The sequence below is a fragment of the Lactobacillus selangorensis genome (assembly GCF_001437205.1).
Lineage (GTDB): Bacteria > Bacillota > Bacilli > Lactobacillales > Lactobacillaceae > Paralactobacillus > Paralactobacillus selangorensis.
Genome location: NZ_JQAZ01000003.1, coordinates 1 through 57671 on the forward strand (window position 1 = coordinate 1; position 57671 = coordinate 57671).

Sequence of the window (57671 nt, forward strand, 5' to 3'; positions counted from 1 at the left end):
CAACTCAGGGGGTTCACTTCAAACCTACTGTGGTCCACTTTTTTCTAATTAATTTTCAATGCCGTAAAACTGGCGCAGCTTTTTAATTGCGGCTTTAACGTGACGACCGGCCATGACCTTGCTGATGCCCATCTCTTTAGCAATTTGATTTTTCTTCATGCCGTGGCAGTAATACTGTGTGACAGCGTATTTTTGTTTGTCCGTTAAAGTAGCTAAGGCGGCCGGTAATTGTTCAGCTAACATTTGCCGACTTTGATGTTCTTCTTTTTGGATGATTTGGTTAAGCAGGTTGTCTTTACCATAAATTGAGGTGACTTCAATAGACCCTCGATCTACCAGAGTATCCATCATATTCATATTTGGATTAGTTGGATCATTCTTGAAAAACTTATCTTGGTGACGCTCATTGCGATGATCGGAGTTGTACTGTTGATGGTCAAAGTCGAAGATGATGTTGCCCTGAGTCTTTGTAACTTCAATAGTTTGGTTATCCATATGCTTAACACGGACAATTAGCTTGTCATCTTGTTCACCGACTAATTCGTACTCACTATTATTTGTCCTCATTTAATAAAACCTCCGTTTGGGATCTCCCAAGCGAAGGAATCGAAGGTACATTAAAAGCCACTAGGGTGTGTTAAACAGACCTAAACGAAGAGATCGCTTGGGTACTGCAACAGCGCCTTACTAGTGGCTTTGTTACAGAGTGTTATTCAATTCGGCGCATGCTAGTAATGGATGTTAATCACTCATCCCATGCTTATCAGCTAAAAAAATGTGCGAATGCAAAAATAATTATCCGAGAAAGCGGTGTCAGTCTGGTATAATTATTATTGTTAAGCACTAATCTCTAGCTGATATTTGAATAATAACAAGATGGGCATAAATTAACCTCCGAGTTTTTATATGAAACTCCGAAAAACTCCAAAAAAGCTGGGAAGCAAAATGGCAAAAGAAGCTAATTTCACTTATTTAATAGATTTGGTCAATCCTTATTTACCGGATGCGGCAGATACTTCAAAAGAAGAAACAGTTAGCTTGATAATTGAGTATGCGTCAGATAACCAATACTCACCAATGCCTGCCTCATCAACATTGAATACGTATGCCACTGATGGAATCTCCAGATCTGCTTCTAAAAAACTGCTGAACTTAATAAACAAAGAAACATCTTCGCTTGAAGAATATTTCAACAAAATTGGCGCAGATCAGTTAACTTTGATTGCTAAGAAATTGAAGAAGGATGGAATTTCACCAGATGTGTATCGAGGTAAAGCACCAGCATTATTAGCCAACTTATTTACTGAAGAGTTTGAAAAAGTAGCGAGCAGAAAAAATAGGCGAAAACAAAAAATCCCCACAAAAAGTGAGGATAAGGATATATTTACAAAAACTGTTTCAGATGAGACGTTCTCAACAGTCTTTCGTCAGGTTAATGCTAGTGAGATAGATGCTGTGAAAAATAGAAACTCAATTCATGCTTTTGTTTTGAAACCAGAGCTGTTGCCTTTTAGCTATACGAATTTAAAGAATCTAGTGACATCCAATATTACTAGCTACGCAATAGCCCGTGGAGTTAGCAAAACAGATGTTGTAGGTTTGCAAGCAGCCAATTTACTAAGAAAATATGCTAAAAGTGGTATTCCAAATAATTTACTAGGTGAATTGCTAGCATATATTTTTTTAGAGCATGAGGATAACGCACTTAAACTCTATACCAGGGCGGAAATTTTAAAATTCAAGCGAACGATCGACAGCGAAGGCATATACCTAAAAAGAGACCAAGGTAAAACTCAACTAATCCTTGGGGCATCACAATTAAACAATAATCTTGAGGATGCAATTAATAATGTAGTGAAGAAGATAGCAACTTTTGATAATAATCGGTCCAATGAGATGGTACTGGCTACCAACATAGTTGACCGTTCCATTCTTCGGACACAATTCGGTGAAGATAAGAGTAATGCCATTATTAAGTTAATGGCACCAACTGAAACAGACTTTGAAGATATTGCATCATATGGGATCTTTATTGGCTATAAGTTTAGAACCCAATTAGATTTAGACGATTGCACGCAAGAAGAAGCAAAAGAGAAGTGTCGTCAAGCTATTAATTGTGATTTGGAACAAGCGATTAGGCAATTGAATATAGTTATTCAGCAGCATCATTGGCAAAAATCGTCGTTTTATGTGTACTTGTTACCTTTTACTAATGCTGAAGAGGATACTCATGCGATAATGAAGGATTTGATAGGAGAATAAGAGTATGCCACAACAAGAAAAAAGATTGGGCGAATATCTTTACGAGTATTTAGAAAATGATGATTACTTACACAAGCTGATGAGTATTTTGTCTAAGCAGTATGGTTGTTGGCTATTTCATCTAGATTGGAAGTTAACAGGAAAGCAGAAACATGATCTTCTACGCTTCGCCGATTTGCTATCAAAATCAATCAATAAAAAGGGAGACAGTAGGCAAAAAAATAGTGCCTTGAAAATTGTTGCTACTCTATCCAAAATGTATCCTAACGATCCTGAGGTTTCACTGATTACTAATGAGGTTTTGACCAGCTTTAACAACTTTTTGCCTCGTCAAGGACAAAGCTATACGCTAGTTCCAACAATTGAGCAGTTATGGAACGAAGCCTTGGTAAACTATCAAAAAGAGAAACGCCAGATTCCTGGAGAAGAAAGTAAGTCGTTTATCGGTAAGCAAGATATAATTTTTAAGTCTTTGAGCAATGAACTTACTAGTTTTTCAGCTCCAACATCGATGGGGAAGACCTTTTTAATTGAGAAGTATATTGAGCTTCAAGTGAAGGAGGGTGTCGTAGGCAACTTTGCGATCACTGTACCAAGCAAGGCACTCATTACCGAAGTAAGGGTTCAGCTTATTAAGGATTTAGGGGCAAAATTAGGCGAAAAACAATATCGAGTCATTTCTCATCCTGAAGAGTACAGGGTAGATTACGAGGGAAGCTATATTTGCGTAATGACTCCTGAACGCCTATTAGCCCTTTTAACACAATATTCAGAAGCACGGTTAATACACCTGTTTATTGATGAGTCTCAAAAAGTTACAGAAGCAAGTTCGCGTAGTGTCTTTTACTATGAAATATTTGACAGGGTTAGTGCATGGGAAAATCGACCGAAGGTAACCTTTGCCTCACCATTGATTCCAAATCCAGGAATATTTAAAAAGTTAGTACAAACAGCCGCATCGAATGATGGCCTTCGCATTGTCGAATCCCCAGTAACCCAGGTGGAAATTATCTTTGATCGCTATGCTAATAAAGCGGAAGTATATGATGATTTGAATCAAAATACTATTTCGATAGGTAAATTTAAAGAAACGCTATCAGTACCAGATATTATTCGGAAGATGATAAGCATTTTAGGGAATAGTAATTGCAACTTGGTTTATTATGGTTCAAAAGTCAATGCCATTTCAGATGCTGTGGTTGTTAGTCGTTCAATGGAAGAAAGTAACGATACACGGTTGATAGAGTTAGCTGATTATATTTCACGTAAAATTCACCCTAAATACATCTTGGTAAAACTAGTTAGAAAAGGAATAGCCTTCCACACTGGAGAATTGCCAGTTGACGTTCGCATTAGAATCGAGGAAGCCTGTCGGCAAGGAATCTTAAAGCTAGTTTTCTGCACCAGTACCCTACTGGAGGGAGTAAATTTGCCGGCTGATAATATTTTCGTTACTACGCTGCAAAATGGAAAAAGGACGCTCAGTCAATTAGACTTCTTGAACTTAATTGGTCGAGTGGGTAGGTTAGGTCACTCCATGCTAGGAAATGTCTTTCTAATTACTGGCGATACAGCGAATTCGCATAGTAACCGTGCTGCTTATTTATCTAGGATGAATAACAGACTAAAAAAAGCTAAGTTATCTGTTGATGTTATTAAGCCTAAGCAAGCGGCAGCAATTAAGAAGAGCCTAGAGAAAGGCGATGTGCGTTTAGATAACATTGAAAAAGATAAGAACTATGATTTAATTCGTAAATTATCATTACTTTATGTCAAGGAATTACGAAATGATCATCATGGAGTAGTTAGAATCCATTTAGCAAAACATATAACCTACAAAGAAGAACGAAAAATTTTACAATCCTTACAAGAACGATATGCTGACGAATTAGAGGATGATATTAACTTCTCTTCTGATCAGTCTGAAAGTCTTAGAAACAAGATTAGTCAGGAAAATATTAAAGGATATCCTAATATTCATGATGGGGAAAAATTGAGGTGGCCGGAAGCCAAAGCTTTTTTACTCAAACTATCAGAAATATTTAACTGGGCTATTTATGAATCCGACTTTGTTAAGTCAAAACAAGACAAGGAAACTCAAGATAAGGTCATCGAGGATGACGCTAAAATAGCCTTACTTTGGATGAGTGGATACAGCCTGCAACGGATTTGCGACTTTGCAATTCAAATCCGTGATCCTGAGCGTGGAGATACAAGATTTCTTAATAGGGTAAGGCAATACCATGAGAATACCCCTAATATTGACTGGGAGACTATAACCATTAATTTAGTGATGAAAAGATTGCAAAATCTTCAGTTTGTATTAGGTAAATATTTCTTGAAAGTTACCCAGGAGTTAACTAAGAGTGGAATGCCACCTCAGAATGACTGGTATCGTTTCATGGAGTATGGAACAGATAGTGACTTACGGATTTGGTTACAGCAGAATGGTTATTCCAGAGAATCATCAGAATATATAGAAGACAATAAAGATGAATTTATCATTCAAACCGATAATAATTACTTTGTCTCCAAGAATATTTTAAAAGCGAACGATCTTGATGCTGTTAGTGAGACTAAGGAAATTGAAATAAACGTTCCAGAAATTTTTATTTAGAGGAAGTAATCATGAATAACGAAAACTTAAGCATCAGTTACAACAAATTATGGAAGCTATTAATTGATCGTGGCATGAAAAAGAAAGATCTACAACAGGCTAGTGGAGTTAGTGCCGCTTCAATTGCTAAATTGGGTAGGAATGGTAATGTTACGACTGAGGTATTACTAAAGGTTTGTAAGGCCTTAGATTGCGATGTTAGTGACATTATGGAGATCGTACGAAAGTAACAGAAGGAATAATAAAGGAAGATAGAGGTGATATTTATTTAAAATGAGCAAGGAAGAAATAAGCCTTTTCGATGATCAAAAATTTGAAACCGATCATAAAAAATTTGAATTAAAAGCAATAGGTGATGATGGTCACCTAATTAAATCTAAGGAACGAGTTCAACATCATGGTGAAGTCTTTACCCCTAAATGGATGGTGAAAAAGATGCTGTCTGAACCGGCTATTCAAGAAAAACTTCATGATCTGCATGCCACTTTTTTTGAACCTAGTGCAGGCGAGGGTGCCTTCTTGAAAGAAATCCTACATCAGAAGCTGAACTATGTAGACCAAATTTCTAATAAAACAACTTGGAAAAGTAACGCATTATGGTCATTAATGAGCATTTACGCTATTGAATTGTTGGAAGATAATTTAGCTCGATCAAAAGAAGCAATGATTAATATTTTTGTCAATCATTATCAAGCTTTTATGCAGAAAAGTTTGAGTTCAAAAACTGATGTTTATAAATCAGCAAAATATGTCATCAATTTAAATATCGTCCAGGGTAATACACTTACCTATAAAAATGATGATGGAAAGTTGATTACTTTTAGCAACTGGATTCCGTCTGGATCAAAAGTTGAACGGGAGATTTTTACTTTCAAATCATTGCTCAACAATAGTGATGTGGATGATGTAGATGCTAACGAAGGTCAATTAAGTCTATTTGATGACTTAGAAAATAGTGATGATACAAGTAAGCAGAAAACTATTATCACTAAAGTATTTAGGATGGGATAGAAAATGAGTAAAGAATTTAAATTTGATGTTGTAATTGGTAATCCACCATATCAAGAAGAAGTTGAGGGAACTAGTGATAAACAGATTTTTCCATATTTTATGGATCAGGCCTATAAAATTGGAAAAAAGGTTGAGCTAATAACACCCGCTAAATTCTTATCTAATGCAGGGAAAACGCCCAAAAAATGGAATGAGAAGATGTTAAAAGATCCTCATTTAAAAGTACTTTTTTTCGAGCAGGATAGTAGTAAAGTTTTTAGTAATACAGATATTAAAGGTGGAGTTTGTGTTACGTATAGAGATGTAGATTCGAGTTTTGGCGCAATTGGTACATTTACACCCTATGCAGAATTAAATTCTATACTAAAAAAAGTAAAAACAAGCAATTTTAAATCATTTAGTGAACTTATTTATGCTCCAGAAAGCTATAAGCTTACCCAAAAATTACATGACGATTTTCCAGATATAGGGTCGCGATTAAGTAAGGGACATAAATTTGATATTACTACTAACATTTTTGATAAATTAGGTGATATTTTTCAAAATGTAAAGCCTTCTGGTAGTTCAGAGCAATATGTAGGATTATACGGTCGGCAAAATAATCGAAGAACGTTAAAATGGATCAAGAGTAAGTATGTTAAGGGACCGGATAATCTGGAAAATTACAAAATTTTAGTTCCTAAATCAAATGGTAGCGGTGCACTTGGAGAGGTTTTAACCACACCCCTAATCGGGGAACCCCTAATCGGGGGAACTCAAACATTTATTACAATTGGTAACTTTCAAGATATAAATTGTACGAAAGCGGCTATGAAATATATTAAGTCGAAATTTGCACGAGCGATGCTAGGTACGCTGAAAGTAACGCAGGATAATAAGAAACGCACTTGGGTTAATGTTCCATTGCAAGACTTTACCCAACATTCTGATATAGATTGGTCAAAATCTATTCACGAGATTGATCAGCAACTTTACAAGAAATATAGATTAAATCAGGAAGAAATTAGCTTTATTGAAACTAAAGTAAAGGAGATGGACTAGACAATGGCAATGCCTAAAATTAAATCATTCAAACGAATCATTCCAATGATTTATGCCTACACCACTCCTAATGATATTTCCCATAACGGATGGACTAAGATAGGTTACACTGCATCACAATCTGTTGAAGATCGAATTAAGCAACAGAGCCATACTGTCGATGCCAAAGTTAAATTATTATGGCGTGGCAATGCTCGATATGAAGATGGGTCCGATAAAACCTTTACCGACCATGATTTTCATGATTACTTAACCCAGAAAAAGCAGATTGAACGGAAACCTAGGACAGAATGGTTCCATATTGATGGACCAACATCTCATCACTACTTTCATGAGTTTGCTGATCGTGATTTTGGGGATATTCAAGGTAATGATAAGCATGTTCATTATGAGCTTCGTAAAGAACAACAAAAGGCAGTCGACCAAACAATTGCTTACTTTCTTAAAAATGGTGAAGGCAGCGCATTCTTGTGGAATGCTAAGCCACGGTTTGGTAAGACGCTCACTGCTTATGATTTAGTCCGTAAGATGCAAATGCAGAATGTACTGGTAGTTACAAATCGGCCTAGTATTGCAAACTCCTGGTTTGATGATTTTGACAAATTTATTGCCTGGCAAACTAATCTTAAATTCGTTAGTGAAACGGATGCCTTAAAAGATAAGCCAGTACTTTCTCGTCAGGAATTTATTGATTCCATTTCTGATGGCAATGATTATGGTCAGGTTGTTTTTGAGAGTCTTCAAGGGCTAAAAGGTTCGGTTTACTTTGGTGGAGAATACGACAAATTAAAGTGGATTGAAGATCTTAACTGGGATTTATTGATCATTGATGAGGCCCATGAAGGTGTGGATACTTATAAGACGGATAAGGCATTCGACAAAATCAAACGTAAGTATACACTTCATCTTACTGGTACACCGTTTAAGGCCCTAGCCAAAGGTAAATTTGCTGCAGATCAAATCTACAACTGGTCTTATGCTGATGAACAACGAGCCAAAGCTGATTGGAATGAAGATGCTGAAGGTGGTAGCAATCCATATGCCGTAATGCCACGCTTAAACATGTTTACTTACCAATTATCAGAAATGATGGCGGACACTTTAAAACAGGGTGTTGATTTAGACAATGGTGACAAAGCAGATCCAGCATTTGATTTAAATGAATTTTTCAAAACACAGAATGGTAAATTTGTTTACGATGAAGCAGTGGATCATTTTCTTGATACATTGACTACTGGAGAAAATTACCCATTCTCAACTCCAGAATTAAGAACAGAACTTGCACATACTTTCTGGCTGCTTAACAGAGTAGATAGTGCTAAAGCTCTGGCAAAGAAATTGAAGCAGCATCCTGTTTTTAAGCATTATCATATTATTCTTGCGGCGGGTGATGGCAAACTTGATGATGATCAATTAAATGATGATCAACTTGAAAAGGCCAATGAAAAAGCCTTTGATAAAGTTCAAAAAGCAACTAAAGAATACGATAAAACTATTACTTTAAGCGTGGGCCAACTGACTACTGGTGTAACAGTTAAACCTTGGTCGGCCGTTTTGATGCTTTCAAGTATGAAGAGTCCCGCCGAGTACATGCAGGCTGCCTTTAGAGCACAAAATCCATATACTTTTGAGCGTAATGGCGAGCTAATACAAAAAGAAAATGCCTATGTTTTTGACTTTGATCCAACTCGGACACTAACTATTTTTGATGAATTTGCTAATGATTTAATGGCTGAAACTTCAAATGGCAAGGGGACCGCTGCTGAGCATGAAGCAAATATTCGTAAACTGCTGAATTTCTTCCCAGTTATCGGTGAAGATGACGTTGGCAAGATGGTTGAACTTGATGCTAAACAGGTTATGTCTATACCTCGTCAGTTAAAATCACAAGAAGTTGTTAAACGTGGTTTCATGAGTAACTTCTTGTTTACTAATATTTCTCGAATCTTTGCTGCACCTGCCGAAGTACGTGAAATATTAAATGGTTTAGTAACAGCTAAAGAAGGGAAAGCAAAAAAGACTGAGCAAAATGCTATTGAAGGTGCTGAAGAAGTTTCAGTTAATGATGATGGTGAAGTTGAAATTCCTAAAGAGAAAGTAATTGGTAAATCAAAAGATCTTTTTGGTGACAAAGTTTACTCTGACTTAGGAAGCCAGTTAGTAGACTCAGTTTCTGATACTGACAATACGGACTTTAAGTCAGCAGCCAAGTCTATTTCTAAGAAAGTCAATGATTCTCTAAATAAAGAAGTTATTAATAGAGTCGCTAATGATTATGGCTTGTCCAAGAGAGAAGCTAAAAAGCAACAACAACAGATTGAAAAGGAAAATGAACAGGCATTAAATAAGATTGCTGACGAGCTTAACGATCAAAAGAAAGTAGCCGAAGTTAACTATAAGAAAGAACAAGCAGCCGCACGTGATCAAGCAGAACTTAACGAAGCTAAAGCAAAATATGAAACTACTGTCCAGAATATTATGAATGATTTTGGCAAAAGAGTACAAGATCACGTCAAGAAGACGGTTGAAGATGTTCCAGCTAAAGTGGTTGAACGTGTTGAAAAGCACGAGGAAGAGCAAAAATTAAATAATGTTGAAGAAGATGCTAGAGCACACCTGCGGGGCTTTTCTCGTACAATTCCCAGCTTTATTATGGCTTACGGTGATAAGAATTTAACTTTGCAGAATTTTGACGATTATACCGAGGATGATGTTTTCAAAGAAGTAACAGGCATCACGGAGGATCAATTCCGTTTCTTGCGTGATGGTGGTGATTATGTTGATGCCGAAACCAATGAAGAGAAACATTTTGATGGTCATTTATTTGATGAAGTAGTGTTTAATGATTCTATTCAGCAGTTCCTTGAAAAAAAGGACCAATTAAGCAATTACTTTGATGACAATAGCACGGAGGATATTTTCGATTATATTCCTCCACAAAAGACTAATCAGATTTTTACACCAAAAGCAGTTGTTAAACATATGGTGGGTGATCTTGAAATAAATAATCCAGGTATTTTTGATGATCCTAATAAAACATTTGCTGACCTATATATGAAGTCAGGGCTGTATATTACCGAAATTGTTAAGCGATTATTTCGCAGTGACAAGATGAAGAAACTCTTCCCAGATGACCATGAGCGTATTAAATATATTATGGAACACCAGGTATATGGCTTTGCACCAACAAGAATTATTTATCTAATTTCAACTAACTATATTTTTGGCTTTGATAAAGAATTAAAGAATAGCTTAATGGAGAAGCATTTCAAACAGATTGATGCCGCTAAGTATGCCAAAGAGGGTACGTTGCAGGAAGTCGTCCAACGAGAATTTGGGGAGGGAAAATAGATGAAAGCTGATAGTATCCATCTATTTGATTTCCTAGGAAGTGGGAAAACTATTTTTGAAATCCCAGTTTTTCAGCGAAATTATGAATGGGACAAAGCACAGTGTGAGCAGCTATTTAAAGATTTAACGATAGCTGCACAAAACGATACTGATCATTTTATAGGTGCGATTGTTTATGTTACCGAGACCGGAAATAAAATGAGTCACATTTACCGAATTATTGACGGGCAACAACGACTGACTAGTTTAACTCTGTTATTAAAGGCCCTTGCGGATGCAGACGAACAAGATCGGGATGAAATTGAAGAAGAATACTTAACCAATAAGTATTTGGATGATAATAATCACTTGAAATTAAAACCGGTCGAACATGATTATGAAGCCTTTGAATCAGTTATGAATGATATGACAGATTTTAATAAGGCATCTAAAGTTATTGATAACTATAAATTCTTCCGTAAGTTGATTAATGGCAGTGACATTAACAGCTCTAAACTATATGAAGCGATGAATCATTTTAATATGGTTTACATTGAGCTAAGCAGCGATTCTAACGAAGAAAATCCTCAGGTTATTTTTGAAAGCCTTAATTCTACGGGTGTTTCCCTATCATCATCCGATCTGGTGCGGAACTTTTTGTTGATGAAACTTGATTCGCAGGAACAAGCTGAGCTCTATAAGAAATACTGGGTAAAGATTGAGCGGATGTTTGCTACCAAGACATTTGCTGAATTCATCCGACATTATCTAGTTGTAAAAACGCATGTGTCTGTTAAAAGAAATGGTGTTTATAACAGCTACAAGGACTATTTCATCTCTCAAGGATTAAGTTCGGAAGATGCTTTGGCTGATCTGTTTAAGTTTGCTACCTACTATGATCAGATTCTAAATTATAAATCCGATGATGATGTCTTTAACAAAATCTTAGAGCATATCAACGTAATGGATAGCAAGGTTGTATTTCCTTATTTGATGCTGTTAATGGATTTAGTTGATACAGGTGAAACTGATCAGGAGGAAGCCAATAAGCTGGCGCATATTCTAGAAAGTTATTTATTCCGGTTGAAAGCATGCCAAATGCCAACCAATGGGCTAAATAAAATTGTTGTAGGACTATGTGATCTATCCAAGGAAGCAGGTAATTTAAGACTCAGACTACTTAGACTACTCAAGGCTAATTTTCCTGATGACCGTAAATTAGCGAATGGCTTGATGGAAGTAGATTTATATCATCAAAGGAATCACCTGGCTAAATTATCTTTGGTTGTTCTAGAAGAACATCGGACCAGGGAAACAATAAACTTTGATGATGCCCAGGTTGAGCACATTATGCCACAAAGACTCAATGCCGAATGGCGACTTCAAGTCACTAATGCCGACAAGGTGAAGGAACAATATGGTGGTACGCTGGGAAATTTAACTCTCACGAAATACAACCAAGAAATGAGCAACAAACCTTACAGTGAGAAAAAAGAATTCTATAAGGAATCGAATGTATCTCTTACCCGGGAAGTTGCAGAAACATATGATAAGTGGGGGAAAGACTCTATCGTTGATCGAACTGAAAAATTGACGAAAGAGTTAATCCAAATCTTCCCAATGCCTGATATCAAAGAGGTTAATGAAGAAGAAGTTACTGGTGAATATACTATTGATCAGACCACTGATGTTACTGGTAAAAAACCAGTTCAAATCACGATTAGTGAAAATGAATATCCGGTAAAGACTTGGCGTCAAATGCTAGTTACTTTCCTTAATGATATTTGGAATAAGGATAGCCTTAACTTTGATCGTATCAAAGAAAATCGCCAGTTGAGCCGGATGCTCTTTAGGCCAGGGAATGCGCCAAAAAAATTGGAAAATGGAACAGTGGTAGAAACTAACTTCTCAGCAACAGTGATTTTAGCTATCATTGCTAAGATTTCTGAAATTTGTGATATTACTGATCAGGTTTCGTATGTGGTAAAGTAGGTGAATAATTTGAAGTTAAATCATGATTTGGTGAGATATACAATGCTTTCAATTGAGTCAAGTAAAAATATAACAGGGCCTCTGGAAGATGAGCTGTTAGCTAATCTTAGTAATTATGGTGAATATGATAGAAGTCAAATTGCCTATACAGTGATGAAATTAAAGGAGGCAAAATACATTACTGGTGATGTACGATGGGGAAATAATCAACCTGCTATTATTTCTCCAGGGAACTTAACTTATGAAGGTCATAAATTCTTAGATAACATCAGAGATGACGGAGTGTGGAAAGACACTAAAAATATTTTGTCCAAATTTTCTAGTGTTTCGCTGACATTAGTTTCTAATGTAGCAGCTGGGGTGATTACACAAATCATAAAGCATCAAATGGGAATCTAGTTTTCCACAAATTACCTAATCCATTTTTTGATACTTGCTTGTTCCCACAAACCACTAGAATTTGAGCCCTACAATTCATGCCGAATTTTAGCTGAAATCCGGCATTGTGTTCCCGAGTTAATAACTGTGCTAATTCATTGTAAATAACAAAAGCTACCGAATAAAGCGGTTCAGCAAGAATGTGTAATTAATCAATTAAGCTCGTGGCAGCTGGTAATTGTACAATTAATTGCTGGCGTTGCTGCTGGCCTTCCTTTTCAATTAATGAATCCAATAAGTTATCCTTGGTGTAAACAGATGTGATTTCCATGGAATTACGATCCGCTATTGTATCGATTGCATTAATAGCTGGATCATCCTGTGAATTGGCGAAGAATTTATCCTGATGCCGTTCGTTTCGATGATCTGAATTATATTGCTTATGATCAAAGTCAAAGACAACGTTACCTTCTACCTTTGTAATGGTGGTTACTTGATTACCCATGTGCTTGACTTTAACAATTAGCTTGCCGTCTTCTTCGCCGATTAACTCGTATTCACTGTTATTGGTTTTCATTAATAAGCCTCCGTTCCGGTCTCCCAAAACGAAGGCAAAGGACAAAAAATAGCCACTAGTAGTGTGCAAACAGTCCGAAACTTGTTCGTTTCGGGACTGCAGCAAACCTTCCAGTGGCTGGTTGCAGTAAAAGTATTTAATTAAGAAGCATGCTGGAACACCGTTAGCTTGACGATGCATGCTGAATCAATAGATAAAATTCACGTTCATTTATTTAATATTGAGAACCGTGTATGTAAACGGTATACTTAAATTGTGGATTGAATTATTATCTTTAATTCACAATCAGTATATTTGAAAAGAAAATATGAACTCGGACAGTTTGGGACAAAATCTGTCCTTTTTTGTCCGAAAGTTGAGCGTGATTGATATGGAATTCTCTGATTTTTTTGACATGCTATGGACTTATTTAGGTAACCCTGATGAAAGTAAAGATAATAAAGGTCGTCCTAAATTCTTTTGTCACTTAATAGATTTGATCATTCGTACTCCGCAGACTGATGTGGAAGATGAAAAAGCGCAAAGTGGGGACTTGAATCCCTTTGCAGGTAGAGTAGCCGACACCATTAATAAGTACTGTATTGGCTCCAGACCAATCCCTAAAAAAGATGCAAAAGAGTTGCTTAGCAGAATTAGTAATGGGAAAAAGTTTATAGACGAAATTAATTTCTCAGCTCCAGGAGCAAGAGAAAGCATTCGAAATAAGTTGCGTGATGAGCAATTTGAAGTAACTATGAGCTCTTTGGGCGAAGTGTGCTTCAAAGCAATGAAAGCGTTTTTAAATAAATTCAAAAATGCTGAAACTTCTGTGAGACCTCAGGATGTTAAAACAAATCAGAATTCCATTGATAACTTGCGTTTACTTTATGACGTAGATTTAGAATGCCCTTTATGTGGAGAGAGCTTGATTAAGAATGGTATTAGCAATGCCATAGCAGGATATGATATTGTCCATATCTTTCCTGACAACTTAAATGAAAATGAAAAATCCAAATTTACCAAAATAAAAAAGGCACCTGAAAATTCAGATGCCTTAGAAAATAAAATTCCACTATGTTTAAATTGTGCGAATGTTTATCTCAACAATCCTACCTTAAATGATTATCAACGATTGATTCAGAAGAAACAGTATATTATTAATAAAAAGCAAATCGCTCAAGACCTAAATCAGCTAACTTTAGAAGCAAAATTGACTAAAGTGATTCAGGGGCTAAAGAAGGTTAAACCAAACTTAGCAAATTCTATTGTTGACTACGATGCGCATACCGTAGAAGAAAAGATAAGCCATGATTATGCCTTACAAGGGGCTGTTAGTTATTATGTTTCTGGTTATTACAACAAAATCAAAGATCAATTTTCTAATTTGGAAGGTCCGGATTTTTCTTTTGATGAATTAGCTACCACTATAAAGTTAGCCTATTTTAAATTTAAGCGTGAGCAACTAGATCAGGAAGAAATATTTAATCACTTGGCTGATTGGATTCTCACTAAAGAACAATTGCCTCAGGATTATTCAGAAGCTTCCAGAATTATAGTGGCTTTTTTCGTGCAAAACTGTGAGGTGTTTGAAGTTGAAAATGCCCAGTAAAGTTACTGACTATAAGGAAAGTACATTAGCAAGTCTTCCTAAAATAATGAAAAAACTAAATGAACAGGCTATGAATCCACAAGATCTTTATAAGAGAACGAGAAGATGTTTTGACGATGTGGGGGAGTTTGTGGAGGCGTTGGATTGTTTGTTTATATTAAACAGGATCTATATTGATGAAGAAACAGGTGTGATAAGTAGTGTTAAAGCAAATTAGTTGTGATCAGTTTACGGTGGATGGACACCCACGTGGACCAATTTATTTTGATAAAGGACTAAATGTGATTTTAGGTGGTCATAGTGGAACTAATTCAATTGGGAAATCCACATTTTTGATGATTATTGATTTTGTATTTGGTGGAACTGATTATGTGAAAAAGGACCTTGATGTCCAGAAAAATGTAGGCTCTCATACCATAAAGTTTGCTTTTGAATTTAATGATAAAGATTATTATTTTTCGAGGTCGACAGAAGATTTTCAATATATCTATATTTGCAACGAGAAATTCATCCCTAAAGATAATAAGAAAATAACTGTCGAGGAGTATCTCGATTTTTTGTCTAATCAATATAATTTGAATTTACCCAGACTAACATTTAGAGGTGCAGTCGGCCGTTTTATTAGAGTTTACAATCGTCAAACTACAGATGAAAAAAGGCCTTTGCAAAATAGTAATCAAGAGCCATCTAAACAGCAGGTCTATGGATTACTGAAGTTGTTTGACAAATATTCTCCTATTGAGAATAGAGAAGAAGCCGCTAAAAAAGCTGAGGAAGCTTACACGGCATTTAAAAATGCAGGGACTTACAGATATGTTCCAATAGTTGATACTAAAAGACAATTTAAAGAAAATCTAAACAAAATTGAACAACTTAAACAAAAGCTGTCAGATCTACAATCTGAAAATAATGAAGGCTCATTAAACTTAGATGATATGCAAGCAGCACGTTTAAGAGAAATAAGAAATGATCTATCCCAACTTAGGGAACAGAAGAATATATACTTGAGTAGATTAAATGTCATAAAGGCTAATGAAAAAGCTGGCCCCAGAAGGTATCGGAATAATTATCATGAATTAGAGCAGTTCTTCCCTGATGTAGATATCCAAAGAATTGAAAAAATAGATAAATTCTATCATCAAATTACTAAGTTCCTTAAACTAGAGTTTGAACGAGAAAAAAATACTATCGAAAAAAATGTTGATGATTTAAGTCATCATATTTCTCAACTAGTTAATGAAGCACAGAAAATAAAGAATCAGCAAGGACCAAATGTCCAAACTGCTTTACTTAATGAGTATGCTGATAAAAAAGCAGAATTAAAGCAATTAGAAGACGAAAATAAAAATTATCAGAAGAAGAAAAAACTACAACAAGACAAGAAAGATCAACAGGATGCTTTAAAAGCGACTATCAATACTGAATTGGCAGAGGTACAGCACTCTTTGAACACTGAAATGGCTAGTTTAAATGAGCAGGTCTGCGGATCAAGTTCATTTCAACCTCCTCGAATTGAATTAAAACCAACAGGATACAATTTTGAGACGATTAATGACCAAGGTACGGGGACATCATTCAAAGGATTAATTATTTTTGATCAAGCTTGTCTTGACTTAACACGTTTACCATTCTTTGTTCATGATTCACTACTATTTTCAAATATTGAGATTGATCGTAGAAATAGAATTGTTGAAATGTATGCTCAAGAAACTAAGCAGATATTTATTTCAATTGATAGTATTGAAGTATTATCAGAAAAAGCACAAGAGATTATTAGAGAGAATACGGTTCTGACACTTGAACGTGGTGGTAAAGAACTGTTTGGGAGATCATGGAATGAGCAAGCAACCAAATAACTTAAAAATTAAATATAAGGTTAGTTACAAGAAATTGTGGAAACTGTTGATTGATAGAGGATTACAGAAAAAAGATTTGCAAGCTGAATGCGATATTAGTGCTGCTTCCGTTGCTAAGTTAGGAAAAGATGCTAATGTTACTACGGATCTTTTGATGAAGATATGCACTAGCTTGGATTGCAACCTTAATGACATTTGCGAAACTGTACCAATTAACGAAGAGTAGGAGAAATTTCATGCAAACAGATAATGAAAAATACAATAAAACTGTACAGCCGAACACGGCTTTCTTAAATGAACTTAAAGACAAGCTGCCTGAATTCTTTACCAGGGAAGGATTTTTTGATTTAGATAAGTTTAGGAACCAACTAAAAGATAAGAATATTAATGAGTTGAGTGAAGGTTATCAGCTAAATTTCATTGGTAAAGATTATGCGCGGCGTCAAGCAGGTGAGATGCCGACAACAGTGATCGTCCCTGATGAGAAACAAAATAAGGGTGAAGGGAAAGAGAGTAATAACTTGTTCTTTACTGGTGATAATTTAGAAGTCTTACGTCATCTTCAGAACAATTACCAGAATAAGATAAATGTGATTTACATTGATCCGCCATATAACACCGGTAGTGATGGATTCGTATATCCGGATTCTTTTGAATACAGCGATGAGAAATTAAAAGATATGTTTGGTATGGATGATGATCAGGTGGAACGTTTGAAGAGTATTCAAGGTAAGTCTAGTCACTCTGCATGGTTGACATTTATGTATCCGAGATTAGTTCTTGCCAAAAATCTTCTTACAGATGATGGAATAATATTTATTTCAATCGATGATAACGAAGTTACAAATCTGCATGAATTAATGGATAGTATCTTCGGCGAAATTAACTTTATGAGTCAAGTTAGTGTTGTAAACAATCCTCGTGGTAGATCACAAGATAAATATATTGCAACATCTTCAGAGTACTTAATGATTTTTTCCAAGAAACCGTTACCTGCTGGCGTAATATCCGTAAAGAAAAATGTGAACGATATTGTGAAGGACTATCCTGAAGAAGATGAAATTGGAAAGTATCGGTTAATAGAGTTAAGAAACACTCATCGAGACTTTGGCAAATTTAATCGTCCTAATTTATATTATCCTGTTTATGTTTCTGAAGATGGAGAAGTGGCTTTAACTCCAAATGAAAAGTTTAAATATAAAGTTTTGCCTAACTGGAACGATGGATTTGAGGGATGCTGGACCTGGAGTGAAAGTAAATCCAAGGAGAATAAACATTTATTAATCGGTCGTAAGCATAATGATAGTTGGAAAATATATAGAAAGAGCTATGCCAAAAATTCCTATAAACAGCTGAAAAGCATTTGGAATGAAAAAAGTTTTTATACGGATAAAGGGCAATTAAGAGTTGGAAAATTATTTGAAACTAAAAATAAGATTTTTTCTGCTCCTAAGTCTGACCAATACATAAAGCAGATTGTTAAAATGTCAGGAAAGAAAAATGGAGTATTTTTGGATTTCTTTGCCGGATCATCAACAACAGCTGATGCTGTTATGCAACTTAATGTTGAAGATGGAGGACATCGCAAATTCATTATGGCCCAGTTGCCGGAAAAAACCTATCAAATCAATAAAGATGACAAAGAGGTGCCGACTAAGGGAGGCCAAGCGGCATATGATGCTGGTTTTAAATCCATTGACCAAATTTCTCGAGAACGTATTCGTCGCGCTGCTAAGAAAATTCGTGAAGATAATGAATTGACCTTACCTGAAGACTTTGATGGTAGCTTCAAGCATTATCGAGTTGTCAAACCGATTAAACAGACGTTGGAAAACATTGAAGACTTTGATCCAAACAATACCAATTTATTTACTAATATGGTTGACGGTTTCTCTAGCCAGAGTTTAGAAGTAGCTGGAGATACGGCTGGTGAAGACACCATTCTTACTACCTGGCTGGCTAAGGATGGGTATTCTTTCGATACCAACGTTGAAGAAATTAAGTTTGGCAATTACACAGCTCATCAAGTTGAAAATAATCGTCTCTACCTGATTAATGAAGGCTGGGGAGCTGACCAGACCAGAGAGCTGTTAAATCAACTGGGTACTCACCAGTTAGAAGTACAGAGTGTGGTTATCTTTGGCTATTCCTTTAACGTCGCCGAACTTCGCGAACTAGAAAATGGTCTGAAGCAGTTAGATAGTAAAGTCACTTTGATCAAGAGGTACTAAGCCATGAAGATTAAACTAGAAACTTTACAGCATCAAACTGACGCTCTGGCTGCCATTGATAAATCTTTTCCTGGAATGGATACGATGAGTAATGATCCCAATGCAAACTACATCTATGCCAATCCGCTGATTAAGTACCGCTACAACGATAAAGCTAATATTGACATAAAGATGGAAACAGGTACAGGGAAGACCTATGTTTATACCCGGATGATGTATGAATTACATCAAAAGTATGGGCTCTTTAAGTTTGTCATTGCAGTTCCAAGCCCAAGTATTAAAGAAGGTACTCGTAGTTTCATTACCAGTGATTATGCTAAACAGCATTTTAGTGAATTCTATGAAAATACTCGGGTGCAATTAAACGTCATTAACGCAGGCGATTTTAGTGCACGTTCAGGGCGACGTAACTTCCCGGCACAGCTATCTGAATTTGTGGAGGCAACTAGACAGAATACTAATCAAATTGAGGTGCTGCTGGTTAATCAAGGGATGCTTCATTCTAAGTCCATGCACCGTGATGATTATGATCAGACTTTGCTTGGTGGCGAAACTTCACCAATCAAGGCCATTGCGGCAACTAGACCTGTAGTCATTATTGACGAGCCGCAGCGATTCCCACGGGGCAAAAAGTTTTACGAAGATATTAAAGCAATGAAGCCCCAATTAATTGTTCGTTTTGGGGCTACTTTCCCGGAAACAACAAGTGGGCGTGGCAAAAACAAGGTTACTAAGATTGATTATTACGGTGGTGAACCTCAGTTCAACTTGGATGCTGTCGATAGCTTTAATCAAGGTTTAGTTAAGGGAATCGATATCGATTACCCAGATATGCCAGAAGAGCAAGCAAGCAACTTGTACAAGGTTAAACAGGTTAAAGCTAAAGAATTGATCCTTTCCCAAGGGAAAAAAGAATATTCCCTTGGTGTTGGTGAAAACCTTGCAGATGTCGATCCAGGCTTTCAAGGGGATATTACTTATGCCGGTGGCACGGATCATGAGTTATCTAATGGATTGGCGTTGGCTAAAGACATGAAATTAATCCCGGGCACTTTCGCGCAAAGTTACCAGAAAGAGATTATTTCGCAAGCCTTGGACTGCCACTTTAAAGCCGAAGAGGAAAATTTTCTACGTCCTAACTCTGGGGATAATGCGCCTAAAATTAAAACCTTGTCCTTGTTTTTCATTGATAGTATTTCAAGCTTTCGAGGAGAAAATAGCAGTAAAGGCTGGCTTGCCAAAGAATTTGAACGACTTTTAACTGAAAAATTAAATAGACTGATTGGTCGGTATGAGATGGCAATAGATGATCGAGAAAAAGATTATTGTTCATTCTTACAAGCTACTTTAAGGAGCTTGCAGTCAGAACATCAGGACGTATATGCTGGCTACTTTAGTGAAGATCGCGGCAGTTCAGATGCTGATATTCAAGCTGAAGTTGAGGATATTCTTAGTAATAAGGAAAAACTGCTCAGCTTTAAGGATAAAGATGGTAACTGGCTAACTCGTCGCTTCCTCTTTTCAAAGTGGACGCTGCGTGAAGGTTGGGATAATCCAAATGTTTTCACAATTGCCAAGTTACGTACTTCCGGTTCCGAAATTAGTAAGATTCAGGAAGTTGGTCGTGGTTTACGGCTTCCAGTTGATGAAACTGGTCACCGTTTGAATCAGGATGAGTGGCAGAGTCGTCTATCTTTCTTAATTGGTTATGATGAACGAGATTTTGCTCAAAAGTTAGTAGGTGAAATTAATGATGATTCACCGATAAAACTGAACCAAGAAGAATTAACTGATGACATGATCAAGCTGATTGTTAAAGCTAAACAAAAAACTGACCCTAAATTTGAGGAGGATCAGTTGCTTGATGATTTGGATGATCATAATGTGATTACCCGTTCTAACAAATTTAAAGAAAACGTTGAATTAGATGGTCAAATGATGACCGGCTATGATGCGTTGTGTCATCTTTATCCAGAATTAGTCCAAGAAACTAAAATTGCTAAGGATAAGGTTCGAGATAAAAATTCAAAAGACAGCACAACTGTTAAGTTACGCAAGCAAAATTGGCAGCAATTGAAAAACTTGTGGCTGCAATTGGCTAAGCGGCAAATGATCAAGTTTGATCCATCGGTTAATCAGGATGCAGAAACTGTGGCTCGTAATGTCTTCAATGATGGTGATAATAAGATCTTTGTTTTGCAACGGCCACAGGTGGTTCACCAAGAAGTGGTAACTGATGAGAATGTGGCTTCCGTTCGGGAAACGCAGTCGGATTATAGTACTGAATATTTGACCATGAAATATGGTAAATTTCTTAAGATTCTGGCCCAACAAACAGATTTATCAGTAAACTTGCTGAACAGCCTGATGATTGAGGCAATTAAGAGATTAAGAAACAATACTAATTACATTAATGAAAAAACATTAGGTAATTTAATTCGAACCTTTAACAATCAGTTTAACGAACGAATCAAGACTTCATATAGCTATGAGCCTTTGAAGTTTTCGGCTTCCACCTCGATTTACAATGCCAAGAAGCAGGAATTTGTAGATTCAGTTCCTGCTAGCGTACTTGGAGTATACCAATCAAATTCAACTTCTGATGAAAAGTACTTGTATGATCGACCACCGCTGCGTTATGACAGTGCTGATCCAGAATTAAAAATTTTACAACGGTCGTATGGGCCGAAGATTAGTGTCTTTGGAAAATTGCCAAAAAAGGCTATTAAGATTCCGCGCTTTGATAACGGAACGACTACACCTGACTTTATCTTTAAAATTGAACATGGTAATAAGCCAATTTATTTGGTGATTGAAACTAAAGCTGAAAACATGCGTTTGGGTGATGAAGAAATTCGAATTATTCAGCAAAAGTACTTTGATCATTTGCAGGAATCAGGGGTTTATTATCGAATGGCTACTAGTGAACAAGAGGTGCATGACTTGATTAATAAGTTGGAAAACGGGGAGTTGAATTAGGATGCTGTCGCTAATTGAATTAGCTAAAGAAGGAAATTTAGAGAAGACAGGAGCTAAGCCTAAGCTACCAATTAAGGTGGATGGTGTTAGTTCCGAGACGTTGGATGTCTATAAAATTCCGTTGGAATACCTTTATTACAATGATAAGAATGGTCGGATCGCAACAGGCATTTCTCAGTATCATGATGAGCTGCACCCAGCAAATGACCATGAAGACCCACAATATAACAATTTTGTTGCTAAGTTAATTGAGCAGGATAATTCTTCAGCACTGAAGCGAACAGAAAAATCAATTCAGGAGTCTGGCCAGCAGGTATATGGTTATGTTCTTGATGATGGAAGAATTATCGATGGTAATCGGCGCTTCACTGCCTTACGAAATATTCACCAGTCAACTGGTAGGACAGTTTATTTTGAAGCCGTGGTATTACCATTCTCATATGACAATTCAACTGAACGAGCTAAGATCAAAAAACTGGAATTGGCTATTCAGATGGGTGTTGAAGAACGTCAAAATTATGATCCGGTTGACTTAGCTGTTGACATTTATCAAACTACTGGCGGCGATGATCCAATCATGACTCAGGCGGACTATGCTGCGGATTCTCATATGCGCCCAACTGAGGTTAAGAAATATTATGATGGTGCTGTTTACATGAAGAAGTTTCTGAAATTTATTGGAGCTCCGGACAATAACTTCAACATCATCAAGGAGAGTAAGGTCTGGTCGCTGTTTTATGAAATGGGAAAGTCACTTTCAAAGAACTTTGGTGATGATTCAGAATCGCAGGTTCGTAAGAATGAAACCATGAACTCATACTTCGGTGTGATTCTTTATCAGATTCATGTTGGTGTTAGCGGGAATACCGCTAGAACTCATATTCGTGAATATGGTAAAAATGTTGTCAATAGTGTCGATAACGAAGATTTTAATGATGATGTCGCGGACATTGTTGATGATCTGTCTGAATCACTACAGGATGATGAAATTCATACCACCTCTGATTTGATGCAAAGTTTAACTGATGAAAATGATACGGTTGAAGCCTTAGGAGATACTTTTGATACTTATATGCGGAACGCACGGAACAGTGAGTCCGTCGATAAATTCATTCGTAATATTAAGCAAAATGTGAAATATTATCATGACTTGAACGAAGATGGTGGCCTCATTGGGAGCCTACGTTATAACGAAGTGAGTGAAGACCAGTTAAAAGAGTTGCAAAAATACATGCGTGACTTGAATCAACTAAGTAAGGAGTTGTTCAGTAAGTATGGAGACGAAATCAGATAGTCCAATCATCATTAAGAATAATGACGGTTTCTTTCAACTATTAGATGATAGTAACCATACACTGGAGTCCAAGACAGCTCAGCGTGGCTTAGCTATTTTTAGACCGTACTTTGAAGATCCGGGACAACGGACCTTTAAGGAAGATTTAACTTACGTTCAACTGCTTGAATTAGTTAAGAAGCTTAATAGGCGTCTGCAACGTAAAGGGTTACCTGAAGTTCAAACTAGCAACAAGTTTAATCAGTTTGTTCAACAGCGTCAGTATTATATTAAGGAACAAAGTCAGGCTGGTTTAACTATCAAAGATGGTGATCCTCGCTGGCAACATGAGTTTGATAACTTCAAAGCGGTCGTTAGTCAAGAAATTACGCGGCCACTTAAGCCAGAGCAAGAAAAAGCTAGTTTCTTCATGACTATCATGAAACGAGCGGCTAATTTTTCAGTGCCTGGCGCTGGTAAAACGGCGATGATGTATGGTACTTTTGCTTATCTTTCTAGTCCGAGAATAGATGAAGTTAATAAACTGTTAGTAGTTTCACCATTAAATGCTTTTGCTGCTTGGCGGACAGAATTTGAAGCTGTGTTTGGTCCGAAGCGTCAGCTGCATTATCTCAATATGCGGGACAAAAAATATAACAATAATGTTGGCGCTATTAAGCATGATTGGGTTGAAGCTGATGTAATTACCATCAACTATGAATCTTTACAAAGTAAGCTGAACATCATTAATGACTTACTAGATTCAAAAACTATGTTAGTTTTCGATGAAGTCCACCGGGTAAAGGGCGTCGGAGGTCAACGCGCCAAGGCGGCCCTCAATTTAAGCCAGGCACCACATTACCGTTATGTTTTAACGGGGACACCAATTCCAAATGGTTTTAGAGATATTTATAATTTCTTACATTTGATGTACCCCGATGAATATTCATCATTCTTTGCTTGGGATTTAACGACTTTGAACAATATTGACCCAGAAGATGTGAATAAGAAGTTATCGCCATTTTTCTGGCGAACAAATAAGGAAGATCTGCATGTGCCTAAGCCAGATCCAGATATCATTAAGGTGGTAGATCCATCTCCGGATCAGCAGATGTTGTCGCAAGCGATTTACGAAACCGAAAATGGGACGTTGGCTACCTTTATTAGGATACTCCAGGCATCGACTAATCCAGCTCTGTTAGCCAGCAATATCAATTACAAGGAATTAGGGTTAATTGATGGAGATTCTGGTATTTGGGACAAGCAATCAGCGGAGATTGAAAAAAAGAATGTTAGCAGCGGTGAGGCTTACAAGAAGTATGATTTAGCAAGGATTAAATCGCCTAAGTTTGAGATGGGGATTGACTTAATTGATAAGTTAGTTAGTCAGGGCAAAAAAGTCCTTGTTTGGGGGATGTTTGTTGGCACCATGCAGAAGATCACTGATACTCTCAACGGTATGGGAATTAAAACTACCTTGATTTATGGGGCCACCCCAAAGCAAGACCGCGAAGGAATGATTAACAATTTCCGTACTGGTGATGCTCAGGTATTGGTTTCTAACCCTAATACGTTAGGTGAATCTATTTCGCTACATCAGACGGTGCACGATGCTGTTTACTTTGAATACAACTTTAACCTGACTTTTATGTTGCAGTCGCGAGATCGAATTAATCGTCTGGGACTGCCAGCACATCAGTACACTAGGTATTATTATTTGATGACTAAGGGTGATGTTGCTCATATGGGGTTCATTGATAATACTGTCTACAAAAAGCTGAAGGATAAAGAAAAGGTTATGATCGATGCCATTGATGGTCAATTGCTTGTACCTGAATATACTGATGATTATCTACAAGAAGTTAAGGATATTGTCATGGGGAGGTACAAGTAGTATGGCTTGGCCAGCTATTGTTAGTGCTATAGCAAGCGTTATTGCTCTTGTTATATCTGGATTTGCTTATTTCAAACGCACCAAAATAGGGAACAAACTGAAGAATTATTTGAAGAGGCAAGGAAGCCCTATGTCATTGCCTACATACAGAGTCAGCAAATAAAGAAATCTTTGTTTTGGAATTTAGTAATAAAGAATTTTGGTGGAACTGGGACATATATTACTAGTGTTGAAGCGAACCCGTCTTTATCTGGTGAATATATACCATTGAAGAATAATCCATTTTCAGCAATGGACCATCAATTGATTGCTCCAGGTCAATCATATAAGGCTACTATTGCAGTTAGTGAAAATAACACGAGAAATAGAAATCTACCAGATAAAATTAAGAGTTTAATAGTAGAGGGACATAGCGTTGATAAAATTAATCTATCTACTACAGCATTTAAGCTAAAAATTGATTTAAAGGATTTTGATGGCACAACACACTCTGAAACATTTGACCTGGATATTGGATCAGCATTAAGTCTGGTAACGTTTTTTAATGATTAGCTTTTTCCACAAACATCTTAAATCACTTTTTTATAACTTATGTGTTCCCGCAAACTGGTAATAACTTGAGACTTACTATTCGTCTCAAAAGTAAGGGAAGATTTGGAATTATGAAAGCGAGTTAACAAACACAATATTTTTGATTAAGCAAAGATAATTTTGTAGAGTAGCGGTTAATCAAGAATGTGTAATTGATAACATCAGCTCGTGGCATATTGAATCAGTGACGGCCTTGGAACTGCAATAATGATAAAACACCTTCGCATAAATCCTTGCGAAGGCGTTTTTGATATTGTAAATTCACTGCAAATGTTCAATAATGCACGTATCAGGAGAAGTGGGGGATGATTGCGATGGCAAATCGGGACAAGTTGGAACAATTTGCAGAAAAATGGCTGGCTAAATTTCAGGCGGAACAGCCGGATTATATCGAATTGGTTGACCATTATTTGGCAGATGATTGCCAAGCGCTGGGATTTGAAATGGACAGCGGCAAGGCGTTTTGCAAGCAGTATGGGAATGGAAATGCGTATGCCGATCCGGACGAACTCGATCTGATCATTGCGACGATTACCGACGTAAATTTGCTGGGTGTGGCATTATATTCGCGCTGGCGTTACTTTAATCATTGGGCCTATTCGGCGAAGGAGATTATCCGGCCTGAAAATCGGCAGTGGTTCGTTTTGATTCTGACACGGATGCTGCAATTGGCACAGGGTGAGACCGTCCGTTTTTCGGGCCGTGCGACGGGCATGCGGCTGATTTCGCAGCAAGGGACTTTTTTGGAACCGCAGGCGACAGATGAAATTCGGCAAACACTGACGTTTTTTGGCTGGGGCCCGGTTTTTCTGGATACCAAAACTTATAATGGCGAGCTGAATCGGGATCTGCAATTGCAATTTTCAAAAGCGGTCACCGATAGACTGCTGGCGAGCATCGCCGAATATTTCCGTTCGGATCATCAAACACTGGCAGTGACGGATGCGGGCACTTGGCAGCTGCAGCTGACCAATTCGGAGGGTAAAGAGTTTTGTTATACAGGACCGTTATGCGACGACTTAAGTGTTGATGGAACTGGTTTGTCAGATTTGCTGCGGACAACGCTGAAGCTGCCGTTTTTATGGGCATTTGACGGTCAAACGACTGGACAGCGAATCATGCGGATTGAGATGCACTATCACAGCGATCCGGAAGAAGAGACCTTTCAAATTGATCGTCAGACGGGTCGACTGGCGCTGACACAGCACTTTGATGATCAGACGCAGCGTTCGCAGACCATCCAAGCTGCCAGTGCTGTTGTTCGTTTGCTGGATCAGCTTGATCCGGCGGTACTTTTTACGCAGTTAGACCAGCAGCCCCAAGTCATTGCTCCCAATGAAGAACGACATTACGCTTTAACGATTACGTTCGACGATTGTTCGCAACGAATCGTCAGTGGTAACTTTGACAAAGCAGGTTTGCCGACGGATTGGCCGGCATTTGCGGCGGCGATTCAGAAACTAGTAGCCGATTTGGGACAGCCGGCTTTATTTGATTCAGCTGTTTATACGCAGGCAACACGGCAGCCGGGCCAGTTTATTTATTGTTCGGTCGCTTTGAATCATGGCCCTAAAACATATTTTTACCGGACCGAAGACAATTCGATTGTTGTCAACGATCGGGTGATCGTGCCGGTCGGACCAGAGGACACACTGTTGAAAGGCCGTGTCACCAAGGTTGCCTACTATGATCCAATGCAAGTTCCGCTGCCGATCGCTAAGACAAAAAGGATCCTGCGCAAGGTCGATGATTAAAAAATGGTGTTTCACGGCTGTTTTCATTTTCAATCTGGTACAGTAGAAGCAGAGGGAGTGAGTGCAATGAGTGTGATCACCAAAATTTTAGCAACGCTGGTCGGGTTGGAATTTCTGTACATTATGTATTTGGAGTCGGTTATGACGACTTCGGCCACGACGTCGAAGTTGTTCGGCATGAGCCAGGAAGAGTTGAAACGGCCGTCTGTCAACGCTTTGTTCAAAAATCAGGGCATCTACAATGGGTTAATCGGCTGCTTGGTGTTTATTGCCGTCATGGTCTTTGCCAGCAAAGCCGCCGTTATGGTCCTAATGGGTTACATCATTTTGGTGGCCATTTATGGGAGCGTCACCGTCGATACATCGATTTGGTGGAAGCAGGGCGGACTGGCAATTTTAACGCTGCTCAGCGGATTATTTTAAAATTTAACGAAAAAATAAAAGTCGTCGTAAGACGGCTTTTTGTGTGGGCAGGGAGCTTAAATGCTAAAAAGCAGCATTCGTCTAAGCCTCGACCAGCAAAACCGACTTTTGTCACGCTCTATTGACAAATTTTCCTTTTTAATTCATGCTAGGTGTGAGAGTAAGTAAGCGCTTTATTGAAGAGGGAGAGTTGGTTATTATGGCAACGATACGTGACGTTGCGAAGTATACGGGGCATTCGATTTCGACGGTGTCGCGGGTGCTGAATCATCCGGATAAAGTGGCACTGGCGACACGGCAGGAAATTGAAGCGGCGATGCGTAAGCTGGATTATCATCGCAATGAAATGGCACGTGAATTGAGCCAGGGGCGTTCGCATCGAATCGGCGTGGTTCTGCCGATTGCGGATACGGCCTATTTTCAGAAATTGATCAATGCCATGCTGCTGGCAGCGTTCGATCAGCAATATCAAGTGGTCTTGCTGCCGACCCATTACAAAGAGTCGCTTGAGTATCAATACTTGGGGCTGCTTGAGCACCATGGCGTTGAGGGGTTGATTTTTGCTTCGCGTGCGTTACCATTGGATAAAATCGCTGCCTATGCAAGTTACGGACCAATCGTGTGCTGTGAAGATACAACGGGCTATCCTATTTCGAGTGTCACCGTCGATCGAGAAACATCTTTAGTGCAAGTCATGCAGGCCATTCAGAAAATGGGCGGGCAACGGTTAGGGCTGACTTTGGATCGGCCTGAATCCGAAAGCCCCAGCAGCCGGCTGACGTTTGAGGCCTATCGGACGGTGTTTCATCAGGAACCGCGTCCGGAACAAATCGTCAGCAATGTCTTGTACATGGATGACGGGGTACAGGCGGCCGGCCAATTTTTTAGTCACAAGGTCAAGCCGACCATTATCCTGTCGAACGGTGACGAGATTGCTGGCGGAATCATCGGTTATCTCAAGCATAATCATGAAACTTGTGCTGTGATTGGGCAGGAAAATATGCCGATCAGCTGGTCAATGGATTTTTCGACGATTGACAACCGGCTTGATCAAATCGGTAAAACAGCCGTCCAGATGGTAATCGATCGGGAAGTCAGGCACAAAAAATTCAGCGCACGGTTCATCCCACGTGGCGATTTGGCAAAAGTAATAACAGGAAATACAGAAAGGCGGTCTTTTGAATGAATCTTTACGCATTGCATGCAGGTAGCTGGGTCGGAATGGGCACCGCTACGGCGATTGGCCTCTTAAGCAAATCGACCAAAGTAACTGGTTTAGCCCATGCGGCTGATCGTGGTTTCTTCTTGCCGTTAATTTATAGTGGCGTCGAACTTTTCCAAACGGTCGAGACACCGAAAAAGAATCTCTGGGTCAAAGTCGGCCTCGGTGTAGCCACCATCGGCACAATCGAGATTGCCTTTGGTCAGAAACGCCGTCATTCCAAGCATACGTCCGTCACAATTCACCATGCCTTTATGATGATGCTGATGACGCTGGCTTGCGGATGCACTTTGTTCACGCTTGGTAAAAAGAAAAAAGCATAATTGCACACACAAAAGGGCCGACGAGAAATCGCCGGTCCTTTTAATTTGCTTATTTATTTGCTTTTTTCGATTTGTTATTCGAATCATTCAAGAGTTTGCCGATGGCGGGAATCTGGCCTAAACTGTCAATCGCCGAGTTCGGCATGACAACGGTGTTATTTTCGCCTTTAGCCACGTCGCCCATGGTTTCGAGATTCTTATATTGCAGGTAGAGATCGCCGTTATGCGTCAGCGCTTCATTGACATCGTCGATTTGGTCCCGAACGGATTCGGCAATCAGACGCTGACTTTCAGCTTTCCCTTGTGCTTCCAAGATTTGGCGCTGCTTGTCCCCCTCAGCCGCTAAGATTTGGGACTGCTTTTCACCTTCGGCTTGGGCAATTGCAGCTTGTTTCTTCCCTTCGGCTTCGGTAATGTTGGCCTCCTTTTCACGAGAAGCCCGCAGCAGTTTATTCATCGAAGCTTGGATATCATGATCGACCTGAACGGAATCAATGTTGACCCGATCGACGTTGAGTCCGTAGCCGGCTGTAATCTGGCCCAGCTGTTCGAACAGCGTTTTGTTAATCGTTTCGGTGCCGTTCAAGACATCGTTGAGGTCCATGTTCCCAATGATTCCCCGCAAGTTGGCCCGAGTATCTTGGACCATGCTCAAAACGGAATCCTTGTTTTTGTAAACATAGGCGTTCACATCGGTAATATGATATTTCAGCGTTTCTGAAATCTTAACGACCACGTTATCTTTGGTAATGACTTCCTGTTCGCTGACTTTCAACGGAATCTGCTTCATATTGACGATTTCGGTAATTCGGTAAATATAGGGGAGCACCATATGAAACCCTGGCTGCAGAGTCCGCACATATTTTCCTAAGCGTTCCACGATGCCCACTTCCCCAGTGTGGATAATCGCAAACGATGAAAAAATGGTGAAAAAGAGAATCGCTAACACCAGTACGATAATAATCCAACCAAACCAAAACATTTATCTTTCTCCTTTAGTAATCTAATTTCTGACCCGCCGCACGCACCACTAAATATTCCGGCGTGACTTGACGGACAGCGACTTTTAAACCGGGCTGTGCTTGTCCTTGCACACGGTAGTGATAGTAAATGCCGTAAAAACGGATTACACCGGTTGTCTGTCCGTTCGGCAAAGCAAAGGTGGCGCCCAGCAGCCGCTGATCGAGTTCTTCCGACATTTGTTTCACTCCTTTCGACCTTGAGCCTAATTCTATCCGCTTTTGTTGGAAAAGCAATCTTTATTTGTAGTGTTCCTGCTGAAAACGAGCCAGTCCTTCATAATGAGGAGCCAAAGCATGGTTGATTTCCAGCCACAGGCCATTCAGCTCTTGATAGGTGGCTTTATTTTTGACCTGCGGTGTCAGGCGGCGGGTCACACCAATCAATTGATCCAGCTGGCTGAAGTCCTTTAAAATTCCTAAACTGTAGAAGCCAAGCAGTGCCGCCCCAAATGCCGAACTTTCAGGTGAGTCGGGAAATGTGATCGTTTCGGCAAAGATATCGGCCAGCATCTGCCGCCACAACGGCGATTTGGCGAACCCGCCGCTTGCTTTGATAATATTTGGCTGGCCGACCAGCTGTTCGATTTCATGCGTGATTTCATTGAGATTGAACAAAACGCCTTCTAAAACGGCTCTGGCCATGTCGGCTCTGGTGTTTAAGGCAGTTAAACCGAAGAAGGTGCCGCGAGCAGCGGCGTTCCATAACGGCGCTCGTTCGCCATGCAAGTAGGGGAGAAATAGCAACCCATGGGCACCAGCTGGCACTTGACCAGCAAAATCGGTCACGATTTGGTATGGATTCTGATGGTCGCCGGCAGCCGTCTTTTTTTCGGCTGAAAAGAGATGGTCGACCGTCCAGCTGAGGGCGTTGCCGCCGTTATTAGAGGGACCGCCGATGACCCATAAACCATCGAGCAGGTAGTAACAGAACAGCCGGCCTTTCGGGTCAGTCAGCGGCCGGTTGCTCATACTGCGGACAGCGCCGGATGTGCCGATCGTGACGGCAAAATCGCCCTTGCCGATTGCATTGACGCCCAAGTTCGACAACGGACCATCGCTGGCGCCGATTACAAACGGAATTTGGGCATCCAAGCCCAATTGTGCGGCAACCGTTTGGGACAGACCATGCAATTGATAGGTCGTATCGACTAATTTCGGCAGCCGAGCGGCCGTCACATGCGCAATATCGAGTGCTTTGGCGTCCCAATCCTGTGTGTGGATGTTCCACAGTCCAGTTGCATTGGCGACCGATTTATCGGTCACATAGACGCCGAACAAACGGTAAAGGATATACCCTTTAATGCCGATAAACTTAGCCGCTTTCTGAAAAACGTCCGGATGTTCCCGCCGAATCCAGATCAGCTTGGAGAGGGGCGTCATCGGATGGATCGGCGTTCCTGTCGACTGGTACAACTGATCGCTGTAGGGATCATCTTTGAGCTGGCGGGCATAAGCAGCCGCCCGATAATCGGCCCATGTAATCGCCCGAGTCAGTGGTTTTCCATTTGCATCCATCGCAATCAGGCTGTGCATCGCCGCTGAAAAGGAGAGGCCGACGATATCTTTGGCAGCAAAGCGGCCGGACTGGACGACTTGTTGAATTCCCTTTAGGACTGTCTGGTAGAGTTCTTCTGGATCTTCTTCGGCCATGGCGGCGGTATCCTGATAGAGCCGGTTGGGCAGGCTGCTCAAAGCTGCAATACGGCCTTGTTCATCGAGCGCCAGCACTTTGGTATTCGTGGTCCCAATATCGATTCCAAGCATAATTGCCATTTTTAACGCTTCTTTCGAGATAGTTTAAACTTATCGTACCGAAATCTAAGCTGAATTACAAAAAAAGCCGCCAGGTTTGGTAGAATAGAAGCGACTGGAAGTGAAGCAAAATGGGCAGACATTCTCGTCCGCATCAATTTAGATTTCCATGGAAAACGGTCAGTGTGCTCGTCGTTGTGGGTCTCTTGATTACGCTTGGTGTCTGGTTCTTCGGCCGTCAGGAAAGCCGTCCCAGCAAGGCACATTATCCGGAGCTGGGGTTGTCGCTCACACAAGCAGACGGCTACCAGGATTTTCAGCAATTACAACAAGAAGGCGTCAAATTTGTTTATTTAAAAGCGTCCCAAGGCTCCGATTATACCGACGATAACTTTGCCGGTAATTACGACCGTGCCGTCGGAACAAATATGTATGTCGGTGTTTACCATTATTTCAGTTTTGACACGTCGGCCGCAAAACAGGCCCAGAATTTCGAAGCGGCCGTCGGAGAACAGGTCGGCAATCTGCCGCTGATGGTGCATCTTGAGTATTACGGTCCGTATCGCAATGAGCCGCCCAAGACCAAAGCAGCGCGTGCACGCTTGAAAAAGTTTATCGAGCTAATCACAGCCTATTATGGCAAGGCGATTATTATTCAGGGTGCGCCGGATATTTTGCACCAGCTAGTCCCCAGCAGCTGGAAAAACCAAGAGTGGGTCATTCAGACCAGCAAGCCTAAAAAGACTGAGAAAATTGCGTTTTGGCAGTACAGCCCAACGGCGCGTATCCCCAAAAGCTCGATTGACCAGCGCTTTGCCTTGTCCGTCTTTAACGGGAGTGCCGCTCAGTGGGAAGCATTTGTGCGGAAATAATGTGCGGCAAAGGGCGCTCAGAAAGTGAAGCTTAAGCAGCTTTTTGACCGTTAGCATAAAAACATAAAAGTTTGGATATCATTCCAAAAAAACAGCTCCTTAAATGCCTTTTTGCATTTAAGGAGCTGTTTTCGTATCAAAAGTACGCCTTATTGTGGGGCTGCTTTCGAATCGTCCGGTTCCGTTTTGGGTGCCGGCGGTTTAAGTATTTGGTAAGAACGGTCTTCGGCTTCATCATAGATTTCGTAGGGGCCGGTCTCATCGGCGTTGATTTTAAGCTGATAACCATAATGGTCTAAAAAAGTCAGCGTTGTGATCGTCACACCGATGATTTGGCCATCGAGGACCTGACCATCGAGTTTGATTGACAGATTCGACAGAATCTGCAGCGAATGCTTTTTATTGGTAGGGCCATCGACGAAATGCCAGATGCCGACATAGGCTTGGGCGAGTTCGTCCTGTGCCGGACGCTTCGCCTTCGCTGTGTGGCGGCCGAAAATAGTTCCCATTACGTTTGCTACGGTTGTCAACGGTGCCGTAAGCCGTTTTTTCTTTTTCAAGCCACCACCTCCATCTCAAGCAATTCTACCACGAATCTGCCTGAATTTGGCGATTCGGACGCATTTTCTTAACGGAGATTTAAAGAGTCATGTGGCAGCGCTTTTGTTCGTTTTGGCAAACTGTTAGAATAAGGGTAATTCAAAAAGGAGCTGAGAAAATGCGTACATTAGGAACGATTGGTACAGGCTGGATTACCGGTCAATTTGTGCAAGCGGCAATGGAAACGAATGCATTTACTTGGAAGGCTGTTTATTCACGTTCGGCTGATAAGGGCCGCAAATTTGCGGCGGACAATCAGGGTCAAGACGTCGATGTCTATAGCAATCTGGATGAATTCATGCAGGGCGATTTCGACACCGTCTATATTGCTTCGCCGAATAGTCTGCATTTCGAACAAGCCAAACAGGCCATTTTAGCCGGCAAGAATGTCGTGGTTGAAAAACCGGCGTTCACGAATCCCGCCGAAATGGATGCCATCGTCGCACTTCTGAAGCAGCATCCAGAACAATATCTCTTCGAAGCAGCTCGGCATATTTATGAAGATAACTTCGATCAGATTCAGCAAATTATTACAAATGCCGATCATATCGACGGGGCGACGCTGACGTATATGAAGTATTCATCTCGTTACGACCTCGTTTTGGCTGGCGAAGAACCGAATATCTTCTCGCCACAATTTGCTGGCGGTGCTTTGCAGGATCTCGGTGTTTACCTAGTGTACGATGCTGTGCGCTGGTTCGGTGTGCCTGAAAAGGTGCTTTACAAGCCGACCATGCTGCGGACAGGTGTCGATGGCAAAGGGACGGCCATTCTGCACTATCTCGGCTTCGATGTCACTCTAATCATGGGCAAGACGGTGCAGTCGTATCTGCCATCCGAAATTTATTCCGGCAAGAATACGATTTGGACCAACAATGCTGGTACTTTTGACGAAGTCCGGCTCTATGAAAATAATGGTGAAACGCATCAGACTGTCGGTACGAAGCCGGACAAGAATCCGATGGACGCCGAAGTCCGGGCCTTCTCAGCCATCATGGCCGATAAAAATGGGCAGAAGTACCTCAACCTGCTGAATTTGAGCCGTCAAGTCAACCAAGTGCTTTATGATTTACGCCAGTCCGCTGGGATTGTGTTCCCACAGGACGAACAAGAAATGGGGAAATAGTTTGAAAGTAGCAGCACCTTTTCAGGAATACTGGCAGCAGCAGGGATTTACCCAGTTCTCGCCGATTCAAGAAGCCGTTTATGAACCGCTGAAAAACGGCCAGTCCGTACTGGGACTCGCTCCCACCGGCTCCGGCAAGACACTTGCTTTTGCCTTGCCGCTGTTAGAAACAATCACGCCGAAAGCTGGTCTGCAGGTGCTGATTCTGGCGCCGTCGCAAGAACTGGCGATTCAGCTGCGGGATGTTATCCAGCCGTACGCTAAATTGGTCGGCATCACGCTGCAGAGTGTGACCGGGAAAGCTAATCGCAAGCGGCAGCTGGAGAAGCTGAAGGCGAAGCCGGAAATGATTATTGCCACCAGCGGCCGCCTAATCGAATTGGTTGCCCAGAAGAAGATTAAGTTGAATCAGTTAAAGACGATTGTCGTCGATGAAGCCGATGCTGTCTTGGCTGACGACCGGATGGAAAATGTCCGTGAAATCGTTGACTTAGTGCCGCACTTTCCGCAATTGGCCTTCTTCAGTGCGACCGAATCGCAATTACTGCAGGAGCTGCCGAAATGGTTCGGCAAGGACATCCAAGTAATCGATGTCCGGTCGATCGACCATACGCAGGGACAGGTGCGCCATGAGCTTATCCAAGTGTCGAATGTCCGCAAGCCGACCGTTTTACGCCAGTTAGCGCATCAAAAAGGGATGCGGGCGTTAGTCTTTTTCAATCAGGAATCTGCCTTGCAGAAAACGGCAGCCACTTTGAAACACCACAACGTGTCCTTTGCGATGCTGGTCAGCCATAGCCGCCAAGTCGAACGGCAGGCTGCCCTGCGTGAATTCCGGCAGGGTAAAGTAGCGCTGCTGCTGGCAACGGATGTCGCCGCACGGGGATTGGATATTGCCAATTTGCCGACCGTTATCAATTACGATCTGCCGCAGAAGCTCACGACCTATATCCATCGAGTCGGTCGAACTGGCCGGATGGGTGCCAACGGTGAAGTGATCAACCTTGGCGATGACCACGATAAACGGGATCTTCAGCATCTGCTGGGCGATCAGTACCAGCTCATCAAGGTCACGGCGCCGCACACGACCGAAATGACCCAACCGAAAAAACAGACGGATGAACATGCCGCTGCGCCAAAAACGGTGCCGACTAAAAAGAAGCACAAAAAAAATCGCAAACGGGCGCAAAAAAATAAAGGAAAACATAAGTAAAAGAAACAAGCTCAACCACGCCGTTGAGCTTGCTTTTTTGTACCCACAAATATCCGCAGGAAATGTATCCGCTTTAAAAAGGGGATTGTAAGCCCTTTACATTTATGGTAAAACTATAATCGTAAGCTTTGTACCGGACCAGGTACAATGACAAAAAGGATCATTTGAAAAGGAGAATTGTATCATGGCAGAAGAGAAGCAGACTGAACAGACAGACGACGAAAAACAAATGCAGACCATCATGGGGCTCATTATCAACGGTGGGAACGCCAAGAGCGATTCCATGGAAGCCATCCAAGCTGCAAAGAAGGGTGATTTCAAGAAGGCCGACGAAAAATTAGCCGATGCCAACAAATCTTTAGCGGAAGCACACAACACACAAACGGGGATGCTGACACAAGAAGCCCAAGGCAATCATGTCAAGGTCAGTTTGTTAATGGTTCATTCGCAGGATCATTTGATGACAGCAATCACTTTCCATGATTTAGCCGTTGAAATCGTCGATTTGTACAAAAAAATCGCCGGTGTCCCAGTCGACGAAGATTAGTTTTAAAGCGTTACCCACAGCACAGCAGGTTTAAGCAGAGAAAGAAGAATTAGTATGAAAGTTACGAAAACATTGGATGTACCAGCAGATTTCTTTTACAAACGCGTGATTGATTCCGTTCTGTTCGATATCCGCAAGCAGACTGGGAAAACTGTTCCCGTAGCGGCATTAAAAGGCTTTAAATATCGGAAGGATTTCGGCAACGGCAACAGTGCTGATATCGAGATTACTCAGGCCATCCAGAACCAGAGTTATCACTACAAGACTGTGTCCAACCGGAATACGTACGAGGCCAGTTACAACATTTTCCCAATTGATGACAAGTCGATTAAGGTCGTTTACAGTGAACATGTCAAAGCAGCCAACTCGATGCAGCGCACCAACGATATCATCGTTCAAATGCTGCTTGGGTTCTTGCGGAAACGCAATTGCAAGAAGATGCTGTCTCAAATTGCGGCTTCTTATTAGATCTGATTTTGTTTAAACCGTAAGGGTCTGTGACAAGCAATTGTCCAAACCCTTTTTTGCGTATCTGCGAAAGGAAGAATCACGATGTTTTCAATGACAGATGTCAAAGAACTGAATAATCTGGAACTAATGGTGTACAACTATATCGTCGCCAACCACACCGCCGTTGAGACGATGACGATTCGCCAGCTCGCCAGCAAGACCCACGTTTCGACGACAACCGTGCTTCATTTCTGTGAAAAAATGGGCTATTCTGGCTTTTCAGAGATGAAATATGCCTTGAAGATCGACCGGCAGCAGCGCGTCCCGCACACTCAGCCGTATCAAGTCGGCAACGAGATTGAAGGCTTTCTGCAGAAGGTCGACGACCCCGATTTTGCCGTTATCCTGCAGACGGCGACGCAAATTATTTTGACGGCCCGTAACTTGTATTTCTGGGGAATTGGGACCAGCGGCAGTTTAGCGCAATATGGGGCCCATTATTTCTCCAATTTAGGTTCCTACGCACTGGCGATTACCGGCCCGTTTCCCCAGCCAGTTTTTCCAGCATGCGGCGGTGATTGTTTTGTCAGTATCTGGCGAAACGGAACAAACGCTTGATCAGGCCCAGTTTTACCAGCAGAACGGCGGCCAAGTGATTGCCATTACCAATCAGGGCAATTCAACGTTGGCGCACATGGCCGATCTTGTCATCCCGTATTACATGCCGGAACGGATGCTCGATGACATCAATTTGACCACCCAGATTCCCGTCGTTTATATCTTAGAATGCCTTGCCTATCAGGTGCAGAGTGTCAAAGCGGCGGCCAATCAAGATGCAACCCCGAAAGCGTGAAGCAGCGCACAAATTGTTTTTTCGACTCGCATTTGTTTTTTTACCATGTGGAAGCATTTACAAAGCCGGTCGGCGGCTCGTATGATAAATAGTGAAAGCGAATCCAAAACAACTTTGGCCAAAGAAAATGATTCGTTTCATAAAAGGGGTGTATCAACATGAATGAGTGGATCAACAACAAATTATTACCACCAATTATGAAATTCGTGAATACAAAAGCCATCAACGCATTAAAGGATGGGATGATTTACAGTATTCCGTTTATCATTATCGGATCAATTTTCTTGATTTTAGCCAACTTGCCGATTCCATCATGGGCAGCGTGGATGCAGAGTACGGGATTAACTGCTTATTGGAACGTTGCTTACAATGCGTCATTTGGGGTCATGGCGATCTTTGCGGTCGTCGGGATTTCATACGTCTGGGTCCGTGACGATGGGTTTGAACCCTTAGCCGCAGGTCTGACAGCATTAGTTAGTTTCTTCCTGGTAATGCGTCCTTCCACAAACGTGGCGAACGCAGCCGGCAAGGTTTTGATTACTGGTAAAAACATGGGGCTCTTCGGCGGCGGTTATATCGATCGCACATGGTTAGGCGGTCAGGGCATGATTGCAGCTATTATTATTGGAATGCTGACCGGATGGGCATACTCATGGTTCTTAAAGCGGAACATTACCATCAAGTTACCGGAACAAGTACCTGCTAACGTTGCGAACTCGTTCGTTGCTTTGATTCCGGCCAGTGTGATTGTAACCTTCTGGCTGATTGTTTACATGTGCTTCGACTTCTTCGGTCATACAACGATGACCCAGTGGATTTACACCGTTGTGCAGACACCATTACAAGGTTTGACCGATACTTTCTGGGGCGCCATGGCAATCGCCGTATTGGTCCCATTCTTCTGGTTCTTCGGGGTGCATGGTGCCGTGATCGTCAGTGGGATTATCAGCCCATTGCTGCAGGCGAACGCTCAGGCCAACGCTGCTATTTTAAAGGCACATGGGGTTGTCAATGCTTCTAATGGCGGCCACATCGTTACGCAGTCACTTTTGGATCAATTCGGGACAGTCACTGGTTCTGGGGTCACGATTGGATCAGTCATCTTCATGGTCTTCTTTGCGAGATCAGAACAGATGCGCAGTTTAGGAAAACTGAAAATTGCGCCGATGATTTTCAACATCAACGAACCGATTCTGTTCGGGATGCCGATTGTAATGAACCCGATGCTGGCAATTCCATTTATTTTCACGCCAGCCATTTCAATGGGCTTGACCTACTTTGCCATTAAATTTGGGATTATCCCGTACTTCACTGGTGTCATGGTTCCTTGGACAACACCAGCAATCATCAGCGGGTTCTTCGTCGGCGGTTCTTGGAAGACGGCCGTCTGGCAGGCTGCCATGCTTGTTTTGACCTTCTTCATCTACTTACCATTTGCACGTAAGCAGGATAGTATCTACTACGCTGAAGAAAAAGCTAATGAAAAAGCCGACACCACAAGCAACGACAAAAAAGTGACGGCTTAATCTCAAGTAAAAAAGGAGTCCCATCCTTGCGGCGGGCGCTCCTTTTTTACCATTCAAATCACATGAGAAAGAGGAATTCACATGAGTCACACATTACCGAAAAATTTTTTATGGGGCGGCGCAGTCGCGGCCCATCAACTAGAAGGTGCATGGGATGTTGCTGGCAAGGGGGTCAGTATTGCTGACATTATGACTGTTGGTTCGGCGACACAGCCCCGTCAGATTACGGATGGTGTCCTGCCGGGCAAATATTATCCGAACCACAAGGCAATCGATTTTTACGATCGCTACAAGGATGATGTGAAATTATTTGCCGAAATGGGCTTCAAATGCTTCCGGACATCGATTGCCTGGACCCGAATTTTCCCAAATGGAGATGAGGAAGAACCTAATGAAGCCGGCCTCCAATTCTACGACGACTTGTTCGATGAATGCCTGAAATACGGCATCGAACCTGTTGTAACGTTGTCGCATTTCGAAATGCCGTTCCACCTCGTCAAAGAATATGGCGGCTGGCGCAACCGCAAGCTAATTGATTTCTTCATGCGGTTTGCCGAAGTCTGCTTCCATCGTTACCGTAACAAGGTTAAGTACTGGATGACCTTTAACGAAATCAACAACCAGACCAACTATGAAAATGCGTTTTCGCTGATGACCAATTCGGGAATCATGCCTCGTCCGGGCGAAGATGCTCAGAAGGCGATGTATCAGGCGGCACATTATGAACTGGTTGCCAGTGCCAAAGCGGTTGAATTGGGCCACACAATCAATAAGGATTTTCAGATTGGAAATATGATTGCCATGTGTCCGATTTATCCGTTGACGCCGCAGCCGGAAGATATGATGGCGGCCGAACGGGCGATGGAAACGCGTTATTGGTTTGCCGATGTGCAGTGCAACGGCCAATATCCAAACTGGCTCGAAGCATTTCAGGATGCGCACCATTACGACTTGGATATTACCGATGAAGATTTGGAACAGCTGAAACGCGGTACCGTTGATTATATCGGTTTTTCCTATTACATGTCCTTTGCCACCAAAGCTGGTCAAGACACCACAGAATACGAATTCAACGAAAACACAGACCTCGTTAAGAATCCGTATGTCCAGGCCAGCGAATGGGGCTGGCAGGTCGACCCGGTCGGTTTGCGGTATGCGATGAACTGGATGAACGATCGGTATCATTTGCCGCAGTTTATTGTTGAAAACGGGCTGGGTGCCCGTGACGAAGTGACTGCTGATGGCCGGATTCATGATGCCTATCGGGTCGATTACCTCCGCAAACACATTGAACAGATGAAGGCAGCCGTCGAAATCGACGGCGTCCAGCTGCTGGGCTACACGCCATGGGGCTGCATTGATTTAGTTTCGGCCGGTACAGGTCAGATGGAGAAACGGTACGGCTTCATTTACGTTGATGAAAATGACCAAGGTGAGGGCACTTTGCAGCGCAGCAAGAAGGATTCCTTCTACTGGTTCAAGCAAGTGATCGCCACTAATGGAGAAGATCTCGCCGGCGATGGCCGTCAGGCTGCCGATGCAGATCTCGGGAACAAGTAAAATGAAAAAATATTTAGGAATCGATATCGGCGGAACGACGCTCAAAGTCGGACTCGTCGACGAAAGCGGGCATCTTTCCCATTTTAAACAAGTCAAAACAGCCGCTCATGGTGATGAAATTCTGAAGACAATCGGCCAGTTGAGTTGTGACTATCAAAAAATCACACCGATTGAGGGAATCGGCGTCAGTGCACCTGGAATCGTTCATCAGGACGGTTTCATGACCACTGGCGGCGCCATTCGGGATTTCTACCAGGTCAATCTGAAGGATTTGATCGAAGCTCAAACCGATTTGCCGGTCAGCATCGAAAATGATGCCAATGCCGCAATCATTGCTGAAAAATGGCTTGGCAATGCTCAAACGTACCATAACTATATTATGCTCGTTTTAGGAACCGGCGTTGGCGGCGGCATCGTCATCAACGACCAGATTTATCGGGGCCGGCAGGGAATGGCCGGCGAGTTCGGGATGATGAAAGTCGTGCCGACCCAGCCAGGGCAGGATGAACGCCTGGCGACACTGAGCTTAAACGGTGCCGTTGTCGGCGGATTGCTTGCCGACTACAACAATCGCGCCCATGACAACGTGACTGATGCCCGTGTTCTGTATGAACGGGCGGACCAAGGCGATTCAAACGCACAGCACGCCTTCCGTCATTTCTACCTGAGTTTGTCCAATTGCTTGAATAATTTGGCGCTAGCTTACGATCCCGAAGCCATTTTGATTGGCGGCGGCATCAGCGCCAACGCTACCTTTATGAAACAATTGATTGCTCGCTGTCAGCTTGACAAAGACGCTAACAGCGATACGAAACCCTTAGATTTTGCACCAATCATGGCCGCTAAACTCCAAAACAACGCCGGGATTATTGGTGCGGTCTATCAACTGCTCCATCGTTAAATAATCAAACCGTTAAACCACATTGCATCGTGTGAAAAAATCGAAATAAGAGAGAAACAGAACGTGTCCCCAATCACGTTCAACCACAGCACAGCAAGTATTTGCGAGAAAGAGAAAACACCGCCGGCAGGGAACCGGCGGTGTTTTTGTGTGGGTCATTCGAAGGTTGAAGCAATAAAAAAGCCAACCTATTTTTAAAGCTTTCAAAAATAGGTTGGTCAAAGGTTGGTGAATGCTTGAAATGACCCCAGCTGGAATCGAACCGGCGACCTATCGCTTAGGAGGCGATCGCTCTATCCTGCTGAGCTATGGGGCCAGACTCATTGCATTCAGTATAAAAGTTTCTAAAAATCGTGTCAATGACTAGACGAGATGCTGGGCCAGCCAAGTTTGTGTGTACAGGAAGGTTGCCGCTAAACTGATGATGCCGATGACGGCAATCAGCAGCAGTATTTTACTGGGCTGGTGCTTGATTAGGTTAACAATGCCCATGCCTAAACAGAAAACACTGACCAGCGTTTCGAGACTCATGATGAATAACAGGCCGCCGTACATTAGACCCAGTCGCCCGCACGGAAAATCGGCACAATTGTTCCGTCAGCTGTGACGCCGTCGATATTCATCTGATTCGAACCGACCATAAAATCGACATGAATCTGACTCTGATTGAGGCCGGCTTCCTGCAGCTGGAGCTGGTTCATTTCAGTCCCGTCAGCGACACAGAAAGCATAGGCTGCACCCAGGGCCAAGTGATCGGAGGCGTTCTCATCGAAGAGGGTGTTGTAGAAGGTAATCCCAGACTGGGAGATTGGCGATGGGTCAGGCACGAGTGCACATTCGCCTAATGAACGTGAACCTGGGTCAGTATCGAGCAAATGCTGGAGAACATCGTTGCCTTCATCGGCGAAGGCCTTTACGACTTTGCCATCTTTGAATTCGAAGGACATGCCGGACAAAGTTGTGCCAGCATAGCTCAATGGCTTCGTCGAAACGACAGTGCCGTCGATTCGCCGGTAATCCGGCGCCGTAAACACTTCCTCGGTTGGCATGTTGGCCATAAACGTTTCCCCAGCGGCGTTTTTGCTGCTGGCACCATACCAGATATGATTCTTCGGCAAGCCGATTGTCAAATCGGTGCCAGGCGCCATGTAATGGAGATGGTCGAATTGGGCTTGATTGAGTTCGGCAGCTTTAGCAGACAATTTTTGGTCATGGTCGCGCCAGGCCTGAATCGGGTCTTCCTGGTCAATCCGGCACGTCTTGAAGATTTCTTCCCACAGTTTATCGACGGCATCGGCAGGTGACAGGTCAGGAAAGACCTTTTCGGCCCATTTTTGGCCGGCCGCCGCTACAACTGTCCAGCTGACTTGGTTGGCCTGTGTCGCCTGCCGTAACGGCCGCAGCAGTTTGCCTTGGGCCGTCTGATAAGTCGCAATCCGTTTCGAGTCGATGCCTTCGAGATTAGCTGGGTCAGAGGACATCACTGAAATGCGCTTGGCTTTCTTAGCAAGCCATTCCTCATATTGCTTGCTTTCGTAGTCGGGGACTTCGGCCAAACGGTCTTCGTCAGCATGGTCAAGCGTCAATCGCTCGATGGTGTCGTCCTTCCATTGGACGAGAACTTGGGCGGCACCGTAATCATAGGCAGTCGCCACAATGTGATGGGCGAGTTCGGTCTCTTCGGTCGTAATTTGGAGGACAACGGTGTCGCCCTTTTTTACATTGATGCCAACCTGGACAATTAAATCGGCATATTTTTGCAACTGAGCTTCAAAATTCGGAAGTGTCATTGTCGATTCCTTCTTTCATAAGATATTTTCTTCAGCGTACGGCATTTTGGGTGGGCACGCAAGCAAAACCATTTTTAGGCACAATAACTTTTTTGCAGAAACTGGCGAGGCGCTATTTTAAATCACGGGCATAAATGGTAAAATAACGATAACAAAGAGGTTGGAATACATATTTGTGATATTTTATCGAATAAAATTATTGATTTGACACGATAAAATAACGCGACAGTCTGTCATTCGGATAAAGGGGTATTGTTTATGGCACGAAAGAAAACGATTACGAAAAATCAAATTTTAAATGCTGCCTATGACTTGGTGGTTGAAGAAGGGTTTGCACATTTCACGGCACGCAACATTGCTAAACGCATGAATTGTTCGACCCAACCGATTTATTTAGAATTTGAATCCATGAAGGCGCTGAAATTGGCCGTCCTGGATAAGATCGAAAACTACTTACGTGAGGAAGGTTTGAATCATACTTATACCGGCGAACCGCTGATCGATCTATCGCTTTCTTACATCAATTTGGCAGTGGAGGAACGGCAATTGTTCCGGGCTGTTTTCGTCGAAGATTACTTTGGCACAGAAGAAATGCGCCGTTTCGGGTTTGAATTGGGTTTAGAACGGCTGGACAAACTGCCAGCTGGTGCAGAATTCGACCCAGAACAGAAAACCAATATTGTGACCGGCATTTGGATTGCCGCCGCTGGGATTGCCGCATTGGCTTCGGCCGGATTTATCGGAATTACGAGAGACCAGATGACTGAAATCTTACGGACCGTACAGGATTATTTCTTCAAGAATCATGATTTGAATTCAGCCGAAATGACAGCTGAGGTTCAGCAGCAGATGACCGAAACGATTACGGAGGATCTTCCCAAGAGCGTTTAGGAGAGTCGAAGTAATCGCTTTTGTCATGTTCGGAAGATTGGTATACTAGTAGTATCGAAAGTAACTAGAGGAGGATTTCTCGTGAACGCAAACGGAAAAGTCAAAGTGATGACTGTTTTTGGAACGCGTCCGGAAGCCATCAAAATGGCCCCAGTCGTCTTGGACCTCAAGCAGCATCCCGATCAATTTGAAACGGTGACGGTCGTCACAGCGCAGCACCGTGAAATGCTGGACCAGGTGCTTGAAATTTTCAAGATTACGCCTGATTACGATTTAAATATTATGAAGCCACGGCAGACGCTGAGCGAAATCACCAGCAACGTGCTGCTGAAGCTGGATGCTGTTTTGGAAAAGGAACAGCCTGACATCGTTCTGGTGCATGGGGATACGACGACGACCTTTGCGGCCAGCGTCAGTGCCTTCTATCACCAGATTAAGATCGGCCACGTTGAAGCTGGTTTGCGGACATGGAACAAGTATTCGCCGTTCCCAGAGGAAATGAACCGGCAGATGACCGATGTGCTGAGCGACCTTTACTTTGCACCGACGACTTTGAGCCGGGCCAATCTGCTGAAAGAAAATCATCCGGACAAAAATATTTATATTACTGGGAATACTGCCATTGACGCACAGAAGGAAATTGTGCAGGATGATTATGAACACGATCTCCTGAAACTAATCAAACCTGGCCAACGGATGATTTTAGTCACGATGCACCGGCGTGAGAACCAAGGCGAACCGATGAAACGGGTCTTCAAGGCAATGCGCAAGGTCGTTGACAGCCATCCGGATGTCGAAATCATCTATCCAGTCCATCTGAATCCAGTCGTCGAAGAAGCGGCACATTCAATTCTGGGCAACGATCCTCGTATTCATCTGATCGACCCATTGGATGCCGTCGATTTCCAGAATTTGGAAGCCCGCAGCTACTTCATCATGACCGATTCAGGCGGTGTTCAGGAAGAAGCGCCATCGTTAGGCAAGCCAGTACTTGTTTTACGGGACACAACGGAACGGCCAGAGGGTGTCGATGCAGGCACACTGAAACTAGTCGGGACCGACTCAGAAAAGGTCACCGAAGCCATGGAAACGTTGTTAAATGACAAAGCAGCCTATGATAAGATGGCGAACGCCAAGAACCCATATGGGGACGGGCACGCTGCCGATCGTATCTTACAGGCAATTCTGTATGCATTCGGCAAACGGCAGACACCACCAGAGCCGTTTGAATAAAAAAGAGTGGCAATGATAATTGTTGCGGCTTTGCAAATGCATTTAAAAAAGAGTTCAGAATTTTCTGAACTCTTTTTATTTACGCTTTTTAATGGTATTTAGATGGAGAGGCAGTCGTTAGCTGTAGTTTTCGTGGTTTCTGCCAACTAGGTTATTTTTGGACACTTACTTTTTTTCCTTCACAATATAGATTGGCCGATGTTTGGTTTCGAGATAAATCTTGCCGATGTATTTGCCGACGATGCCAAGGCAGAAGAGCTGCAGGCCGCCGACCATCAGGAAGATGGCAACCATCGACGGCCAGCCAGGAGTGGGGTCGCCATGGACGATTTTGCGGATAATGATGAAGATGATTGCAATTAGGGAACCTAAGAACGACAGCAGGCCGACCCATGAAGCAAAATTGAGCGGGGCATCGGAAAAGTCGATGATGCCATCAATCGCATAACTCATCAGCTGGCTGAAGGACCAGTGCGTCTGGCCGGCCGCCCGATCGACGTTTTCATATGGAATGTACTTGGTCTTGAACCCGACCCAGCTGAACAGGCCTTTCGAAAACCGATTGACTTCAGTCATCCCAACGACGGCGTTAACCATTTGACGAGTCATCAGCCGATAGTCACGAGCGCCGTTGACAATCTCCGTTTTCGAAATCTTATTGATAAACTTATAGAACATATTGGAGAAAAAGGACCGAATCGGCGGCTCGCCCTTGCGATCGACACGCCGGGTACCGACACAGTCATAACCTTCTTCAATGATTCCTTTGAGCATTTCCGGTAATAATTCCGGCGGGTCCTGCAGGTCGACATCCATCACGGCCACATAATCACCTTTCGCATTCTGCAAACCGGCGTAGAGACCCGACTCCTTGCCGAAGTTGCGGGAAAAGGCAATGTAGTGCACCCGTTCAGGGTCCTGATGATGGAGCTGGCGCATTTCATCAAGGGAATGGTCAGTGGAACCATCGTTAATAAAGACATATTCAAAATCGTAATCCGGCATTTTTTCCGTCACTTTTTCAACAGTCTGATAAAACAACGGAATCGATTGTTCCTCATTGTAACAAGGAACAACGAGTGAAATGAGTTCTGCCACTGTTTCTCCTCCTATTTTTTACGAAAAATCCATTTGCTGAAAATATAGTTGACGGCAATGACGACAAACTGGTCGATGAACTTGGTAAGCAAACTCGACCAATGCAGCAAAGAAATGCCGACAAACATGATTCCGTCGTCGAGAATCAATGAAACACCACGAGCAAAGAAAAAGGCACCCATTTCGATGAAGAAAGCCTTGACGGTTGTGTATTTCGACCGGAAGACAAACGTTTTATTGGTGAAGAACGCAAATAAAACGGATAGGAACCAGGCGAGATTATTGGCCAGCATGTAGTTCCAGTGCAGCACAGACGTGCAGAACCAGTAGACCACGATGTTGATTAGGGTCGTCAGGACACCGAAAACGAGGTAGGCAAGGATGTCACGGTATTTTTCATATAAATTGCGGATCGTTTGCATTGCTAAGACTCCTTTAATCGTGATGACGATGGGATTCATGGAGCTTCCGTGCCAATTGTCGTCCTCGAGCAATCATTTCTTTGTTTTCCTTGCGGAATGTCCAGCGTGAGGTAACATAGTTGACGATTCCGACGATCAGCTGATCGGCAATTTTGGTCCACATGCTGGACCATTTCAATAATGAAATGCCGACAAACATCAAGCCTGTATCGAGGAAAAAGGTCATCCCACGAAAGACAAAGAATTGCACGATTTCAATCACTAAATCAGTAAAGTTCGTATATTTAGAGCCAAAAACGAGTGATTTATTGGTGAAAAATCCAAATAAATTGGAAAGCAGCCACGCTAATGTGTTCGCCAGCAGATAGCCCCAGCCGAGCACATGGTGAGCGCCCCAATAAACAAAGACGTTGATGACCGATGCCATAAAGCCAAAGATGGCATAGGAAAATAAGTCGCGAAAACGACTTAAAAACCGTTTGATTTTCATGAAAAGACCTACTTTATTGTAATCAGGCACACAAGTACATCTTATTCTACCATTTTTAGCCGGCTCATGCCCAACTTAGCACAAAACGGCGCCGGTCCCAAACAAACAGACTTTGGACAGTTCAAATCCCATCGCCGCTGGTTCCTAGTGTACGGATGATTTCTTAAAAAAATATAAAAAAGGGGACCAGATCCCCCCGATCTGGTCCCGGTTCTGATGATTGTCGTAACAAGAAAGCTGTGGTTAAGTCGCTTTTTAAACGTGTTCCAAAGGCCAGAAAGCTGCGGTTAAGTCGCTTTGGCTAAGTCCCTAAAACCAGGACTTTATCCAAAGCTTCCTTAGCCCTCGCTTTCTAAACGGCCTTTGTCACACTCTGTTTATCCGAGTTCTTTTTGTTTGGCGACGATTTGTGCGGTAAATTGGTCCAGCTTTTCGATGTCTTCTGTTTCTGGGGCGAGGTCGATTTTGACGTTCGGGGCACCCTGAATGGCGCCGTTATCGGCAAAAACCTTCGAGAAATCGTCGACTGCTGAACAGAAGTTATCATAGAAAGTATCGCCGGACCCGCAGCAGCCGTACACTTTTCCGGTCAGGTCAACTGTTTGAAGATCTTCGAAAAAGTCTTGCGCTTCGTCCGGCAGGTTGGCTTCACCATAAGTATAGGTGGCAATGATACAGATATCAACGTCTTCAAACTCGCTGGCATCCGCCTGAGAAATTTCGGTGACATCGACATCGACGCCGGCATCTTCGAGTCCTTCCTGAACGATTTCAGCAATTTCTTCGTTGTTGCCGGTCATACTTGCAAATACGATTTTAGCAGTAGCCACAATTTTTCATCCCTTTATTAAACATTTTGCCCTTGATTATACCAAAAGTCGGGGATGATGAAAACTATTCAGGGTCTTTGCTAGGTTCGCTGGCGATGATATTCATCGTGCCAGTCAGCGTCCATTCCTTGATTTGATACGGCAAAATGAAGTGGACACCCTTCTTGAGCTGATAGGTCGTGCCATCGGACAAGTGGAGGGCACCCGTCCCATCGATGACCGAAACTAAGGTATACGGAGCGTCGCCGCGCCGCAAGCTTAATGTGCCGTCGTCGAGCTTCCATTGATAGACACTGAAGTGAGGCGAAACAGGCGGTTCGATGAAGGTCGTGACCGTTGCATTTTTACCATCTTTGCGCGTATTGATGTGCAAGTCAGGATCGACCGCTGGGACGGTAATGGTATCCAATGACTGGTCAATGTGCAATTCACGTTTCTTGCCGTCATCGCCGACTCGATCGTAATCATACAGACGGTAGGTTGTGTCGCTGCTCTGCTGCGTTTCAAGCGCCATGATACCTTTGTTCAGGGCATGAACAGTGCCGCTAGGAACATAGAAGAAGTCGCCTTTTTTAACGGGCACTTTCTTCAGTAATTTATCCCATTCGCCGTTGTCAATCATTTCTTTGAGTTCGGCTTGGGTCTTGGCAGTGTGGCCGTAAATCAAGTACGAGCCTGGGTCGGCATCGATGATGTACCAGCATTCGGTTTTACCGAGTTCATGTTCATGTTCAGCAGCGTAGGCATCGTCAGGATGAACCTGCACTGACAGACTGGCTTCAGCATCGAGAATCTTCGTCAATAATGGAAAGACATTGCCTTTGACGTTGCCAAAGTATTCACGGTGGCTGGCCCAAGCTTCAGCCAATGTTTCACCGGCTAACGGACCGTTTTTAATGGTGCTGGGACCATGCGGATGCGCTGAGATGGCCCAGCATTCGCCGATCTTGCCGTCCGGAATTTGATAACCAAATTGAGTTGCTAATTTACGTCCGCCCCAGATTTTAGGTTGGAAGTAGGGTTTCAAAAAGAGTGGTTCTGTTTCAGTCATGAAAAAATCCTCCTCTGTTGATTCTCTCGCAATAAGTTTTGCTAAGAAAAGGGCCTGAACAAACCGCAACAGCTTGTCAGTGGCCCTCCACTAAATCTATGAAAACACTTTATTTTATTGAATGCAAGCGCAATCTTAACGGCTATTTCGCGTCGCTGCCAAGGTCGGCACCGTTCGATTTAATGACCTTTTCGAACCAGTAATAGCTCTTCTTCGGAATGCGTTTCATATCCTTCAGGTCATGGTTGGTGCGGTTGACGTAGACCATGCCGTAACGTTTGTTCATATCGCCATGCGAACTGAGGATATCAATCAAGCCCCAGCCCAAGTAACCGATGACCGGCACGCCGTCTTCAAACATGGCGTCTTCCATGGCTTGGATGTGGGCCCGATGGTAGTCGATGCGATAATCATCTTGAATTTGTGTGCCGTTGTATTCTTCACGGACACCGATTCCATTTTCAATCGGGAAAATCGGGACACCGTACTGGTCGTACAGCTTGTCAATGACATCCCGGAAGCCCGTTGGGTCGATTTGCCAGCCCCATTCAGACGTCTTCAGATACGGATTAGCCTGGTCGCCTTTATTCGGCCATTCATTGACCAAGGTATCATCAGGAATCAGGTCGCTGTTGATGGTTGAACTGCGGTAGTAGGAGAAGGCTAAGAAGTCGCTGGTTGTCGCACCCAGAATCTTCTCATCGCCGTCCTGCCAATCCATGTTGATGTGGTGATTCTTGACGTAGGTCAGCACTTCATTGGAATAGTGACCATGAACAAACACATCCAGTAAATCACGGTTCAAAAATTCGTCCGTCTTGCGAACGGCTTGCACATCAGCTGGTTTGCAGGTGGCTGGATAGAATTCAGCGTATGCCAGCATTCCGCCGATCTGATCATGGGTCGTTTTATGAAGATAAGCGACGACCTGTGAATGCGCCAGCATGATATGGTGGGCAATCGTGTATAATGTATCGGCCGTATGCGGCGCCTTGCTGGAACCGGCAATCACAGAAGCTCCTGGCATAAAGTAGAGGTTCTGTTCATTAAAGGTAATCCAGTATTTAACCCGGTCGCCAAATTCGTCAATCATCTTTTTGCCGTAACGGACAAAGGCATCGACCACATGGCGATCCATGAAGCCGTCGTATTTTTCCGCCAATGCTAACGGCATATCGAAATGATAAAGGCAGATCATCGGCTGAATGCCTCGTTTGATTAAATCATCGATAAACCGGCTGTAGTAATCGATTCCGGCTTGATTCCAAGCACCGTCGCCAGTCGGATTGACCCGGCTCCAGGAAATCTGGAAGCGGTAGCAGTTCATGCCTTCTGCGGCCATTAAATCAAAATCTTCTGTATAGTGATGGTAATTATCATTGGCAAATTTCCAATCGGATGTATCGGCTGTCGCTGGACGGATATCATAAACGGACTTGCCTTTGCCGTCAGCGTCCCAGCCGCCTTCAGTCTGCATGCTCGAGACTGAATTGCCCCAGAGAAAATCTGCGGGTAATGTATGTGACATTGTAATTCCTCCTTCTTATCTTGTGACCGTTTACATTGTAGAATGGTTTTAATTTTTTGTAAATACTTTATTTTCAAAAGTAAATACTTTTTACAGAATGCTAGACCAAAATTTGCAACAAGCGTACACTATGGGCAGATAAATCAGCAGGAAGAAGGGAAACGTCATCGTCAAATATAAAACCATCGCCCAGACGCTGCAGCGGCGGATTGCCGATGGAACTTATCAGCCAGGAGCCATCATTCCCAATCAGAATACACTCGCTCAAGAATTTCAGACGAGCCGGATGACAATCCACAAAGCCGTCCAGAGTCTGGTCATCGCCGGACTTCTTTATTCGAAACGAGGCGCCGGCACATTTGTGCGCCAGGATGCGATTCTGATGCTGCATCAGGACAATAACCGCATCGACGCACTCGGGACCAGTACCCATGCCGGCAGCGGCCACAAAGTAACCAGCAAAATCTTGCTGTTTCAAGTCCGCTTTGCGACGTCGGAAGAACAAAAAGAACTCTTCATCCATGAAGGCGATGCCGTTTACGAAATCAAACGGGTCCGTTACATTGACAATCAGGTTTACAGCTTCGAACACACCATTATGCCGGTGGCCGTTGCCAAGCTCGATTTGGATATTTTACAGCACTCCATCTACGAGTATCTCCAGCACGAATGCAGCTTAACAATCAGCGGTGCGCATCGAATCGTTTCCGCCGTCAAGCCGACCGCAGAAGACATCGACGCCTTACAGATTGAACCGACCGATCCGGTCCTTCAGTTCCGGCAGGTGGCATATCTCAACACCGGCCAGCCGTTCGAATTTTCAATCTCGCACTTTCCGTACCAGCAGGGCAAAGTCGTGGCGGATGTCGTCTTAAATAATGACTAATTTAAAAAACGGGAAAGATGCCGAATACCGACGTTTTTCCCGTTTTTTTTAAACTGCTATAATATCTTTTGAAAGCTATTACAAATAAATAGAGGAGGCAATTGTCGTGATTACATTGAAATCACCACGTGAAATTGAAGGAATGGCGAAGTCCGGTGCCGTTTTAGCTGGTGTCCACAAAGGCCTGCGCACCATTATCAAACCAGGCATCTCGACTTGGGAGATCGAAGAGTTTGCTCGTCACTATATCGAAAGCCATGGTGCGACCGCTAGTGAAATCGGCTTTGATGGTTATAAATATGCCACCTGCGTCGCTGTGAACGATGAAGTCGCACATGCCATCCCCCGCAAGGACCTCATTTTAAATAATGGCGATATTGTCAAAGTCGATATGTGCGTCAACAAAGACGGCTACGAAAGCGATTCCTGCTGGAGCTATGCAGTCGGCGAAGCGGCCCCAGAAGTAGTCGATTTGATGAATGTCTGCCATGATGCACTGTATCTGGGAATCGATCAAGCAACGGTCGGGAATCGAATCGGCGATATCGGTGCGGCCATTCAAGACTATGTCGAAGTTCAGCACCACATGGGCGATGTCCGTGAGCTGATTGGACATGGCATTCAGCCATCGATCCATGAAGATCCAGCCGTGCCGGCCTATGGGGAAGCCGGTCATGGCCTGCGCCTCAAGGAAGGGATGACGATCACCATCGAGCCAATGGTCAATCTCGGTACTTGGAAGATTGCCACAAAGATCGTTCCGAATGACCCCGACAATTGGGAATACTATGTATCCGCCGATGGGACCATGTCGGCGCAGTATGAACATACATTAGTGGTTACCAACGACGGACCAAAAATTCTGACCAGTCAGGGTGATCCGATTGATGAGAAGTATTTGCTTGATTTTGATGATTAGGTGTGAATAATAGCCGCTGCTTCTGATGAAGAAGGGCGGCTATTATTTTGTAAGTCTAAGTGCAAAAATATTGCATCCACATTCACTAGGCTTGAAAGCAATCTATCCATAAAATATAAATATCTAAATTGAATTCTATGAATTCTTTCCCTTTTTTCACCGACTTTCGTTATACTAAGGAAATAGAATCGGGAAAGAAGGTGCACCATGAGCAAACGGCGGAAACCGGATCGCAAAAAAATGCGGCTGCGGGCCAAACAATTGACCGATCCGCAAAAAGTGTTTCATGTCACGCTTGAGGACGGCCCGATTGTCGAGCAGGACCTGACTTGGAAAGGCAAAATCCGGTCTTTCATCGGATTGGCCCTGCAGCGGGCCGATGCGGCCGATATTTTTAATACAGCCAAAGTCATCGCTTACTTCACGTTGTTATCGATCTTTCCCTTGATCATCTTCATTGGAAACTTGCTACCCTTGATGCACCTGAAGGTCAATGACATTCTCGCTTATGTTGAAACGGCCATTCCCAGTTCGATTTGGGAGCTGATCTGGCCGTACGCCAATAAACTATTGCATCAAAGCAGCGGCGGCTTGCTGTCATTTGGGGCGATTGGGACCTTGTGGGCAGCTAGTCGGGGGATTTATGCACTGAAAAATAGTTTTAACCAGGCGTATGGCGTTGCCAAAGAAAAAAATTATTTTCGCAATCGCTTCTTTTCGCTTGTAATGACCTTAGTGCTGGTCGTCATCATGATGATTGTGACGGTTGTTTTTGCGTTTGGTCAAACAGTACTGGAGCTTCTAACACAATACATTAAGATTTCACGAGTTTATTTACATACGTTCCAAACTTTGAAATGGCCAGTCATGTTTGTGGCCTTATTCATTCTCCTGACGATGATGTATTATTTCATTCCGAATGCCCGCCTGAAATTGCGGACGGTTCTGCCGGGAGCTCTCTTTACGACAATTGGCTGGATGGCCCTAGCGCAATTATTCGGATTATATGTGACCTACTTCGGTACCACGTACAGCGCCTATGGGACAATCGGCACCTTCATTGTGCTGTTATTCTGGCTCAATTTTTCAGGGATTGTTCTGATGCTGGGCGCCGTATTGAACGCCGTCACACAGGAGCTTCTGAATGGCAAGGTGCACGGCAGTCGCAGCAAAGTTCGTGATTTTATCCAGAAACAGCAACAGAAGAAAAATAATTAACGGCTGGGCATCAAATGTCCAGTCGTTTTTATAAGCATTTCAATTTGCTGAAAGTCCTATAGAAAATTTATTGTCTGTTTAAAAAATAATTATTGAGCGCTGCCATTCTAATTGGCGCGCTTTTTGTATACCATGGCTAAAATTAGACCTTTCCCATTAAGATTGAAACCCACAACTTGCCCTGTTATCATTAAATATGATAGACACAAAATTAAAATGGACGCTTGTACGGCGCCATTAACGTGGAAAGGTCGTTTGAGGATGTCGAATGAAGAGGAGACCATTGTTGCGAAAGCACCAGGGAAACTCTATATTGCCGGCGAATATGCCGTTGTTGAAACGGGTTATCCAGCCGTTGTGGTTGGCTTAGACCAGTTTGTGACGGTTCAAATCGAAGCCAGCACAGACATGGGAAGTATCCAGTCGAAACAATATCAGGAAAACTCGCTCTATTGGCGCCGTGAGGAAGGACAGCTTGTTTTTGATAATCGTGACAATCCCTTCCATTATATTTTATCGGCCATTCACTTTACGGAACAATATGCGCAGGAACGCGGCCTGAGGATGCGTATTTACCATTTAAAAGTCGATTCTGATCTTGATTCGGCGGACGGTAAAAAATATGGGCTTGGCAGTTCAGCCGCTGTCACCGTGGCCACTGTTAAGGCACTCGGCAAATTCTACAAATTAAATTTAACCAAACCGCAGCTTTATAAGCTCGCTGCCATTGCCCATCTGGCTGTTCAGGGGAACGGGTCACTCGGCGATATTGCCGCCAGTGTTTATGGCGGCTGGCTGGCTTATTCGACTTTCGATCATGAATGGCTGAAAGCGGCGCAACAGGAAAATGACCTGACAACCCTGTTAGATATGGATTGGCCAGGATTGCAGATTGAATTGCTCGATCCACCGGCAAACATGCAATTGCTAATCGGGTGGACAGGATCGCCAGCCAGCACTTCGCATCTCGTTGACCAGGTGACCGAATCCAAAGACGAAGAACAATCTGAATCTACTTACCAGCAGTTCTTGCAGGATAGCAAAGCATGTATCAAGAAAATGGTCAAGGGGTTCAAAGACGGTTCCTTAGCAACGATTCAAAAGGGGATTCGGGTCGATCGCAAGCTGCTCCGCAAACTTGGACAGGCAAGCCACGTCAATATCGAAACCCCGATTTTAACCAAAATGTGCGACCTAGCCGAATCGTTCGGTGGGGCGGCTAAGTCATCCGGAGCTGGCGGCGGCGATTGTGGCATCGTTTTAATCGATAAATCAATCGATACCACGCAGCTTTTACAAGCATGGCACGACAATGGAATTGAACAATTAAAGATGAATGTCCATCAGGTTGAAGATTAACTCATTCGTGGAGGTCTAAGCAAGATGCGGAAGATTTGGTTATCAATTTTAGCGGTGCTTGTTATTTTGGGTGTTGCAGGTGCAGTGATGTATAAGCCGATTCAGAACACCGTTCAAAATGCAATTACCGCTGATGCTAATCAACAAAAAGCAAAACAATCGGCTTCTGAAAGCAAATTGGCATTGAACCAATTCAAGCATATTAATGTGGCCTTGAAGAAAAAGATGAAAAAGGCAGCGACCGATAAAGCTTATGCAATCTCAACTGCAACCGAAATGGACGGCAAATCAAAAAAAGCCAATCAATTTTTAATTGATAAGGCGTACTCTGATTCGCGTTTCGATCAGGTTCGTTCGGATATGCAGGCTGGCGATGTTGACGCTGCCAAAGCTGATTTAAAGAAGCTTGAGGCAAATGGCACAATCAATGAAATCGTCCAGGCCTATCATCAGTCGCAATCCAGCTCGCAGTGAATGTTATTTATTTGTAACATTACTGGTCAAAGAGCCGTTGTTTTGTGAAACATTTTTCGTTATAATTAGTTGGAATTCGATTTGTCATAAATCAAACATTTAAAACAATAAAAGACCTTAGAAATGGTCATGGAGGAACGAACCATAGTGGAAACTTTTAGTTTTGAACAAATTATTGGTATTTTACGAAAACACATTCGTTTAATCATTTGGACGATGGTGGCTGTGTTATTAGTTGATGGTTTAGTAACATTCTTTGTGATGACACCGCAATATGAAGCCTCAACACAGATTTTGGTTAATCGTAAGACCGAATCGGATCCTAATTCACAGTTGAATCAAGTACAAGCTGATGTGCAAATGATCAATACATACAAGGATATTATTTTAGGACCTGTTATTTTGAAGCCAGTTGCTCATCAAATTGGAGGACCATTTAAAGGTCGTAATAAATATAAGAATTTACAAGATGAAATCTCAATTTCCAATCAATCTAATTCACAGGTTTTTTCAATTAATGTGAAAGATGATAATGCTTATCGAGCAGCCGATATTGCAAATGAAACAGCTCAGGTGTTTAAAAATAAGGTTAAAAAACTAATGAGTGGCGTTAACAATGTGCAAATTATTTCTGATGCAACAGTTAATACAAAAGCTGTATCGCCTCGCAAGACATTAAATCTTTTGATTGGTTTAATTTTCGGATTTGTTTTAGGTGTTGGCTTTGCTTTGATAAGGGAATTAACCGATAAAACGGTTAAGGATGAAACATTCTTGACTGAAACAGCTGGATTAACGAGCCTTGGAATTGTTTATAATATTCCTGATAAAGATATGGAATTCCACGCTTTGGCAAAACACAAATCAAATGGGCAAAGAAAGTAAGGTGAAAGAACGTGGCTAATAAATTAACAACATGGTGGCAAAATCGAAAAGATAAATCAAAACTCGATGATCAAAGTATGCAAAAAGGGGTCAGTTTAATTACTGTTAGTGATCCTAAGTCAACAATTGCTGAACAGTTTCGGACGATTCGGACTAACATTCAATTTTCACAAGTTGATGATCAGTTAAGGACCCTTTCGTTTACTTCATCAGGCCCGTCTGAAGGTAAATCAACAGTCAGTGCCAATATTGCGGTTACTTTTGCCGATCAAGGGATGAAAACATTATTGATCGATGCGGATATGCGGCGTCCAACGATTCATCAAACCTTTCAAATTCCGAACCGTAAAGGTTTAACGACAATTTTAACTTCATCAAAAAATGATTATGATAGTGTTATTGTTAAAACAAAGGTTGCTAATTTAAGTGTCATGCCTAGCGGGCCAGTGCCGCCGAATCCTTCTGAGCTTTTGAATACACATAAGATGGATCAAATTATTGAAGAATTAAGTGAGCAATATGATTTAATTATTTTTGATGCACCACCGGTTGGTTCGGTCACAGATGCACAAATCATTGGGACAAAGGTTGATGGATCAATTCTAGTTGTACCACAGGGAATTGCCTTAAAAGGTGCTGTTTTGCAAGCAAAGGATGCACTTGATTCTGTTCATGCCCGTATCATCGGGACGATTATGAACCGTGTTAGCCGTAAGAATGGAACTGGCTACTATGGTGGTTACTATGGTGGTTACTATGGTGGTTATTATGGCAAAAATGAAGACAAAAAAAATTAAACAAAGTGAAAGGATGACTCAAGTGGAAAGAAAAGC

The 57671-nt window shown here is 42.5% G+C and carries 54 protein-coding genes and 1 tRNA gene; 40 read left to right on the forward strand and 15 right to left on the reverse strand.

Translation table 11 applies throughout. From position 1 onward, the window contains the following. Positions 1 to 48: 48 nt before the first annotated feature. Positions 49 to 567, reverse strand: a complete 519-nt coding sequence (locus IV40_RS04875) for a sigma-70 family RNA polymerase sigma factor (RefSeq protein ID WP_057769268.1) — start codon at positions 565 to 567, stop codon at positions 49 to 51. Between the two features lie 378 nt (positions 568 to 945). On the opposite strand from IV40_RS04875, the gene IV40_RS04880 reads away from it, so the two are divergent. Genes IV40_RS04880 through IV40_RS04915 form a run of 8 tightly spaced genes read left to right on the forward strand, consistent with a single transcriptional unit; the run spans position 946 to position 12652 of the window. Further along, positions 946 to 2262, forward strand: a complete 1317-nt coding sequence (locus tag IV40_RS04880; RefSeq protein WP_236698024.1) for a HamA C-terminal domain-containing protein — start codon at positions 946 to 948, stop codon at positions 2260 to 2262. Between the two features lie 4 nt (positions 2263 to 2266). After that, positions 2267 to 4879 (forward strand): DEAD/DEAH box helicase, encoded by a 2613-nt coding sequence (locus tag IV40_RS04885; RefSeq protein WP_057769269.1) that lies wholly within the window; start codon positions 2267 to 2269, stop codon positions 4877 to 4879. Positions 4880 to 4890: 11 nt separating this feature from the next. Beyond that, entirely contained in the window at positions 4891 to 5109 is a 219-nt protein-coding gene (locus IV40_RS04890) for a helix-turn-helix domain-containing protein (protein ID WP_057769270.1), read from the forward strand. 43 nt (positions 5110 to 5152) lie between these two features. After that, positions 5153 to 5890 carry a hypothetical protein gene (locus tag IV40_RS04895; protein WP_057769271.1) on the forward strand — a complete coding sequence of 246 codons (738 nt, stop codon included), beginning with the start codon at positions 5153 to 5155 and terminating at the stop codon, positions 5888 to 5890. Positions 5891 to 5893: 3 nt separating this feature from the next. After that, positions 5894 to 6931 carry an Eco57I restriction-modification methylase domain-containing protein gene (locus tag IV40_RS04900; RefSeq protein ID WP_057769272.1) on the forward strand — a complete coding sequence of 346 codons (1038 nt, stop codon included), beginning with the start codon at positions 5894 to 5896 and terminating at the stop codon, positions 6929 to 6931. A gap of 3 nt (positions 6932 to 6934) precedes the next feature. Next, on the forward strand, positions 6935 to 10282 hold the full coding sequence (locus IV40_RS04905; protein ID WP_057769273.1) for a DEAD/DEAH box helicase family protein: 3348 nt from the start codon (positions 6935 to 6937) through the stop codon (positions 10280 to 10282). Then, the gene (locus IV40_RS04910) at positions 10283 to 12253 is read left to right on the forward strand and encodes a DUF262 domain-containing protein (protein WP_057769274.1); all 1971 of its coding nucleotides are present in this window, start codon (positions 10283 to 10285) and stop codon (positions 12251 to 12253) included. Next, a complete protein-coding gene (locus tag IV40_RS04915; RefSeq protein ID WP_057769275.1) occupies positions 12254 to 12652 on the forward strand; it encodes a DUF2513 domain-containing protein in 399 nt (132 codons plus the stop codon). It begins immediately after the preceding gene. Positions 12653 to 12839: 187 nt separating this feature from the next. Here IV40_RS04915 and IV40_RS04920 read toward each other — a convergent pair whose 3' ends face one another. Next, a complete protein-coding gene (locus IV40_RS04920) occupies positions 12840 to 13208 on the reverse strand; it encodes a sigma-70 family RNA polymerase sigma factor (protein ID WP_201782048.1) in 369 nt (122 codons plus the stop codon). Between the two features lie 370 nt (positions 13209 to 13578). On the opposite strand from IV40_RS04920, the gene IV40_RS04925 reads away from it, so the two are divergent. From IV40_RS04925 to IV40_RS04985, 13 genes are all read left to right on the forward strand, one after another. Further along, positions 13579 to 14796: an ABC-three component system protein gene (locus IV40_RS04925; protein ID WP_057769472.1), complete on the forward strand. Its 1218-nt coding sequence runs from the start codon at positions 13579 to 13581 to the stop codon at positions 14794 to 14796. Beyond that, on the forward strand, positions 14786 to 15013 hold the full coding sequence (locus IV40_RS04930) for an ABC-three component system middle component 7 (RefSeq protein ID WP_057769473.1): 228 nt from the start codon (positions 14786 to 14788) through the stop codon (positions 15011 to 15013). Before IV40_RS04925 ends, IV40_RS04930 begins: the two co-directional genes overlap by 11 nt. Next, positions 14997 to 16652, forward strand: a complete 1656-nt coding sequence (locus tag IV40_RS04935; RefSeq protein WP_057769276.1) for a DUF2326 domain-containing protein — start codon at positions 14997 to 14999, stop codon at positions 16650 to 16652. Before IV40_RS04930 ends, IV40_RS04935 begins: the two co-directional genes overlap by 17 nt. Next, positions 16633 to 16878, forward strand: a complete 246-nt coding sequence (locus IV40_RS04940) for a helix-turn-helix domain-containing protein (RefSeq protein ID WP_057769277.1) — start codon at positions 16633 to 16635, stop codon at positions 16876 to 16878. Before IV40_RS04935 ends, IV40_RS04940 begins: the two co-directional genes overlap by 20 nt. A 10-nt stretch (positions 16879 to 16888) precedes the next feature. Beyond that, the gene (locus IV40_RS04945) at positions 16889 to 18883 is read left to right on the forward strand and encodes a site-specific DNA-methyltransferase (RefSeq protein WP_057769278.1); all 1995 of its coding nucleotides are present in this window, start codon (positions 16889 to 16891) and stop codon (positions 18881 to 18883) included. A 3-nt stretch (positions 18884 to 18886) separates the two neighbouring features. Continuing rightward, positions 18887 to 21862, forward strand: a complete 2976-nt coding sequence (locus tag IV40_RS04950; protein ID WP_057769279.1) for a type III restriction-modification system endonuclease — start codon at positions 18887 to 18889, stop codon at positions 21860 to 21862. Between the two features lies 1 nt (position 21863). Next, a complete protein-coding gene (locus tag IV40_RS04955) occupies positions 21864 to 23156 on the forward strand; it encodes a hypothetical protein (protein WP_057769280.1) in 1293 nt (430 codons plus the stop codon). Beyond that, the gene (locus IV40_RS04960) at positions 23137 to 25029 is read left to right on the forward strand and encodes an SNF2-related protein (RefSeq protein ID WP_057769281.1); all 1893 of its coding nucleotides are present in this window, start codon (positions 23137 to 23139) and stop codon (positions 25027 to 25029) included. Before IV40_RS04955 ends, IV40_RS04960 begins: the two co-directional genes overlap by 20 nt. Before the next feature lie 171 nt (positions 25030 to 25200). Beyond that, complete coding sequence (locus IV40_RS04965) at positions 25201 to 25581, forward strand: hypothetical protein (RefSeq protein ID WP_057769282.1); 381 nt, start codon at positions 25201 to 25203, stop codon at positions 25579 to 25581. A gap of 344 nt (positions 25582 to 25925) precedes the next feature. Next, on the forward strand, positions 25926 to 27374 hold the full coding sequence (locus IV40_RS04970; RefSeq protein ID WP_057769283.1) for a hypothetical protein: 1449 nt from the start codon (positions 25926 to 25928) through the stop codon (positions 27372 to 27374). A 66-nt stretch (positions 27375 to 27440) separates the two neighbouring features. Next, entirely contained in the window at positions 27441 to 27797 is a 357-nt protein-coding gene (locus IV40_RS04975; RefSeq protein ID WP_057769284.1) for a DUF1304 domain-containing protein, read from the forward strand. A gap of 199 nt (positions 27798 to 27996) precedes the next feature. Then, a complete protein-coding gene (locus IV40_RS04980; protein WP_057769285.1) occupies positions 27997 to 28983 on the forward strand; it encodes a LacI family DNA-binding transcriptional regulator in 987 nt (328 codons plus the stop codon). Next, complete coding sequence (locus tag IV40_RS04985; RefSeq protein WP_057769286.1) at positions 28980 to 29342, forward strand: DUF1516 family protein; 363 nt, start codon at positions 28980 to 28982, stop codon at positions 29340 to 29342. Before IV40_RS04980 ends, IV40_RS04985 begins: the two co-directional genes overlap by 4 nt. A gap of 49 nt (positions 29343 to 29391) precedes the next feature. On the opposite strand, the gene IV40_RS04990 is transcribed toward IV40_RS04985, so the two are convergent. Genes IV40_RS04990 through IV40_RS05000 form a run of 3 tightly spaced genes read right to left on the reverse strand, consistent with a single transcriptional unit; the run spans position 29392 to position 32137 of the window. Beyond that, positions 29392 to 30324 (reverse strand): SPFH domain-containing protein, encoded by a 933-nt coding sequence (locus IV40_RS04990; protein WP_057769287.1) that lies wholly within the window; start codon positions 30322 to 30324, stop codon positions 29392 to 29394. Between the two features lie 13 nt (positions 30325 to 30337). Next, entirely contained in the window at positions 30338 to 30541 is a 204-nt protein-coding gene (locus IV40_RS04995; protein WP_057769288.1) for a hypothetical protein, read from the reverse strand. 60 nt (positions 30542 to 30601) lie between these two features. Further along, positions 30602 to 32137 (reverse strand): gluconokinase, encoded by a 1536-nt coding sequence (locus IV40_RS05000; protein ID WP_057769289.1) that lies wholly within the window; start codon positions 32135 to 32137, stop codon positions 30602 to 30604. A gap of 110 nt (positions 32138 to 32247) precedes the next feature. Here IV40_RS05000 and IV40_RS05005 point away from each other — a divergent pair, with 110 nt between their 5' ends. After that, a complete protein-coding gene (locus tag IV40_RS05005; protein WP_057769290.1) occupies positions 32248 to 32988 on the forward strand; it encodes a GH25 family lysozyme in 741 nt (246 codons plus the stop codon). 149 nt (positions 32989 to 33137) lie between these two features. Here the strand turns inward: IV40_RS05005 and IV40_RS05010 are convergent, their stop codons facing one another. Then, on the reverse strand, positions 33138 to 33548 hold the full coding sequence (locus IV40_RS05010) for a DUF4828 domain-containing protein (RefSeq protein ID WP_057769291.1): 411 nt from the start codon (positions 33546 to 33548) through the stop codon (positions 33138 to 33140). Positions 33549 to 33706: 158 nt separating this feature from the next. Here IV40_RS05010 and IV40_RS05015 point away from each other — a divergent pair, with 158 nt between their 5' ends. From IV40_RS05015 to IV40_RS05055, 9 genes are all read left to right on the forward strand, one after another. Further along, on the forward strand, positions 33707 to 34714 hold the full coding sequence (locus tag IV40_RS05015) for a Gfo/Idh/MocA family protein (protein ID WP_057769292.1): 1008 nt from the start codon (positions 33707 to 33709) through the stop codon (positions 34712 to 34714). Between the two features lies 1 nt (position 34715). Continuing rightward, positions 34716 to 35927: a DEAD/DEAH box helicase gene (locus IV40_RS05020; protein WP_057769293.1), complete on the forward strand. Its 1212-nt coding sequence runs from the start codon at positions 34716 to 34718 to the stop codon at positions 35925 to 35927. 184 nt (positions 35928 to 36111) lie between these two features. Beyond that, positions 36112 to 36474, forward strand: coding sequence for a PTS lactose/cellobiose transporter subunit IIA (locus IV40_RS05025; protein ID WP_057769294.1), 363 nt, complete (start codon positions 36112 to 36114; stop codon positions 36472 to 36474). 54 nt (positions 36475 to 36528) lie between these two features. Then, on the forward strand, positions 36529 to 36942 hold the full coding sequence (locus IV40_RS05030; protein ID WP_057769295.1) for a DUF3284 domain-containing protein: 414 nt from the start codon (positions 36529 to 36531) through the stop codon (positions 36940 to 36942). Positions 36943 to 37026: 84 nt separating this feature from the next. After that, complete coding sequence (locus tag IV40_RS05035; protein WP_057769296.1) at positions 37027 to 37542, forward strand: MurR/RpiR family transcriptional regulator; 516 nt, start codon at positions 37027 to 37029, stop codon at positions 37540 to 37542. Next, positions 37508 to 37777 carry an SIS domain-containing protein gene (locus tag IV40_RS05040; protein ID WP_057769297.1) on the forward strand — a complete coding sequence of 90 codons (270 nt, stop codon included), beginning with the start codon at positions 37508 to 37510 and terminating at the stop codon, positions 37775 to 37777. Before IV40_RS05035 ends, IV40_RS05040 begins: the two co-directional genes overlap by 35 nt. A gap of 158 nt (positions 37778 to 37935) precedes the next feature. After that, positions 37936 to 39303 carry a PTS sugar transporter subunit IIC gene (locus IV40_RS05045; protein WP_057769298.1) on the forward strand — a complete coding sequence of 456 codons (1368 nt, stop codon included), beginning with the start codon at positions 37936 to 37938 and terminating at the stop codon, positions 39301 to 39303. 81 nt (positions 39304 to 39384) lie between these two features. Then, positions 39385 to 40863 carry a 6-phospho-beta-glucosidase gene (locus IV40_RS05050; RefSeq protein ID WP_057769299.1) on the forward strand — a complete coding sequence of 493 codons (1479 nt, stop codon included), beginning with the start codon at positions 39385 to 39387 and terminating at the stop codon, positions 40861 to 40863. A 1-nt stretch (position 40864) separates the two neighbouring features. Then, entirely contained in the window at positions 40865 to 41764 is a 900-nt protein-coding gene (locus IV40_RS05055) for an ROK family protein (RefSeq protein ID WP_057769300.1), read from the forward strand. 242 nt (positions 41765 to 42006) lie between these two features. Here the strand turns inward: IV40_RS05055 and IV40_RS05060 are convergent. The 3 genes from IV40_RS05060 to IV40_RS05070 all read right to left on the reverse strand — a co-directional run bounded on the left by IV40_RS05060 (position 42007) and on the right by IV40_RS05070 (position 43554). Then, positions 42007 to 42080 (reverse strand) — tRNA-Arg (locus IV40_RS05060). A gap of 47 nt (positions 42081 to 42127) precedes the next feature. After that, positions 42128 to 42295: a hypothetical protein gene (locus tag IV40_RS05065; protein ID WP_156404236.1), complete on the reverse strand. Its 168-nt coding sequence runs from the start codon at positions 42293 to 42295 to the stop codon at positions 42128 to 42130. Between the two features lie 23 nt (positions 42296 to 42318). Continuing rightward, positions 42319 to 43554, reverse strand: a complete 1236-nt coding sequence (locus IV40_RS05070) for an aminopeptidase (RefSeq protein WP_057769302.1) — start codon at positions 43552 to 43554, stop codon at positions 42319 to 42321. A gap of 258 nt (positions 43555 to 43812) precedes the next feature. Here IV40_RS05070 and IV40_RS05075 point away from each other — a divergent pair, with 258 nt between their 5' ends. Further along, positions 43813 to 44445: a TetR/AcrR family transcriptional regulator gene (locus IV40_RS05075; protein WP_057769303.1), complete on the forward strand. Its 633-nt coding sequence runs from the start codon at positions 43813 to 43815 to the stop codon at positions 44443 to 44445. A gap of 108 nt (positions 44446 to 44553) precedes the next feature. After that, on the forward strand, positions 44554 to 45678 hold the full coding sequence (gene wecB / locus IV40_RS05080) for a non-hydrolyzing UDP-N-acetylglucosamine 2-epimerase (protein ID WP_057769474.1): 1125 nt from the start codon (positions 44554 to 44556) through the stop codon (positions 45676 to 45678). A gap of 165 nt (positions 45679 to 45843) precedes the next feature. Here wecB and IV40_RS05085 read toward each other — a convergent pair whose 3' ends face one another. From IV40_RS05085 to IV40_RS05110, 6 genes are all read right to left on the reverse strand, one after another. Further along, positions 45844 to 46776, reverse strand: a complete 933-nt coding sequence (locus IV40_RS05085) for a glycosyltransferase family 2 protein (protein ID WP_057769304.1) — start codon at positions 46774 to 46776, stop codon at positions 45844 to 45846. Between the two features lie 11 nt (positions 46777 to 46787). After that, a complete protein-coding gene (locus tag IV40_RS05090; RefSeq protein ID WP_057769305.1) occupies positions 46788 to 47198 on the reverse strand; it encodes a GtrA family protein in 411 nt (136 codons plus the stop codon). Positions 47199 to 47211: 13 nt separating this feature from the next. Continuing rightward, positions 47212 to 47688, reverse strand: a complete 477-nt coding sequence (locus IV40_RS05095; protein WP_057769306.1) for a GtrA family protein — start codon at positions 47686 to 47688, stop codon at positions 47212 to 47214. 377 nt (positions 47689 to 48065) lie between these two features. Further along, complete coding sequence (locus tag IV40_RS05100; RefSeq protein ID WP_057769307.1) at positions 48066 to 48518, reverse strand: flavodoxin; 453 nt, start codon at positions 48516 to 48518, stop codon at positions 48066 to 48068. 64 nt (positions 48519 to 48582) lie between these two features. Continuing rightward, positions 48583 to 49569 (reverse strand): mannose-6-phosphate isomerase, class I, encoded by a 987-nt coding sequence (manA, locus tag IV40_RS05105; protein ID WP_057769308.1) that lies wholly within the window; start codon positions 49567 to 49569, stop codon positions 48583 to 48585. 142 nt (positions 49570 to 49711) lie between these two features. Then, positions 49712 to 51097: a glycoside hydrolase family 1 protein gene (locus IV40_RS05110; RefSeq protein ID WP_057769309.1), complete on the reverse strand. Its 1386-nt coding sequence runs from the start codon at positions 51095 to 51097 to the stop codon at positions 49712 to 49714. Between the two features lie 184 nt (positions 51098 to 51281). Here IV40_RS05110 and IV40_RS05115 point away from each other — a divergent pair, with 184 nt between their 5' ends. The 7 genes from IV40_RS05115 (at position 51282) to IV40_RS05145 (ending at position 57635) form a co-directional block, all read left to right on the forward strand. Further along, entirely contained in the window at positions 51282 to 51983 is a 702-nt protein-coding gene (locus tag IV40_RS05115; protein WP_269082194.1) for a GntR family transcriptional regulator, read from the forward strand. A gap of 106 nt (positions 51984 to 52089) precedes the next feature. Then, on the forward strand, positions 52090 to 52902 hold the full coding sequence (map, locus tag IV40_RS05120; protein WP_057769311.1) for a type I methionyl aminopeptidase: 813 nt from the start codon (positions 52090 to 52092) through the stop codon (positions 52900 to 52902). A gap of 207 nt (positions 52903 to 53109) precedes the next feature. Next, a complete protein-coding gene (locus IV40_RS05125; RefSeq protein WP_057769312.1) occupies positions 53110 to 54120 on the forward strand; it encodes a YihY/virulence factor BrkB family protein in 1011 nt (336 codons plus the stop codon). Positions 54121 to 54381: 261 nt separating this feature from the next. Further along, positions 54382 to 55479, forward strand: coding sequence for a phosphomevalonate kinase (locus IV40_RS05130; RefSeq protein WP_057769313.1), 1098 nt, complete (start codon positions 54382 to 54384; stop codon positions 55477 to 55479). A gap of 24 nt (positions 55480 to 55503) precedes the next feature. Beyond that, entirely contained in the window at positions 55504 to 55953 is a 450-nt protein-coding gene (locus IV40_RS05135) for a hypothetical protein (protein WP_057769314.1), read from the forward strand. Between the two features lie 147 nt (positions 55954 to 56100). Then, positions 56101 to 56838, forward strand: a complete 738-nt coding sequence (locus tag IV40_RS05140) for a YveK family protein (RefSeq protein WP_236698025.1) — start codon at positions 56101 to 56103, stop codon at positions 56836 to 56838. A 77-nt stretch (positions 56839 to 56915) separates the two neighbouring features. Continuing rightward, entirely contained in the window at positions 56916 to 57635 is a 720-nt protein-coding gene (locus IV40_RS05145) for a CpsD/CapB family tyrosine-protein kinase (protein WP_057769476.1), read from the forward strand. Positions 57636 to 57671: the final 36 nt, after the last annotated feature.

Excerpts from the sequence above, each read along its gene's own strand:
- IV40_RS04875 (WP_057769268.1), bottom strand. The coding sequence starts at position 567 with ATGAGGACAAATAATAGTGAGTACGAATTAGTCGGTGAACAAGATGAC.
- IV40_RS04880 (WP_236698024.1), top strand. The coding sequence starts at position 946 with ATGGCAAAAGAAGCTAATTTCACTTATTTAATAGATTTGGTCAATCCT.
- IV40_RS04885 (WP_057769269.1), top strand. The coding sequence starts at position 2,267 with ATGCCACAACAAGAAAAAAGATTGGGCGAATATCTTTACGAGTATTTA.
- IV40_RS04890 (WP_057769270.1), top strand. The coding sequence starts at position 4,891 with ATGAATAACGAAAACTTAAGCATCAGTTACAACAAATTATGGAAGCTA.
- IV40_RS04895 (WP_057769271.1), top strand. The coding sequence starts at position 5,153 with ATGAGCAAGGAAGAAATAAGCCTTTTCGATGATCAAAAATTTGAAACC.
- IV40_RS04900 (WP_057769272.1), top strand. The coding sequence starts at position 5,894 with ATGAGTAAAGAATTTAAATTTGATGTTGTAATTGGTAATCCACCATAT.
- IV40_RS04905 (WP_057769273.1), top strand. The coding sequence starts at position 6,935 with ATGGCAATGCCTAAAATTAAATCATTCAAACGAATCATTCCAATGATT.
- IV40_RS04910 (WP_057769274.1), top strand. The coding sequence starts at position 10,283 with ATGAAAGCTGATAGTATCCATCTATTTGATTTCCTAGGAAGTGGGAAA.
- IV40_RS04920 (WP_201782048.1), bottom strand. The coding sequence starts at position 13,208 with ATGAAAACCAATAACAGTGAATACGAGTTAATCGGCGAAGAAGACGGC.
- IV40_RS04925 (WP_057769472.1), top strand. The coding sequence starts at position 13,579 with ATGGAATTCTCTGATTTTTTTGACATGCTATGGACTTATTTAGGTAAC.
- IV40_RS04930 (WP_057769473.1), top strand. The coding sequence starts at position 14,786 with ATGCCCAGTAAAGTTACTGACTATAAGGAAAGTACATTAGCAAGTCTT.
- IV40_RS04940 (WP_057769277.1), top strand. The coding sequence starts at position 16,633 with ATGAGCAAGCAACCAAATAACTTAAAAATTAAATATAAGGTTAGTTAC.
- IV40_RS04945 (WP_057769278.1), top strand. The coding sequence starts at position 16,889 with ATGCAAACAGATAATGAAAAATACAATAAAACTGTACAGCCGAACACG.
- IV40_RS04950 (WP_057769279.1), top strand. The coding sequence starts at position 18,887 with ATGAAGATTAAACTAGAAACTTTACAGCATCAAACTGACGCTCTGGCT.
- IV40_RS04955 (WP_057769280.1), top strand. The coding sequence starts at position 21,864 with ATGCTGTCGCTAATTGAATTAGCTAAAGAAGGAAATTTAGAGAAGACA.
- IV40_RS04960 (WP_057769281.1), top strand. The coding sequence starts at position 23,137 with ATGGAGACGAAATCAGATAGTCCAATCATCATTAAGAATAATGACGGT.
- IV40_RS04970 (WP_057769283.1), top strand. The coding sequence starts at position 25,926 with ATGATTGCGATGGCAAATCGGGACAAGTTGGAACAATTTGCAGAAAAA.
- IV40_RS04975 (WP_057769284.1), top strand. The coding sequence starts at position 27,441 with ATGAGTGTGATCACCAAAATTTTAGCAACGCTGGTCGGGTTGGAATTT.
- IV40_RS04980 (WP_057769285.1), top strand. The coding sequence starts at position 27,997 with ATGGCAACGATACGTGACGTTGCGAAGTATACGGGGCATTCGATTTCG.
- IV40_RS04985 (WP_057769286.1), top strand. The coding sequence starts at position 28,980 with ATGAATCTTTACGCATTGCATGCAGGTAGCTGGGTCGGAATGGGCACC.
- IV40_RS04990 (WP_057769287.1), bottom strand. The coding sequence starts at position 30,324 with ATGTTTTGGTTTGGTTGGATTATTATCGTACTGGTGTTAGCGATTCTC.
- IV40_RS04995 (WP_057769288.1), bottom strand. The coding sequence starts at position 30,541 with ATGTCGGAAGAACTCGATCAGCGGCTGCTGGGCGCCACCTTTGCTTTG.
- IV40_RS05000 (WP_057769289.1), bottom strand. The coding sequence starts at position 32,137 with ATGGCAATTATGCTTGGAATCGATATTGGGACCACGAATACCAAAGTG.
- IV40_RS05005 (WP_057769290.1), top strand. The coding sequence starts at position 32,248 with ATGGGCAGACATTCTCGTCCGCATCAATTTAGATTTCCATGGAAAACG.
- IV40_RS05015 (WP_057769292.1), top strand. The coding sequence starts at position 33,707 with ATGCGTACATTAGGAACGATTGGTACAGGCTGGATTACCGGTCAATTT.
- IV40_RS05025 (WP_057769294.1), top strand. The coding sequence starts at position 36,112 with ATGGCAGAAGAGAAGCAGACTGAACAGACAGACGACGAAAAACAAATG.
- IV40_RS05030 (WP_057769295.1), top strand. The coding sequence starts at position 36,529 with ATGAAAGTTACGAAAACATTGGATGTACCAGCAGATTTCTTTTACAAA.
- IV40_RS05035 (WP_057769296.1), top strand. The coding sequence starts at position 37,027 with ATGTTTTCAATGACAGATGTCAAAGAACTGAATAATCTGGAACTAATG.
- IV40_RS05045 (WP_057769298.1), top strand. The coding sequence starts at position 37,936 with ATGAATGAGTGGATCAACAACAAATTATTACCACCAATTATGAAATTC.
- IV40_RS05050 (WP_057769299.1), top strand. The coding sequence starts at position 39,385 with ATGAGTCACACATTACCGAAAAATTTTTTATGGGGCGGCGCAGTCGCG.
- IV40_RS05055 (WP_057769300.1), top strand. The coding sequence starts at position 40,865 with ATGAAAAAATATTTAGGAATCGATATCGGCGGAACGACGCTCAAAGTC.
- IV40_RS05065 (WP_156404236.1), bottom strand. The coding sequence starts at position 42,295 with ATGAGTCTCGAAACGCTGGTCAGTGTTTTCTGTTTAGGCATGGGCATT.
- IV40_RS05070 (WP_057769302.1), bottom strand. The coding sequence starts at position 43,554 with ATGACACTTCCGAATTTTGAAGCTCAGTTGCAAAAATATGCCGATTTA.
- IV40_RS05075 (WP_057769303.1), top strand. The coding sequence starts at position 43,813 with ATGGCACGAAAGAAAACGATTACGAAAAATCAAATTTTAAATGCTGCC.
- wecB (WP_057769474.1), top strand. The coding sequence starts at position 44,554 with ATGACTGTTTTTGGAACGCGTCCGGAAGCCATCAAAATGGCCCCAGTC.
- IV40_RS05090 (WP_057769305.1), bottom strand. The coding sequence starts at position 47,198 with ATGCAAACGATCCGCAATTTATATGAAAAATACCGTGACATCCTTGCC.
- IV40_RS05095 (WP_057769306.1), bottom strand. The coding sequence starts at position 47,688 with ATGAAAATCAAACGGTTTTTAAGTCGTTTTCGCGACTTATTTTCCTAT.
- manA (WP_057769308.1), bottom strand. The coding sequence starts at position 49,569 with ATGACTGAAACAGAACCACTCTTTTTGAAACCCTACTTCCAACCTAAA.
- IV40_RS05110 (WP_057769309.1), bottom strand. The coding sequence starts at position 51,097 with ATGTCACATACATTACCCGCAGATTTTCTCTGGGGCAATTCAGTCTCG.
- IV40_RS05125 (WP_057769312.1), top strand. The coding sequence starts at position 53,110 with ATGAGCAAACGGCGGAAACCGGATCGCAAAAAAATGCGGCTGCGGGCC.
- IV40_RS05130 (WP_057769313.1), top strand. The coding sequence starts at position 54,382 with ATGTCGAATGAAGAGGAGACCATTGTTGCGAAAGCACCAGGGAAACTC.
- IV40_RS05135 (WP_057769314.1), top strand. The coding sequence starts at position 55,504 with ATGCGGAAGATTTGGTTATCAATTTTAGCGGTGCTTGTTATTTTGGGT.
- IV40_RS05145 (WP_057769476.1), top strand. The coding sequence starts at position 56,916 with ATGCAAAAAGGGGTCAGTTTAATTACTGTTAGTGATCCTAAGTCAACA.